A 56,774-nucleotide genomic window follows, 5' to 3' on the forward strand; every position below is an offset into this window, starting at 1 on the left:
TTAATTCAAATTAGGGTTATAAAATTTTAGAAGCCAGCTCTTATATAACCAATTTATAGCAAGAAATTACGATACAAAAATCAGCGTCCGTTAGAAAATAAACATAACACAGGGTGATAGAGTTGCCCCTATCCATAAGCGTCAGTTAAGCTCAAAATTGTAAGCTTAAAATATGGTTGAATAATTATTAATAATAGTATATAATTATTAACGTTTTTCAGGCATTTTTGTTATGGGTGCGCCAAGTAAGCGTTTAGAATACAGTTGGTGAAAATCCAACTTAGGCAAAGTCTAGCCAACAGCCTAGAACAGACCATTATGCTGCGTGAGGTAACGAGCGTAGTAAAGCTAATGGAATGGACAATATAGGGTGCAATGAAAATTGACCTTACCCAGAAAAAGTAGAGAGAAAGTGTGGAATGTTTTTTACAAAAAGAATGATGCATCAAATTGTTCTGGAATGCAATAGTTAATAGTGACGTTGTTTGTTATAAAAAATTTCTATGTATTCAAATATTGCAGTTCTAGTTTGTTGAGCAGAGTGTTGTGAAGTATCAATAAGTATTTCTCTTTTCAATGAGCTAAAGAAGCTTTCTGCAACAGAATTGTCGTAACAACAGCCTTTATTACTCATCTATATTCTTTACAGCTAAGAGATATTGATACCCTTGCGCAGTATATTGTGAACCTTGGTCACTGTGCAGCAGTAGATTTTTAACAGGTTTACGCCTATTAATGGCCATTAATAAAGAGTTCATAACCAATTGTTTATTTATTGCACTACTCATTAACTACCATACGTGAGAATTATTGCTGCCAAATATAGCCATCCCTCCTTGGTTTTGATGTAAGTAATCCCATACTTTATTTGGTTGATCAACAATAAAGTTTTGATCTAGTATATTGGGAGCTACAGCTCTATTATCTGTTTGTTGTTTTTTAATTTTAAACTTTCTTCTCAGTATAGCCCTGATGTCATTTTTCTGCATAATACTTTGCACCGTTTTCAAATTGCAACTTTTACCCAAAGCCTTCAATTCAGCATGAATTTTAGGAGCTCCATATCTACATTTAGAAACTTGATATATTTTTTGAATAGCTTCGAGTAGCTCTTTATTTGCTGATTCTCTACTGCTTATTTTTCTTGTGGTCCACTTATAGTAGCCACTAGCAGAAAATCCTACATAATTCCTGTACTTTATAGCAGTTACTATATAAAAAAATATTTTACTCTTTTTGACTGGCCAGGGCTTTTTTTTAAATGTCTCTTTCCCTTGTTACTCTTGCTTTGTAAATCAAACCTCTCTTTGTCATAAGGTGCTACATCTGGAAATGCATTTGCCGCCGACTTTTTTTCGTTGTGTTTCTTTATCCATTTTCCTAATAAACCACCCTTTATTCCTAAATCTCTTGCTATTTTTGTAATTGTTTGACCTGCCTTTCTTTGTTCATTTGCCAGTTTAACAGCTTCCAATTTGAATTCTGCCGTATATTCTCTTACCATTTCTAATCCTCCAAAATTTTATTTTACCCAAAAAAACTCTTTTCTTTCTCTCCACTTTTTCTGGGTAAGGTCAGTCTTTAGGCACCCAAACAAAGGGAAATGCTGGATAAAAAGAAAATACTTTAAAAAGTATAATAACGATAACTGGCGTTTTATGACAAGTAACAAGATACATTTTATTATACACAGCGATCATGTTATTAAACGACATATCAAAGTGCAAAAAACCAGATCTCCATATGATGGTGATTGGGTTTATTGGGGTAAACGTCTGAGAAAAATACCAGATAAGCCATTAAGAGTAATAAAACTATTGAAGTTACAACAAAGTAAATGTGATAATTGTAGACTATGGTTTAAAAGTGATGATACAATAGAAATACATCACAAAGACCGGAATAGACGAAACAACATGATCAAAAACTTATCTTTGTTACATGGACATTGTCACGATGAATTACACAGGAGGTGTGCATGAAAAGCTTCAAATTGGAGAGAAGCCGTATGAGGCGCAAAGTCTCACGTACGGTTTTGAAGTCGAGTGAGGAGGGGCGACCTTCTTCACTTAGACAACAATATGCAGATGAAACTACGGAAGAAGACTTAAGGAAAATAGCAGAAAAAGCACCAATAATAAAGTTAGCCTACGATGAATTAGACAGGTTTAGCTGGAATGAAAAAGATTTAGTAGCATATGAAGAAAGAATAATGGATCTGCGGAAAGAAGAAGGCATCCTCGCTAAAAAACTTGATGAGGGAAAGATTGAAGTAGCAAAAAACCTACTTAAGGCTGACATCTCTATTGATATTATCTCTCAGACAACCGGCCTTCCTCAAGCTGAGATTAAACGACTTCAGGAAGAAATCACCTAAAAGGCTAATGATCAACGAAAAAATTGTAAGAGAGAACTTAAAAAAAGTCATAGAGCAAAAAAGCGGTAAAGATGTGATCGCTCTTGGCATAATATCCTCAATTATTATTAAAGGTCAAGATGTTGGTTTTGTGCTTGAAGTTGCCGGTAACACGCAAGCAAATGAAGAATTAAGAAGAAATTGTGAGCAAGCTGTTAAAGCTATACCGGGGGTGACAAAAGTGACCGTGGTTGCTACTTGTCAAAAACAAACTGGGCAACAAAAAGCTAAATTACATATCGAAGGAGTGAAAAATATAATCGTTGTGGCCTCTGGTAAAGGCGGTGTGGGCAAGTCCACAGTTGCGCTAAATCTTGCTCTCTCATTAGCAAAGTTAAAACACAAAGTTGCGCTGGTTGATGCAGATATATATGGTCCTTCAATTCCTAAAATGCTTGGCGCTGAAAAATTAAAGCCAGAAATACAGGATAGTAAAGCAATGCCTATAGAAAAGTATGGACTGCATACTATTTCAATTGGCTATTTTATCGATAAAGATCGTGCAGCAATATGGCGCGGACCTATGATTACAAAAGCACTTTATAGTCTGCTAATGGGAACAAAATGGTCCGATATAGAGTATTTGATAATTGATACACCACCTGGAACTGGCGATGTGCATTTAAGTCTTATGGAAAATTTTAACTTAACTGGGGCGATAATAGTTTCAACTCCACAGGAGCTCTCTTTAATCGATGCTCGCAAAATTTATGATATGTTTACAAAGCTCAGCGTACCGGTTATTGGCATTGTAGAAAATATGAGTTATTTCATTCAAAGCGGCTCAAAAATATACATATTTGGAAAAGACGGTGCAAAAAAAATGTCTGAGGAGCTGGGCATCAAACTTCTAGGCAGAGTTCCTCTAGATCCACAAATATGCCATGCTTCTGATTGCGGAAATCCTTTAATGTTAAGTGAGGATTTGGCAGAGATTTATGAAGACATTGCTCAAAGTATAGTTAAACAATAGAATAAGCGTGAGAAACATGCGAATCAAAGTCCTCTTTTGTTAGTTACAAAATAGACTGCTTGCATAACCATTATTTACATGAAAAATTAGCAGCTTTTGTCATTCCAGCGCGTGACGCTGGAATCCAGAAAAAAAGAAGAATGGATCCCAGTGGGCTTTGTTGCATCGCTCTTCGGATAGTAGGTAACGCACAATAAATTTATGAAGCTATCTCAAATTTAGCCATACCAATATCAGTGAACTTATTGAGCAAATAGTATTTAACAAGTAGTTCCTTCTCTCTATTTGTCTCAGATTTATTCCTAAAACTAAACCCGAATGTTTGTTTCAGTCGCGAGAAAAAACTTTCTATATAAGATCTTTTTCCATAACTCATCTCTTTTTTCCACTTCTTTATACTATCTTCATCATATGACTTTATGAGCTTGACTGCAGAATTTCTCTCAGCCATATAGTCTAACTTTGGATGCTCTGCTGCGTTGTTTTTCGGAGGAATTTTCGTTTTTATACCATATTGATTACACAGCTTATAGAGCTTTTCTCTGTCATATGCCCTATCTGCATATAGTACTTTTATGACATACTGAAAATCGACTTCTTTTAGCAAATCACAAGCTCCATAGTGATCAGCCGTTACTGTATTTTACAGCTATGGCTTTTTTGCTGTTTGTATTCAACATTACATGCAATTTTCTTGTCTGTTCATAGCTGCGATACTTTCTATCTTCGCTATTTTCTTTGCTATGACCAGGAGTGTTGTTGTATATACTAATTCCTGTACTGTCTATAGCAATTTCGATATCTTCCATATTATTTTTATCAATTCTGCAATCATTGATCTTAATATTGAGTTTCTTAAACCTTCTTGATGATTGTGAATAGCTGATAACTTGCAAATTTTTCCCAATTTGCTCAAGGTATCCTGCTATAAACCCAACTGTTTGCCTCAGGCCTATTCTAAATAAACAAGTTATTATGTGCACCAAAATTACAATTTTATCGCTATAAATATTGTTGCCACCTGGTATTTTTGGACCATTCTCGTACCACTTTTCTATGGCTTCGTTGATATAATGAAAAATATTTCCTCTTTTTTCTAGAAATTTGTTATATTCGCTATGGTTACTGACCCTCATTTTTTGTGGCATATTTTTTCTTTCAAGGTTAAATGGCTATTTTATAATGAATTTTGTCAGTAGCCACCAGATTTTTTCAGTTGCTATGCAACAAAGCCATCCCAGTGTCAAGCACTGGGATGACACCTTTATGTTTGAGGCAAAACCGGCCATAGCATTTAACACACTGCCTTCGCAAAATGTTCGTACAGTTGTTCGTTACGTGCTGGAATGACAAGGTGGAGTGTCTTTAGATGTCATCCAAGTAGCTGACACTGGGATCTAAAAAATTTAATTTATATATAAAGTTTGTTTAAACTATTTTCAAAACAGATAAAATATAATTTTACAATTAGCGTAAATAAAATGAATTATGATGTAATCATTTCAGGTGGTGGGTTACTTGGTCTTATTACTGCCATTGGCCTCAGTTGTGACTCTGTGTCTGTAGCTGTGATTGAAAAAAATAGTCTACCACGTGTAGTAGATGACAACCGAGCATTTGCTATTTCTCAAGGTTCGAAAAAAATATTGGAAAAATTAGGGATTTGGCAGTTTATAGAAAGCGAAGCTGAGCCAATACTTGATATATGCATATTAGATGCGGTTACTGTGCATTACAATCATAAAATGGTTGGTGAAGAACCAATGGGTTATGTTATTAACAATGCCACTATATGGAATGCAATCAACAATAATTTTTTGAATAAACTAAATATATACTCTCCACATTCCTATAAAACAATTGCTTGTGATTCAGGATATGTGGAAGTTATTCTTGATAATAACCAGGAATTAATATCATCGCTACTTATCTGCGCTGAAGGCAAGAACTCTAAACTACCAGAGTTATTTTCTATACCGACAGCGAAATTTGATTATAAACAAAGTAGCATAGTATTTAATGTAAAGCATGAACTGCATCACCAAAACTTAGCTGTAGAGCGTTTTTTTCCTGGCGGTCCATTTGCAATTCTACCGATAAAGGATGGCTATACTTCTTCGATAGTTTGGACAGAAAAATCTGGAATTTCAAAAATGCTAATGGATCTGTCTGAAGAAGAATTTATTATAGAGCTTAAAAAAAGATTTGGTTCTTATTTAGGAAAGATAAAACTAGAGGGTGAAAGAAAACTTTATCCTTTAAGTTTTGTTTTCGCAAAAAAGTTATATAAGGGTAGAGTTTTGCTTATCGGCGATGCAGCACATTCAATTCATCCAGTTGCAGGTCAAGGGCTTAATCTTGGAATTAGAGATGTAGAAAGTATTATAAAGCACGTAGTTGCCGCAAAAGCATCTGGTATTGATGTTGGCAGTAGTTATTTATTAAAGAAAATTTCACGTAACAGATACTTTGATAATTTTACAATGGCGCTTGCAACTGATGGATTAAATAGGATGTTTTCCAACAGAATATTCTGCGCTAAAGCACTAAGAAATCTTGGCTTGATTGCAGTTGAAAATTCAAATTTCCTCAAAAAACGCTTCATTCGGCATGCTATGGGATTTATATAAATCACTATTTTATAGCTAATGCAAGTCAGGTTTCCCACGGCATACCGCCGCGGTATCTTGGCCGCTAACACGTAGCGGGATGACGAATGTATCTGTTCAGCAGTTGTGTTAAAAGTCAATAGAAAAATTGATGTAGCTGTGGATAAGTACTTTTATCTGTATAAACGTGCTTATCCACAGCTATACTGGCTCTTAGATAGAAACAGACAGAGAGTTATATTCCTCAGTAAAAACCCTGTCATCTCTGACTAAAGAGTTAGCAAGAATAAGCAATTTCCTCATGGCAGCAGTGGAAGCAATTTTATATGGCTTTTTATATTGACTATATAATCTAGTAAAGAAAGGTTTGATATAGGAATTAGGGGGGGGAGGGGGGGGATGTATGGTCCCAGAGTGTGATGGTATGATAAAATATGAGAAAACAATACCATCAAAGGAGGAATTATGGGACAAATATTACATGGGTGCGCCAAAACAACAGAGACAATTCGTAGAGCAATACAAAATAGTAAAGAGAGCATAGCAAAACTCTCCAGGTACTATAACCTTAATCCAAAAACTATCATTAAATGGAGAAAACGGTCTTTTGCCAAAGACGCTGATATGGGTCCGAAGCATGCAAGATCAACTGTTTTAACTTTAGAAGAGGAGGCTGTAATTGTTGCATTTCGTAAGCATACTCTATTGCCATTAGATGATTGTCTCTACGCTTTGCAAACCTCAATCCCACACTTGACTCGCTCTAGTCTACATCGTTGCTTACAGAGGCACAGCATTAGCAGACTACCAGATGTTGATGGCGAAGTTAAACCAAAAAAGAAATTCAAACAATATCCTATAGGCTATTTCCATATTGATATTGCAGAAGTTAGAACAGAAGAAGGAAAGTTATATTTGTTTGTTGCAATAGATAGAACATCCAAATTTACGTATGTTGAGTTGCATAAAAGTGCTACAAAACCTATAGCTGCTGAGTTTCTACGTAATTTGATTAAAATTTTACCATATAAAATCCACACTATTTTGACAGATAACAGTGTACAATTTACCAACCAAAAACGCCATAAATACGCTTTTCAACATATATTTGATAGAGCTTGTGAAGAAAATGACATTGAACACCGTCTAACAAAAGTTAGCCATCCTTGGACAAATGGGCAAGTTGAGCGTATGAACAAAACTTTAAAGAATGCCACTGTTAAGAAGTATTACTATCAGTCTCACCAGCAACTCAAAGAGCATCTTTATGACTTTGTTATGGCCTACAATTATGCTAAAAGACTCAAAACTCTTAAGGGTCTTACACCTTTTGAGTTTATATCTTTACAGTGGACAAAATCTCCTGAATTGTTCATACTAAATCCACACCATCACACTCTGGGACCATACACTTCCTGTGTTTCGTAATATTATACAATCAAATTGATAAAAGCTGTATTATCTCCTTGCAGCATTAAGTGTATATTTTTTGCTATTTTTTCCACTAAGGGAGTAACATTATCAAAATTTGAAAATTTTGATAACACATAATCTGCTAAGCTTCTTTGATCTTCAGGTCTACCCACTCCAAATCTCAAGCGCCAATAATCGTTGCCAATAAAACTATCTATGGATTTAAGTCCATTATGTCCAGCAGAGCTACCACCTTTCTTTATTTTTATTCTTCCAAGTTCCAAATCAGCGTCATCGTGTATGACAACAATATTATCTAGCGATAATTTGTAAAAATTTCGTATTTTTGCAACAGGGATGCCTGAATTATTCATAAATGAATAAGGCTTTATTAACATGATTTTATTATCATTAATTATGCCAGAGGTTATTAGATAATCGGCTTTTTTAGAGAACGACTGGAAATTCCAATATTTGCAAATTGTATCAACTACGATGAAGCCGATATTATGATAAGTTAACTCATATTGACCACCAGGGTTACCAAGCCCAACTATCAGGTGCACTATTCCTCTGTTTCTGCTTGAGGTTCTTCAACGTCACTATCGGCAGCAGAAATTGTAACAATGGTAAAATTTTCTTCTTCATGAGCTACAAACTTAACACCTTCTGGTAATTTTACATCATTAATATGTATAGACTGGCCAATCATTTTACCGGATAAATCAACTTCAATAACCTGAGGTATTTTATCAGGAGAGCATTTAACAGCAATAGAACGACACAAAACATTAAGCACTCCACCTAATTTGATTCCTGGAGCTTTACTTTCATTCACAAATGATAGAGGTATGTCTATTTTAATTTCACTGCCTTTATCAACAAACTGAAAATCAACATGTTGCACAGTATCCTTTACTACATGCAATTGGATATCGCGAACAAGAGCATATTCCTTTTTGCCCGAAATATTCAGCTCTATCAAATGTGCAGAAAGAGAGCCTGACTTATATTGCTTTGTGAATTCCTTTGCAGACAATGTCAAATTTACATTATCATGGCCCTTTCCATATATGATTCCAGGGATGTTTCCTTTCTTCCTTAGAGAATGCATCGCTTTTGTTTTTGTTATATCACGTAACTCTGCATTAATTGTTACTATTTCCTGTTGCGTCATCGGTTACTCCTATTCAGCTAATCCTTTTAATATAATTTAATAATAATATAACATAAAAATATTTATTTCAAACTTCATTCTTTCATACTAATTGTTTGTGAAAGGATTTATTTAGATATATATTTAAGCTTATTTAACAAGAACTATGGGCATTGACGATAAAGTAGTTTTTAGGATTTATAAACCAACAAGAACTGCAACACAATCTGGTTTAGGTAATACAAATTTCTGGCACCTAAAAATTGAATCTGGCTCTTACTACATTGAACCTTTGATGGGGTGGGTTGGCTCAAAAGATCCAAAAAAACAGATTGTATTAAAGTTTGATTCTCTTGAAAAAGCAGTATTCTACGCAAAAAAACGCAACGTTAAATACATAATTGAAATGCCAAAAAATGTTAAGAGGCTGCCAAAATCTTACGCAAGCAATTTCATACTAAAGTAAGTTGCACAACAAATGGTGTTATGCAAGTAGCTGACACTGCTCTCCTTTGTCATCCCAGTGCCCAGACACTGGGATCCAGGAATTTTATTAAGTTGGTAAGCATAAAAATAGCTGTTTTACGTTAAAATACAATGTTTTTGATGATTATGGAAAGGCTGGATCCCAGTGTCAAGCACTGGGATGACACCATTTGTTGTAAACTCACTTTTACTCTATGGTTATACTACCTTGCCGCTATCCTGAACGGATACAAAGTAAGTTTTATTGTGATGTGCTCATCTGTAAAAAATAAGACTTAATCTCACTGTTGATCATGGATTTTAAGTTGTGCTAACACACTGCGGCCATTTAAAGAGTCAAGATTTTTAACCTGGCTAGCCAGTATTAAAGAGTTATTTTTCAGGTATTTCTTTACAAGGCTTGCAAGTCTTTTTGGATTATTTAAATAGCTCCACTCTGCTTGTAAAACTTTTATATCACTTTGTACTAAATTAATTTCACTTTTTATTTTTATTAGCTCTCTATTTAACGACTGAACATGTAATTTTACCTTAAATAGTCCTACAATGCTAAGAAAAAACATAACTATTGAGATGATGCAGAAAGTTCTCACGACAACCTCTGTATAGCTCTTAGTTTTGCTGAGCGTGAACGCGGATTTGCACTTACTTCTTCTATACTTGCTTCGATCACTTTTTTATTTAGCAGAGAGAATGTCTTGCAATCAGTAGCACATAAATCTTTAAAAAAAGTTTTGACTATACGATCTTCTAAGGAATGAAAGGTGACGACAATTAATTTGCCATTCTCACTTAAAATCTCAGATGCAGCTTTAATACCCTTTTCAAGTTCTCCCAGCTCATCGTTTACCCATATTCTGATTGCCTGAAATGTTCTGGTTGCAGGATCAATTTTGCTTTTTCCACGAAATACCACGGAACGTACAATATCCGCAAGCTCAAATGTAGTTTTGATAGTTTTCTTCTTCCGTGCATTTATTATTGCTCTTGCAATTTTGCGAGAATGACGTTCGCCTCCGTAGTTATATATAGTATTTGCGATTTCTTCTTCGCGTAAAGCGTTAACAAACGTTGAAGCGTTTATATAAGAAGAGTTATCCATGCTCATATCGAGTGGACCATCATGTAAAAATGAGAACCCTCTATCTCCGTTATCAAGCTGCATAGATGAAACTCCGATGTCAAAGACCACTCCATCCACCCCGTTTGATGTCATTCCAGCGCGTGACCAGTTATTTTTTCCAGTATCAAGTACTGGGATGACAGGAGATGGCTCAACGCTGCTTAGTATACTTTTAATATTACTAAACTTCTCAATGAATAGTTTTATTCTATCTGGATATCTAACGCTTAAATCATCATAAAACTTAGTTACCGTTTCATCTCTATCAATTGCATATACTTTGCAATCAGCTGACTCCAATATTGCTTTGCTATACCCTCCAGCTCCAAATGTGGCGTCCACGTATATGCCACCATCCTGCGGTGATAGTAGTGATAGCATCTCTTTTAACAAAACTGGAGTGTGTGTCATATCAAAAAATTTAAGTACAGTTGGTGTAGATATCCTACTCTACTCTACTCTTCACATCAATTTTATTTATGTACATAGATTTTCTTGCCAAAATATGGTATCTTATCGGAATATATGAGCAATAATATTAAAATTAAGGTTTAATATTGTTAATATAATATTCACATAACGTTCACATTTTTTTTTATATATAAGATCAAACAGGCTATAGGGAAATTATGCAGCAAATAACAAAAGTAATATTTTCAAGTTTGATTTGTAACACTTTATTGTGGTATGACCACATGCTTTTTGGCCACTTAATCAACATAATAGGTGGTGTGTTTTTTCCATCGGATGATCAACTAACCAGCGTATTGAAGGCTTTTGGAGTGTTTGCAGTGGGTTTCTTAATGAGACCAGTCGGTGCTGCTATATTTGGTCACATTGGTGATAAACATGGCAGAAGAGTTGCCTTATTGCTCTCGATTATATTAATGACTTTATCAACCGTATTAATTGCTTTTGTTCCAGGTTATCAAAGCATTGGAATACTAGCATCAATTCTGGTAGTTTGTTTAAGGCTATTGCAGGGTATATCCCTTGGAGGAGAAGCAGGAAATGCACCATTTTTAATAGAACATGCTCCTAAAAACAAAAAAGGATTTTTTGGCAGCATTGAAGTATTAAGCGCAATTTTTGGTTCAGTATTAAGCCTGATAGCGGTACTCATATGCAAAAAAGTATCTGATTTTGAATCTTGGGGGTGGAGATTACCTTTCATTTTCAGTTTAGCAATGGGATTAATTAGCATATATATGAGATATATACTTGATGAAAGCCCAGAGTATAAAAGACAAAAAAATCCGTCTAAATTGCCACTAAAAGAGTTATTAAACAATTACAAAAAGCCTGTTCTAATATCAATAGGTATTGACTTGGTTGAAAATGCGTCTCTCTATATATATTTGGTATTTTTCAATGTGCTTACGAATAAAATATTAACAGTAAATACTCATTTTAATCATATAGTGGAAATACTGAGTCAAATTGCGCTCGGAGGATTGGCAATATTGTTTGCAATACTTTCTGATAAGGTAGGAAGAGAAAAAGTTATGAAATTTGCATTTATAGCTTTTGTAATAGTGAGTTATCCAGTTTTTTCAATGTTATGTAGTGGCAATTACTTGCTGGCACACATTCTTTTTATAATTCCAATAGCTGCATCGCTTGGTCCTGTCAGTGCACTTATGTGCGAATTATTTCCAACAAAGGTTCGGTACAGTGGATTTGGTTTATCAAGAAATATAGCTGCTGGATTTTTTGGCGGCCTTGCACCATTTATATGCACAACAATTATCAAGGTTACAGGACAAGAGACTTCAGCTAGTTTTTACATGATTTTCTGTGCATTAATTGGGCTAGTTGCTATATCGCAAATTAAGGGTGAGCTTTCTTCAAAATTACCCAAAGTAAACCAAGTATAGTTGCAGTATAGCAGAATTTAAAAAAATCTAATTATAAGGTGGGAAATGCCAATTCTTAGGTGATAATGTGAATATTTCAGCACCATCTTTTGTTACTCCAAGTGTATGCTCAAATTGAGCAGAAAGTGAAAGATCGCGTGTTGTTACTGTCCAGTCATCGAGTTTACTGAGCAGAGTCTCATGTTTTCCAGCATTAATCATTGGCTCTATTGTAAAAAACATACCTTCCTTTAAGACAAGATCTTCATCTTGATCATAGAAATGCACTACATTTGGTGGAGCATGAAAGACTTTTCCTATACCATGTCCGCAGTAGCTGCGTACGATAGAATATCCAAAATCTCTAATATATTTCTCTATAGCAAGCCCTATTTCATTTAACTTATTGCCGGGCTTAACTTGTTTGATTGCTTCCATCAACGCATTATAAGTAGCGTCACATAAACGTTTTGCTTTTATTGATGGCTTGCCAACCCAAAACATGCGACTTGTATCACCATGCCAGCCATTTAAAATCACCGTAACGTCAATATTCAAAATATCCCCATCTTTAAGCGGTGTATCATCAGGAACACCATGGCACACAACGGCATTTTTTGAGGTGCAGATTGATTTTGGATACCCCCTATAATTTAGTGGTGCTGGAATTGCACCTGCATTAATTATAAAGTCATGGCATAGATCATTTAATTCATTAGTTGTCACCCCTACCTTTACGTACGGTGCAATGAAATCAAGAGTTTCAGCAGCAAGCCTGCCAGCCTTGCGCATAAATTCAAAATCTTCTTGTGAGTGTATAGTTATGTTCATATTTTCCATGTCTTATTGTAATTGGTACGCTTACTCGCAAGTACATAAACATAATAATTTTACATATTATAAAAATAAGTCCTATGGATCCTAGTGTCAAGTCATTTGTATGAAAGGTGGTAAAACAGAAATCTAGACTGTAACTTTTGATTTAACCCAATTATACAATTTACTCATTTTACCATCCTGACCTAAAATACCAGAGTTATTTTTATAAAAAGTGTCAACTATTAGCTTTATAGAACCTATAGCAGCAGAAAATACAGGATTTTTATCATATTCGCCATCAAGACCGCTACAAGACTCAGGGCACCCAATTCGAACTTGCTTATTGAATATATAGCCTGCAATTTCCTTCATGCTTGTGAGTTGACTAGTTCCACCTGTGATCACTACTTTATTAATTGGATCTTTCTGCTCTTGAAATTGCTCTCTTACCATTTCAAGTATTTCTTCAACTCTTGGTCTTATGATGTTAATAAGCTCAGATTTGAATACTTGAGTAGGTTCATCATTTTCACTATTTTGCACTGTAATATATTCGTTCTCATCTATTGAAGTTACGATAGTGCTACCATACAGTATTTTTATATACTCTGCACGTTCTATGCTTGTGCATAGCCCGTAAGCAATATCTCGAGTGATATGAACACCACCAATTGGAACGCTGCTTGCATACACAAGTTTCCCTCTTTTGAAAATTCCAATTGCAGTGCATCCACCGCCTATATCAACAATAGCAGTCCCGAGCTCTTTTTCATCTCCACTCAGACAGGCAAGACCTGCAGAATATGCAGAAGCAATACAACCTGCCATATTTAATCCACCATTATTGGTAATACAGTTTTCAATATTGGTAAGCGCTGGACGCGAAGCAGTGACAACATTAACATCAGCAGATAGTCTTTTTCCGTACAATCCACCAACTTCTTTTATGTCAGTCATGTCATCTAAGTGATATTTTAGTGGTATATTGTGAATGATAACATTGTCTTCAATATATTTCTCAAATGTTTGAAAAACTACACGTCTTATATCACGCTCAGAAATCTCATGGTTAGCTGCAATAATTTCATTATGTACATTGAAAGATGAGATGCCACATCCAGCAATGTTCACATATATCTGATCTATGGTTTCTTCTGATACTTGCTCAGCTAAACCTATAGTTGATGAGATGGAGTAATTTGCGTGTTTTACATTAGTTATCGACCCACCGTTTACACCTTCTGCAATCTTATAGCCCGTTCCTGTTACTTTATAGCTGAAGTTGCCATTTATTTTAACGATTAGACAAATAATCTTTGTTGTACCTATGTCTAAAACAGCAAAAACGTTTCTCTTTGGTTTTGCTATTACTGCAGAGTACATTAGTTAACCTTATTACGCAATTTCATTTAAATTGTAGCTTCCTTTAATAATTTATATTTCTATTATAGATATAGCAACATTTTAATATACACTAAATTCTGGACAAAAGGAAAAGCAAAACATAGAATTATAATTTTTATGTCCATATTACCAATTGTAATTGCCCCTGATGAAAGACTAATCACACGTGCCAGTGAAGTAACAGATATAAACGATAAAATTAAAGAATTAGTAAACGACATGTTCGAAACTATGTATGATGCAGAAGGTCTTGGCCTTGCTGCAGTGCAAGTTGGAGTGTTAAAGAGAATTTTTGTTATGGATATTCAGCTAGAAACGATTGAAAATGAGCCAGCAGGATATGGCTCAACTGGCAAATTTTACATGATTAATCCTGAGATTACAGAATTATCCGATGAACAAGTAATTCTCAAGGAAGGATGCCTTTCAATTCCAGAGCAAAGTCATGAAATTAAGCGTCCAAAGTATCTAACTGTGAAATATAAAGACTTAGATAATGAAGAACAAACACTAAAAGCTAGTGGTTGGCTTGCAAGGTGTATTCAGCATGAATTAGATCACTTAAACGGCATATTATATATTAGACATTTATCTAAATTAAAGTATGATATGGCCATGAAAAAAGCACAAAAGGTTAAAAAGCATTATGAGCAATAAAGACCTAGAATTATTAAAATTTTACCATGAAGTGGGCGTTGATTGCACACTAATGGAGGGTGAAGAGGAAAAAAAATTGGAGAGCAAAGAGAGTGTACAACCCTCTGTTATCCAAACTGGGACCCAGAAGAAAGATGCAGATACGCGCTGGGGTGACACTAAAGATGGAAAAGACATGTTTCCAAGTGATTGGATAATTGAAGCAAGGAAACTTGCAGGTAAATGTGGTAGTGTGGATGAATTAAGAAGTGCAGTTGAATCATTTGAAGGTTGTGAGATAAAAAAAACTGCAACTAATACTGTCTTTTCCGATGGTAATCCAAACGCAAAAGTTATGCTCGTTGGTGAAGCTCCAGGAGCAAATGAAGACCTTCAAGGCATACCATTTTGTGGTGCAAGTGGAATGTTGCTCGATAAAATGTTAAATGCAATCAATCTTGATCGCACTAAGGTATACATAAGCAATACTGTATTTTGGCGTCCACCTGGCAATAGAAAGCCAACCGACCTAGAGCTTGATATGTGCAGACCATTTGTCGAAAAACACGTTGCACTAGTTTCACCACAAATTTTAATTTTGGTCGGGGGAATCGCATGTTATAGCCTTCTTGACAGCACAAAAACTATATCGAATTTGCGTGGTAGATTTCATACGTACACTAACCAATATTTGTCCAATTCAATCACCACAGCCGCTATATTTCATCCAGCTTACCTACTTCGCCAACCGGCACAAAAACGTTTAGCCTGGGAGGACTTGAAGAAGATTAGGGAGTATCTTGATAACACCAATAACTGCACAAATACCTAATAAAGTGGTAGACCTCTTGCATAGTTTTTTGCAGCATGTTAACAATCGTTAGAAACGAAAAAACTTCCTTGACAAACTCCGCCAGCCCCCTTATCATAAAATTGAAGCTATTGTATTTGCTTTCGCCAATCTGCAGATTAAAAGGTAAGGATTACTTAATGTATCGGCGTCTTATGTTCAATTTTTTGCAGTATATAGATACTGTATGTCTTTACAAAACTTCATCTACATCTAGATTTTTATCTAAATAAGCTGAACGCGCTTATAAAGCGTTACAAGACATCAAAAAATGCCAATACTCGACAGAGATAGTAAAAGACTAGCTAACTCGGGGATTCTTTGTCTTTTTTTCTGCTTAGTAAATTTCTTAAACATTTGCAGCGTAGGTTAGTTGCAATTAAAAGCAGCTAAATCTTGCTTGTCAAGCGTTTAAAACATAAAAAACGCCAATATTTTAAAGCAGATAATAACCCCAGGGCTTCTTTTGCCTTTTTTTTTATTTGGTAAATTTCTTAAATATTTATAGCTAAACGACAATCGTCATCCCGCTGCTTGTTAGCGGGATCTATGCTTTGAGATACCGCGAATAAATCGCGGTATGACGTAGAGCTCGCGTTAGCTATACTTTTATGCTTACCAACTCAGTATCCAATCAAAATCCTGGATTTCAGTGTCAAGCACTGAAATGACACCAAAAGGGCTACTGCTGTTTTGGATGGAAACCAGTGTCAGCTACTTGAATCTGCCACGCAAATTGCCTGCAAATTGCAATGTTCGTACAGCTGTGCGTCATGCGCTGGAATGGCATCAAGGGGTAACTTTTTATTTAAACAATGATTGTAAAATGATTATAATAAGAGATCTATTGAAATTTTAAAGTTATTAAATATTGACGCTATATACTTAAGTGTTAAAATAGAATGAAAAGTTTTTAGGAGTTTATATGGCAGCAGGTGGGAAAGCAAAGACAGCTAGTAAAAATAACCCTACTCAGCGTAAGAAAGCTGAGCAAAAAATGTATAAAGATAAACCGGTAAAACCTGTTAGATATATAGATCGTGATTCGCGCATGAATTATATGTCTGCTCAATATGACAACGGCAATCTGGTTGAAGATGAGGTAAGCGGCAATCCTATAAAGTGGGAAGCTGTATAATAGTTGTGGTTAAAGTTACTATTAATTCTAAGAAATGTGAAGTAGAGCATGGGCTCACTATAATTCAAGCTTGTGAAGTTGTGGGCGTTGAAATTCCACGTTTTTGTTATCATGAGCGTTTAGCAATTGCTGGTAATTGCAGAATGTGTTTGGTTGAAGTGGAGGGTGGACCTCCAAAACCAGTAGCCTCTTGTGCAATACCAGTTGCAGAAGGGATGGTTATTCACACTGATACCCCTAAGGTTAAAAAAGCACGTGAAGGTGTGCTTGAGTTTTTGCTAATTAACCACCCGCTTGATTGCCCAATTTGCGATCAGGGTGGTGAATGCGATTTGCAAGATATCACGATGGCTTATGGGAAAGGAACCAGCAGACTTGATGAGCATAAGAGGGCTGTGCCAAAAAAACACTTCGGACCACTGATTGAGACCGCGATGAATCGATGCATTCATTGCACTCGGTGTGTTAGATTTTTGTCCGATGTTGCAGGTACAAATGAACTTGGAGGAATCGGAAGGGGAGAAAATGTAGAGATTAGCACTTACATAAAAAGGCATATTAGTTCTGAATTATCTGGAAATATCATAGATCTCTGCCCGGTAGGGGCTTTAACTTCAAAGCCTTACTCCTTTACAGCGCGTCCATGGGAGCTATCACATTGTGAGACTATAGATGTGCTAGATGCTGTGGGAAGTAGCATTAGAGTTGATTATCGTGGCCCGGAAGTTATGCGAATATTGCCAAGGCTGAGCGAAGAAATAAATGAAGAATGGATATCAGATAAAACCCGCTTTGCCTATGATGGACTAAAAGTTCAGCGTCTTGATCGACCTTATATAAAAAAAGATGGTAAATTAGCCCCAGTTGATTGGAATGAGGCATTAACTGTTGCTGCAAAGAAATTAAAGAATACAAAATCAAATAAAATAGCTGCAATTGCAGGTGATTTAGCAGATTGTGAGTCTATGCTTCTACTCAAAGAAGTGATGCAGAAGCTTGGCTCGGGGAATATAGACTGCAGGCAAGATGGTGCAAAGCTTATACCAAGTAATCGTGGATCGTATGTGTTCAATACCACTATTGAAGGTATAGAAAATGCAGATTTATGCCTGCTTATAAATACAAATCCAAGGATAGAAGCACCGATCATTAACGTAAGATTGAGAAAGAGATATTTACAGGGCAACTTTCCTATTGCAAGTGTTGGTCCTAACATTGAATATTTATATTATGTCGAGAAATTGGGCGATAATCCTGATATTTTGAGTGAAATAGCAAATGGAAGTCATAAATTCTGTGAGCTGCTGGTGGCTGCTCAAAACCCTATGCTGATCATTGGTCAAGATGCATTAATAAGAGATGATTCTGAATCAATTCTAATTCTAGTTGGCAAAATTGCAGAAAAATTTAACATGGTCAGAGATGACTGGAATGGCTTTAATGTGCTGCATAAAGCTGCAGCAAGAGTTGGTGGGCTAGATATTGGGTTTGTTCCTAAAAAAGGCGAAAGGGATATTAATCAAATATTGGAACATGCAGAAAGTGGTGAAATAGAAGTGGTTTATCTTCTTGGTGCAGATGAAATTGACACATCAAAGTTAGAAAACACATTTGTAATTTATCAAGGTCATCACGGTGATAAGGGTGCACATGTGGCAGATGTTATCTTGCCTGGTGCTGCATATACAGAAAAATATGCAACTTATGTAAACACTGAAGGTCGAGTGCAAAGAACAAATTTAGCTGTATTTCCTCCAGGTGAAGCAAAGGAGGACTGGTTAATTATTAAAAATCTCTCGCAATATTTGGATCTCTCCTTACCATATGATAGTTTATTTGACGTGAGAAAAAAATTAGATACTATCGGTCCACAGTTTAGAAATGCTGATCAAGTGATAAAAAATACATGGGTACCAATCAGCAGTGGTGAAATAAGCTTAAGTAATACACCTTTTACTTTAAAGGAGTGTAATTTTTATATGACGGATTCAATAAGTCGCGCTTCAAAAATAATGGCGGATTGTACTAAGGCTTTTTATGATAACGCTAGTTAATGTTTTATTTATTTTAACGCCTTTTTTACTGCCAGTCTTGGTTTACTTTGAGCATAAAGCCAATTTAGTAATAATGAACAAGGATCCAATTTTAGAATGTAAGCCTTATACGTTGCTACAATTGCGCGCTGATATTGTAACATTATTTGTTCATGTACTGATATTGGCAGGTGGTATATTTCCTGGAGTTATTAAAGATGGATGGAGTTATTTTCCGTTAATAATAATCATGATTTTTTTACTTTCATTCATATTAGGTGATGATGTTAAAATTAAAGATACTAGTTCATGGAATATGTTTAACCTTTTTAGGCAAATTATTGTGGCAGCTGTATGTGGTGCTACAGCTGGTATAGTTTCACGCGGGGTGTATGATAGTTCTAGATTATCAATAATTATAATTGTTATTATTATGTCATTTATATTGTTCAGTTGGTACGTATCGCGCTACTACGCTAAATCGGAAAATGGTAGGTTGCGGAATATGGTTGCTGCTCTTACTCTAATAACATCATCTGCTTTATCTACTGCGCTTGCTATATTCTTCATTTTGGCGATTATGAATTACTTTTTTGGTTTAGAGTTGTATGCCTTTAATATTTAAAATTATTTTTCTTCTCATTCCACTTTTGCTTTCAGTAGCATATTTGGTGTACTTTGAACGTAAAGTTATTGGTGCAATTCAACTAAGGCACGGCCCGAGTGTAGTTGGACCTTTTGGGCTATTGCAGCCATTTGCAGATGCTATTAAGCTACTGATTAAAGAGCCGATAATACCATTTAGAGCGAGCACCATACTGTTCATTATGGCTCCAATGCTTACCTTTATCTTGGCATTAATTGCCTGGGCAGTTATACCGTTTGGTGCTGAAGTAATTGTAGAAAATGGCCAGCAAGTAGTTATTCCTAAGGTTATAGCAAATATTAATGTTGGAGTGCTTTACGTGCTAGCTATATCGTCGCTGGGAGTATACGGCGTGATTATTGCAGGCTGGTCAAGCAACTCCAATTATGCATTCCTTGGCGCTATACGGTCGGCTGCTCAGATGATTTCATATGAAGTTTCAATAGGCTTAATAATTGCTGCAGTCGTTATTACCACTGGAACATTAAATCTTGGAGAGATGGTGGTAGCGAAACACAATATGCCATTTTGGGTTGATTTGCTACTAATGCCTATAGGAATAATATTTTTTATTTCTTTGCTTGCAGAAACTAATCGTCACCCATTTGATTTACCAGAAGCTGAAGCAGAGCTTGTCTCTGGATATAACGTTGAATATTCATCCATGCCTTTTGCCCTCTTTTTTCTTGGAGAATATGCAAATATGATTTTAGCAAGTGCTATGATGACGATATTCTTTCTAGGAGGGTGGTATCCTCCGTTAGAACTTGGTTTGCTTTATAAAATTCCAGGTTTAATTTGGTTCGTTTTGAAGATAATTATACTTTTATTCGTATTTATTTGGATTAGAGCAACAATACCTCGTTATCGATATGATCAGCTAATGCGCCTTGGTTGGAAAGTGTTTCTGCCAATATCGGTGCTTTGGGTGATACTCATTTCAGGGGTGTTGCTCTTTACTGGGAATTTACCTGGATCCAATGTTTAATTTTCCAAATACAAGATTAAGGCGCAGGCGCTCGAGCAAATGGGTTCGCAATTTAACAAGTGAAAATAGTTTATCAGTAAATGATCTGGTTCTTCCTCTGTTTGTTCATAACAGAGAAGAAACAACTGAACCAATTTCTGGCTTACCAGGCGTAAAGTGTTATTCAATAGATGGATTAGTGTCTATAGTTAAGGAAGCTAAAGATTTAGGAATTAATGCTGTTGCAATTTTTCCTGTAGTTGATAGTAAACTAAAATCTGAAAACGCTGAGGAAGCATATAATTCTGACAACTTAATCTGCAAAGCAATCCGTGCTGTAAAATTAAAGGTACCTGAAATTGGTATTATTGCAGACGTTGCACTGGATCCATACACTATTCATGGCCATGACGGCATTTTAAAAGATAATCAGATGGATGTAGAAAACGATGAAACTATATCAGTGCTGTGTAAGCAAGCGTTTGCTTTAGCGAAAGCAGGATGTGATATAGTTGCTCCTTCTGATATGATGGATGGTAGAATAGGAAGAATCAGAAAATCATTAGATGATAACAACTTTCAAGACGTATTAATATTATCTTATGCAGTGAAATACTGCTCTAGCTTCTATGCTCCATTCAGGCAAGTCGTTGGTTCATGTGGGCTATCACATTCTATAGACAAAAGTGGTTATCAAATGGATTATAAAAATGCGCACGAAGCAATGTGCGAAATTGAAATGGATATAAATGAAGGTGCAGATTTTATTATGATTAAACCAGGTATGCCATATTTAGATATTATTAAAACAGCAAGTGATAAGTTTAATTTTCCGATTTTTGCTTACCAAGTAAGCGGTGAGTACGCAATGATAAAAGCTGCTGCAAATAATAGCTGGCTGGATTATGACAAGGTGATTTATGAATCTTTGATTGGTTTCAAACGTGCGGGTGCAAGTGCAATATTCACTTACGCTGCACTTGATATTGCAAAAAATTTAAGTGCATAAGCCCTATAAAATTATTAAATTTTTGGCGCACGTTCTTCTACTGTTGCTGCATATTACCTAAAATCTTCCAATACATGTTTTAAGTTATTGATAAGTCCGTTACAATACAGTATTATAAATAATATAAACCAAGTGTTACTTAGAACATGGGGATTTTTTTTAAATTTTTGGGGAAGATGCTAGGCAAGGTTTTTCCTGCTAAAACAGTAAGCTCTCTTTTAGGAATAGGATATTTACCAAGTTGGCAGAACTATTGGTCTTCTTTTTTAATATTATTTATTGTCGATGTTATATTAATTCTTACATATGGAGGCGAATACTTACTATATAAAATGCCAGACTCAGGAATAGTTGTAGCTGCTGTTTTTACAAAATTGGCAATAGTTATGTTAGTAATGCAATTAATTGGAATATTTATTTTTCATGCTCAAGACCCTTCAGCAAACAGTGGTGAAGAAATAGTAATACAAATAGCGTCAGGGCAAGTACTGACTGTAGCACTTTCAATGCCAGCAATAATGTCAATTTATTATGCTGTAAGTAAACTCTATGGGAATATATGTAAGCAGATGTTTCAATGCCCATTTTGGTTTAATGATTTTATGCACTTTTTCTTTTTTCTTATGATACCTTACGTATTTTTTAATGTCGTAGAAGTGATAAAACCATGGCCAATAAGTTCAATACAGCTCAGCTATAATAATGCAATGTCAATTACATTTGAGGGGATTTTTCACACATTTTATGCGGTGATTTTACTGTATTTAACAGCATTTATATTCTGCGATTTAACTATGCATGATGCAATTGTCCTAAATAAAAGCATAATTCAGTATGTGAGGGAAAGTTCAGCAGTTTTAGGTGATTATTTACATGATACTGTTAAAAAAATAGGTATTGAATAGTACTTATTTATTTATATATTTAGTATAAAAAGTGTGCAATTTGTGTGAACTTACAAAGTATAATAAAAGAGTTACAAGATTTTTGGGCTAGTGAAGGATGTGTTATACTTCACCCATACACATCTGAAGTTGGTGCTGGCACATTACATCCTGCAACAATTATGTCTGCAATTGATACAAAACTGGCAAAAATTGCATATCTACAACCAGTAATTAGGCCAGCAGATGGGCGCTATAGTGATAATCCTAATCGTTTGTATCAACATCACCAATATCAAGTTATAATAAAGCCATCTGGTAATAATTTACAAGACGTCTATTTAGATAGCTTAAAAGTTCTTGGCATATCTACAGAAAAATATGATATTAAGTTTGTTGAAGATGATTGGGAAAACCCAAGTGTTGGTGCATCAGGACTTGGATGGGAAGTTACATGCAATGGAATGGAAGTAACACAGCTTACTTATATACAGCAAGTTGGAGGGATTGACTGCAAGATGATTCCTGGTGAGGCGGCATATGGGTTGGAACGTTTAGCAATGTGCATACAAGGTGTAGATAATGTTTACGATATAATTTGGAACGATAACGGTGTAACTTACGGAGATATTTTTAAACAAAGAGAATATGAATTTTCTTATCTAGCATTAGATTATTATGATACTAAAGTGGTACAGCAGCAATTCGAAGATACGGAAAAATTGTGTAAGTTCCTTATTGAAAAGGAGCTACCAATGGCAGCCTATGACCAATGTATTAAAACTAGTCACCTACTTAATCTGCTTGATGCAAGAGGTGTGCTTGGTGTGAATGAACGTACAGCTTATATTGGTAAAGTTAGAGAGCTAACAAAAAAATGTTGTGAATTGTACATGAGTAAATAGCGTATGTCGTTGCAGTTATTATTTGAGTGCCTTTCAGAAGAAATACCACCGAGAATGCAGAATGTAGCTGCAACTCAAGTTAAGAGCTGTATTGCCAATGTTTTTAACAAAAATAATGTAAAATTTACATCAATGGAGGTTTTTGTAACGGCACGTCGCATTACCCTATTTGTCGACAACATAAATGCTTTGGAGCTAAAGGATTCCAATAACGAAGTTAAGGGACCAAACATTAACGCACCAAAAAGTGCTATCGAAGGTTTTTTAAGAAAATATCAGAAAAATGAAGAAGATTTGCTCGTTCGAAAAGTAAATAATGAGGATTTTTACTTCATTAAAAGAGAAAGCTGCTCATTTAACATTCAAGAGTTTCTTAAAAATCAACTAGGAGAAATATTAAAAAATTTCTCTTGGCCAAAAAGTATGAGATGGGGCAAAGGAAAAGAAAGGTGGGTTAGGCCAATTAAAAACATTTTATGCATTTTAAATGATGAAATAATACCTGTATCTTTTGCAGGGATTACAGCATCTAACACAACATATGGCCATCGATTTCTCTCAAGTGGTACGGCGCTTACTGTTAAAACACCTAAAGACTATTTTGAATTGCTAGAAAAAAACAGTGTAATTCTCCAAATGGACAAAAGAAAGCAATTTATACTAGATCAGATTAATAAATTCACAAAAGAGCAGAATTTACAACTTGAGAAAAATGATTATTTACTAAATGAATTGACAGGGCTTATAGAGTGGCCAATCGTACTGTTTGGTGAAGTGAATCAAGAAAAGTCATTTGGATTACCGAAGGAAGTAATACTTAGTATAGTTAATACACAACAAAAATACCTTGCTTTAAGTAATGGAAAGAGAATTTCACACTTTGTCACTGTTGTCAACGTCAACAATGGTGAAGTTGTTAAAGGACACGAAAGAATATTAGAAGCACGTCTTGCTGATGCCCAATTTTTAATATCTCAAGATAAAAAGGAAAATCTAGATTATTATGTCAAAAGATTAGGTTCAATATTATTTCATGCTTCACTTGGCAGCGTGGGGGAAAAGGTGAAGCGTATTACGGCTTTGTCAAAGTATATAGCTATATTTATTCCACATGCTTCGCTGATAAAAGTTGAACGTGCTGCATATTTGGCAAAAGCTGATTTGGCAACATCGATAGTAAGAGAGTTTCCAGAATTACAAGGAGTAATGGGTGGATATTATGCTTCTTATTTTCAAGAAGATAGAGAAATAGTGGAAGCTATAACTGAGCATTATAAGCCAATCGGGCCAGAGCAGGAGTGTCCTAAATCTCCTTCTGCAATTGCTGTGTCAATTGCAGACAAAGTGGATAGCTTAGTTGGTTTAATTGCAGCAGGTGAGAAAATCTCTGGTTCGTATGATCAATTTGGTTTGCGGAGAATGACAATTGGTATAATTAGGACAATACTTGAAAATAATTTGCATGTTCCAATTAGGCTAATGATAGACAAGTCAGTATCTTTATATTCAAGGCTTCTATTTAATAAAAATACAGCGTCAGTTGATAAGCCGAATAGAAAACAAATTTCAGAACTAGTATTTAGATTTTGCTTAGAAAGATTCAAGGTTATTTTAAAAAATAGAGATATAAGGCAAGATGTTGTAGATTCAATACTATATAAAATCGATATTAATGATCTGCTGACAGCAGAAAAGCAAACTGTTATATTGGATCGTTATCTTAGTACTCCAGAAGGTGAACAAATTCTAAGCACTTACAAAAGAGTCAGTAACATGATGAGCAAAGCAAGGAAAAGTGATGGCACTACTTATAGTGCATCTTACGGTAAGAGGTTTTTGATTGAAAGTGAAGAAATTGCGCTATCAAATTGTGCTATAACTGCTTGTAAAAACATAAAACAAGCGATAAAAAATAACCACTTTAATGTAGCACTTGATGAACTTGCTGGTTTTGCTCCGTTTATCAATCAGTTTATGGACAGTATAAAGATTAACTGTGATTCTGATAAGCTGAGAAGAAACAGATTATCTTTGCTTGAAAATGTAGTTTCCATCTTTCATTTAGTAGCAGATTTTAACCTCATACAGGTTAAACAATGGATAAATGCTCAGGCAATATAAAGAACAAATCAAATCATCTCCACAATCCTGTGGCGTGTATAAGATGGTTGGAGATAAGAATAAAGTTTTATATGTTGGAAAAGCAAAAAACTTAAAGTCAAGGTTATCCGACTACCTTCAATTCGAAAACCTTTCTGAACGAATTAGAGTTATGCTCTTACAGGTTATTAAGGTTGAAATATTCATCACTGAGAATGAAATCGAAGCACTGCTTCTTGAAGCACAGCTAATAAAATCATTGAAACCACTTTATAATATTGTGCTCAAGGATGGAAAATTTTATCCTTATATAACAATTTCCAAGCACGATTATCCAAGAATAGCAAAATATAGAGGCAAATTTAAGAAAAATGAGTTTCATTATTATGGTCCCTTTACATCTGCCGCTGCTGTTAAGCAAACTATATTGTCATTGCAAAAAGCTTTTCTCCTAAGAGTATGTTCAGATCAATACTTTTCCTCAACAAAAAGACCATGTATTGAATATCAAATTAAGCGCTGCTCAGCACCATGCATAAACAAAATCACAAAAGACGACTACTGCCAATCAGTAAAACAGGCACGAAATACATTGCTTGGAAGAAATAAGGAAGTGAAAGAACAGTTACTTTTCACAATGAGAAAGTGCAGCAGTGAAGAAAACTATGAGCTTGCTGCTATATATAGAGATCGGGTAAAGTTTCTTGAGCAAATTCAAATACAGCACACGGATTTTTCTTTTGAAAAAGATGCAGATTTCTTCAGTATTGTACGTGAAGAGGATCTAGCATGTATTAGTGTGTTATCGTTCAGAAATAAAGACAACTACGGCAGCACTCCTTACTTTGCCGAGAACTGTGGTGATCACTCAAATGATGAAATTTTATCCACCTTTTTGGTCAATTTTTATAATTCAGCTAACATACCTCCAATACAAATTTACGTTCCAGATTCTATTGTGGATAAGGAAATTATAGAACAAGCACTATATAAGGTTGCTCAAAAGCCAGTAAAAGTTCTGCATGCAAAGAATAAAAAAGAGCGTGATTTATTGAAATTTGTTTATGATAACTCTCAGCATAGCTTAGAGCAGAAGCTTATCGATTATAGAAATAACCTAGAAAAGCTTGAGGAGCTTAGCAAAATCTTCTTGTTACCAAATATTCCAAAGCGTATTGAGGTTTATGACAATAGCCATATATTTGGAAACCAACAAATTGGTGTAATGGTTGTTGCAGGGCAGGAGGGTTTTTTAAAAAGTGAGTACAGAAAATTTACTATAAAGGAAAAATTTTCAGGCGATGACTATAAAATGATGAGGGAAGTGCTAACCAGACGTTTCTCCGGCAATATAAAAGGCATAATACCTGATTTTTTACTGATTGATGGTGGACCAGGACATGTTTCCATAGTACAGAATGTACTGGAAGTATTGAATATAAACGTTCCTTTTGCTTGTATGGCAAAAGGTCCTGATCGTAACGCAGGAAATGAAAGATTTTATATGCTGGGCAGGGAAGAATTCAGTCTGGCAAATGACAGCAAAGTCATGCTTTACTTACAATCGCTGCGTAATGAAGCCCACCGTTTTGCGATAACTTCACATAGAAAAAAACGCGATAAACAGTTTATAGTTTCACAATTAAGCAAAATACCCGGCATTGGCAACAAAAGAAAAAAAGCGTTGATGTCTTATTTTGGTTCAGTGAAAAATATAAGCAAAGCTTCTCTGGCTGAAATTCAAAACATACCTGGAATTAGTAAAGGTTTAGCAGAAGTTATTCTTAAACACGTAAATTATAAGAGAGGAGTACTGGAATGACACAAAACCCGTTTTATTATTAGGGAATTTATATCTTAAAACCGCAAAAAAAGGTGTGCGTATTTGTGAAAAAAAATCTCCATAAAATTTGTGAAGCAATGTGGTGGGACTAGTGCGATTCGAACGCACGACCTTCAGATTAGGAGTCCAACGCTCTATCCTGCTGAGCTATAGTCCCGTATTTCCTACCATTCATGTAAAGTTATAGCAAAAAATCCTTTCTTTTCTAGATTTCTTGCATAACCAATTTATGACGACAAAAAACATTTCTGTACTTCTTGAGTATAATGCTATTATATTTAATAACATGGTTTAAGTAAGATTAATGCTAGTTAACAATATTGGTTATTTCTATAACAATCAAAACGACTTTGCTTTAAGCAATATAAACATTAAAGTAAAGAAAGGAAATGTTGCATGTTTATTGGGGCATTCTGGCTGTGGCAAGTCAACAATTTTGAAATTAATTGCGGGGATAGAAAATCCAAAATCTGGAACTATTTTTATAAATGATAGGTTAGTTGCAAGTAATAAGGCATCAGTCGCTATAGAGCATAGAAATATCGGATTGATTTTTCAGCATTCTGCATTATTTCCTCATAAAACAGTAGTAGAAAATATAACCTTTGCTATCCGCAGCTCTTCCAAGAGAGAAAAGCACCTAATTGCATTGGAAATCTTGAAGTTACTCAATATAGAAAAATATGAAAATATGTACCCTAACGCCTTATCTGGAGGACAGCAACAATTAGTTGCAATAGCAAGAGTGATGGCACAAAACCCTGATGTTGTGTTGTTAGATGAACCATTTTCTAATTTAGATATACTGCTCAAGTGCCGAATAAGACAACATATATTGTCCCTTTTTAGAAGTAAAAATATCCCTGTGCTAATGGTAACTCATGACCCGCAAGAAGCATTGAAAGTTGCAGATTTTATCTACGTAATGAAAAATGGTAAAATTATTCAATCAGGAGTTTCTAGCGATATATACCATAAGCCTAAAGATGATACGCTAGCAAAGTTTTTTAGTGAGCTCTCTTCTACTCTACAGTTAAGCGAAAAGTTTCCACTTATTCGCTGCAAGAAAATAATCTAGTTTGGGATTGTTATAAAATAATTAAAAAACCTTGATTTATAATTAAATAAAGGTGATATAATCTATGTGTTACTTGACTTCAGTCAAGTTTTAATATTTAAAGGTCAATATTTTAAATGGAGGTGAAAATGAGTTTAGGACCATGGCAATTGTTTCTAGTCTTAATAATAATTTTAGTTCTGTTTGGTGCAGGCAGATTACCGCAAGTTATGGGTGATTTAGGAAAAGGCATCAAAAACCTTAAACAGGAGCTTAAGGACTCAGAAAAATTATCGTCTAATGAACCAGATCGTTAGCGTCCTCATACTTCGTGACATGCACCTTAGTGCATGTCATCTGTTTAAAAACTTAGTCAGGTTAAAGAATGAAAGAGATGAAGTGTTGGTATGAAATAAATAACAAATATTGAAATACAGCAACAACTATGTTAGCTTAAGAGGAATATTTTATTAAAGGATAATTGTGCAAAAAAGTGAGAAACTAACTAAAGATAAAAAACTAGCTTCTGATATTCTAAAAGAGGTTGCAGATACCAATAACAATGATAGCAATAAAGTAACTTTGTTTGACATTAAAACAGCTTTGCATGAGCGCGGTTTTGGTATTTTAATAATCATCTTCTCCTTGCCGCTATCGGTGCCTATACCGGTTCCACCTGGTTATACAACTATTCTTTCTATACCTTTAATCTTATTCTCACTGCAGCTTCTATTTGGATTTGATTCTCCTTGGATGCCCAGTTGGCTAGAAAGAAGATCTTTTCAGCGTTCAACACTAGCTCTTGTGGTAGAGAAAACTTCCCCTGTATTAGAAAAAATAGAAAAATTCATGAAGCCAAGACTGTCTTTCATTTTCTATGGGCCTGGTGAGAAGATTCTGGCTTTTATGATGTTGCTTTGTGCAATAATAATAGCTCTTCCATTACCTTTTACTCACTTCCTTCCTGCAATTGGCACAACTCTTATTTCACTTAGCATTATGAGTAAAGACGGGTTTCTATCCATATTGGGAGTTTTAGTATCATTGTGCGCGTTGTTGCTTACTCTTGTTGTAATAGTCAAAGGACCACAACTTATAACCGGAGCACTTTCTCTTCTTAAAAGCTTTACAACACTTTAACAAAAGAACGAATTACTAGCGCAAAATGAATAATGCATATTGAAATAAAACAATAATTGTGTTAAGAATTATTTTTATCAAAGGTTTTTCGTGTCAAAAAATGATAAGTTGACTAAAAGTGATAAATTAGCTTCTGATATTCTAAAAGAAGTTGCAGATACCAATAACAATGATAGCGATAAAGTAACTTTGTTTGACATTAAAACAGCTTTGCATGAGCGTGGTTTTGGTATTTTAATAATCATCTTCTCCTTGCCGCTATCGGTGCCTATACCGGTTCCACCTGGTTATACAACTATTCTTTCTATACCTTTAATCTTATTCTCACTGCAGCTTCTATTTGGATTTGATTCTCCTTGGATGCCGCATTGGTTGGAAAGAAGGTCTTTTCAGCGTTCAACACTAGCTTTTGTGGTAGAGAAAACTTCTCCAGCATTAAAAAAAATAGAAAAGTTCATGAAACCAAGAATGTCTTTTATTTTCTATGGGCCCGGTGAAAAGATTTTAGCTTTTGTAATGTTGCTTTCTGCATTATCGATAGCTCTTCCATTGCCTCTTACTAACTTCATTCCTGCAATTGGTACGACTCTTATTTCGCTTGGCATTATGAGTAAAGATGGGTTTCTATCCATATTGGGAGTTTTAATATCATTGTGTGGGTTATTGCTTACTCTTGTTGTAGTAGTCAAAGGGCCACAACTTATCATTGGGGCATTTTCTTTTCTCAAAAGCTTCGTATATGGTTAGGCTTTACAACACCTTAACAAAAAAAAAGGAGCTTTTTACACCTATCGATAAAGATCATGTGAAAATGTATGTTTGCGGACCAACAGTATATGACACAGCACATATAGGCAATGCACGGTCTGTTGTTGTGTATGATGTGTTATTTCAGCTACTTAAGTTTTGTTATGGCAAAGTTACCTATGTGCGTAACATAACCGACATTGATGATAAGATAATTAATGCAGCAAGTGAAAAAAATAGCAACATAGAAAGTATAACCACATATTACATTAAAGCTTTTCATGATGATATGGAAAGCATAAATTGTAAAAAACCAACATACGAACCAAAAGCAACGGAAAACGTAGATTATATTATAAAATTAATTGAACATTTGCTGCAATCAGGCCACGCTTATGAATCTGACAAACACGTGTATTTTAATATAGAATCTTACCATGAATATGGTGCTTTATCAGGAAAAAAAACTGATGAATTGGTTCCAGGTAGCAGAGTTGAAGTTAATGAAAATAAAAAGCACCCGGGAGATTTTGTGCTGTGGAAGCCTGCAAGTGATATTGACTACAAACTTTCAAGTTATTGGGATAGCCCATGGGGAGAGGGCAGGCCTGGATGGCATATAGAATGCTCAGCAATGTCATATGCTTACCTTGGCAAAGATTTTGATATTCATGGTGGCGGCATAGATTTACAATTTCCTCACCATGAAAATGAAATTGCACAGAGTAAGTCTGCATTTGCTGGATCAATGTTTGCAAAATACTGGATACATAACGGCTTTCTTACAGTAAATGAAGAAAAAATGAGCAAGTCCTTATTTAATATAGTCAAAGTAAGAGATTTGCTAGATAGTGGAATAAAGGGTGAAGTAATACGCTATGCACTGCTCAAAACTCACTACAGAAAACCACTTGATTGGACAGAAAACGTTATTTCTGATGCACAGGAAACCTTAAACAAATTTTATCGGTTATTACGTGGTTTAGATATAACGAATATTGATGAAAGTAACGCAGAGATTTCTAAAGATTTTATAGACGCTTTAAAAAACGACTTAAACATTCCTGAAGCTCTAGCTATATTACATGAAATGGCTACAAAAATTAATAAAACGAGTAATGAAAATGAGAAGCTTAAATTAACTGAGAGTTTTGTTAAAAGTGCCAGATTTATTGGTCTTCTTGAGTCAAGTTATGAAAAGTGGTTTGCTGTGGATGTAAATCATCAAGAAATAGAAAGGTTGATAGACTTAAGAAAAATTGCAAAAAAAAATAAAAATTACGATACTGCAGACAAAATAAGAAATCAGTTGAAACAAATGGGGATTACAATTTCTGACAATGAAGATGGTACAACAACCTGGTAAACTCATATGGAAAATTACTTTCTGTTATTCACAGATAGTCTAGTATCATCATTAGTCTTACCCATACATCAAGGTTTTGTGTTCAATACCATGCTTTATTTCAGGTCGTATCACACTCCACTACTGATGTAAAAGACAAGATTTGATCTGACAGACAAGAATTAACTGACAGAAGAATTGAGGTAGTCAAAACTAATATCAGGCTCTTGTGTAATGCTACTAATATTTTTCTGAAAAGCAATATATTTGCTATCAAGAAAAGTTTGCATAGGCGTTTTGCCATAGCAATATTTACCCGAGTGAGGTCTTGTCTCATTATAAGAACGCAACCAATGATCAACATCAATCTGTAGATCTTCCAAAGAACTGTAGATTTTCTTTCTAAAGATGATATTGTAACACTCATCTTGCATGGTTCTATGAAACCTTTCACATATGCCATTAGTCTGTGGAGAGTTGGCTTTAGTTCTAGAATGATCGATGTTTTCTATGCCCAAATAAAGCTGATAAGCGTGATTTTCGGGCTTGCCACAATACTCCGTACCCCTATCAGTTAAAATGCGTAATAATGGAATTTTCTGCTCATCAAAAAATGGAATAACTCTATCGTTGAGAAGATCTGCAGCTGTAATAGCTGTTCTGTCCGTGTAAAGTTTAACCATTGCAACTCTGGAATAAGTATCAACAAAAGTTTGCTGATAAATGCGCCCTATACCTTTGATATTGCCCACATAATAGGTATCTTGAGAACCCAAATAACCTGGATGTTGCGTCTCAATTTCACCATGAGCTTCCCTTTGTTCTTTCACTTTTTCTAAAGCTGCAAGTTGTTCTTCAGTTAAAATGATTCCGTCTTGAGCTACTTTTGTCTCTAGTGCTTTAAGTCTCTTTTTGAGAGTTTCAAGGTCATTTCTTAGCCATACAGACCTTACTCCTCCCTGAGAAATTATTATACCTCTTTTTCTCAGTTCATTTGCAGCTCTTTCTTGCCCATATGCTGGAAATTCTGTTGCTATACTAATCACTGCTCTTTCTATATCGTCGGAAACTCTGTTTGCTAATAGCGGTTTTTTCTTACTTATTTCATGTAATGCTTCCTCTCCTCCATTTTCATATAACTCCTTAAAGCGATAAAATGTATCTCTTGAGTATCCCATCACTTTGCATGCTTGAGACACATTTCCTAGTTGTTTTGCTAGTTCTAATAATCCTAGCTTTGGTTTTAATATTTTTGTCTGTATTGTACTCATATCTAACACTCCTTTATTTTTATTATTTTTAACTTACTTTTTTAAAGTGTCAGGTCAAGTCTTATTTAATACAATTAAATTTATCTGGGTGTTTTTCTTCCATATGTGTTAATACGCACCTAACTGCCTCATAACTGCCACTTTCGGCAAGTGAATGCAACGGCGTATATTTCCATCTACCATAAATAGGATTAAAGTAAAATTCGTCAATTAACTCACCATACTTACTCACATATCCCCAAACAGATGCAACAATAGAATTATCTATTAATACATCATAACTGTTTATCAATTCTAGAGCTTTCCTTAAGACCTCTTCTTCTCGGCCTTTCTCTTGTAATTTTAATCTAGTCACCTTTTGCACTAGTCTGTAAATATTTACTACTCCTTTCCTTAATTTAATCATTGAATATCGATTAAGTAACTCAACAGCATTCCACAACGCTTCTTTATCATTAGCTACTTGCTGTGAAAAGATTTCTTCTATATAAATCTCATTAGGAGAAAAATAGGCCATTATCTCGAGAATGCTCAATGCTTCCGGCCCAAATTTTTTTTGCACTATGGCATCAATTGTAATTTTCCAAGTTATGAAAGTTGCCTTAGCATAACGATCACTTTTATATTCGGACTTAAAGTCAAGTAGCTTCTCTGCTATCTTTTCACACTTTTTCAGATAGCCACCAACTCTAATCCTTTTTCTACCCCTATGACTAAATACAATATTTTCTTCACTAATATATGTAACCGCTAGTTTTAAAGCCAATTGGGAATATTGTAGTTCCTGTGCCAGCTTTTTTATTTCCTTATTCTGTAAATTGTTTTCTATATTCAAAGCCCTTTTAACAAATTCTAAAGCTTCTATTTCATCAAATTCATCTAATTCTTCTATATCTCCTTCTTCTCTCGCTTTCGATTTTTTGTCACGAGGACCATAAGGTTTCTTATGGGGCCTCTGCTTGTTATTTTGCGCTGTTACAGCTGCATGTATTTCATTCAGTGTTTTACTATCCTTACGCTGTTGTTTTGCTATTTTATCAATTCCTTTATTCCCTTTCTTTACCCCTCGTTCTATCCCACATAGAGTGCTGGCCCATAGCTCCACTTTTTGGAAAAATTCTTTTCCTTCTTCTGGCGAAAGAAAACGTCCTTTTATATCTTTCACCCAATCTGATATTTTCTCCAGAAGGTCATTGCAAAAGATTTCATTGTCACCAACATAGCCGAACTTTTTGGCCAATCTACCACTCATCTCACCTTTAAACAATTCTTTTAGCTGACTTTCATTGGGCAAATTAACCGCAAACACTAATTCATTTAAAAAGTCTTCGACTTCTTTATCACTGACTTCTCTACCTACCTTACCCTTTATAAAATCCATATTTTGCTCTAAGTATTGAGCAATACTACCGTCTGAATCATTAATTCTATATCTTGCACCATCGCCTACATCCAGAAATTCATCTTGTATATCTACCCTTATAACTGAAATTTCCTTTTCTTTATTCTTTCCACTCGACATCATTCTTAGCTTTCTCACTTCGTGTTGTGCTGAATCTGTAAAATCAAAATCAATATTTGTAACAATAGCAAAATACTTCATTTCACCCTTGAACTTTCCATTACTTTTGATTTTTAAATAAGCAATAAAATATTTTAACAAGTTAAACTCACTACTCTTTGTCAATAAGCTACCTACACTGATTTTTTCAGTTCCATCTTGTTTGTGTTTGACTTGCACAAACCTATGTATTGTTGTTTTATTTTGCTTACATTGGAGAACAACATCATCAAAGCCTGCAGCTGACTTCAATTCTGTAGCTAGGCGGAAAGGACATTTTTTATCCATCACACGCATGAGAAATAATATGAGCCACAACTCTTGATAGTCAATACCATGGCGAGAGCATTTTGACCCCCAAACAGGATAAGTTTCAAGCATCCTCAACCTCACATAATTTTAAAAATAGTACCAACAAATGGTAAAAAAGTTATATGTCATGAGATAAAGATATCGTAGCGTAAATCTGAGAATATCTACGAGATGTGCTGTTATGTAAATAAAAAAATGTGACTAATTACTTAATCTTTCACTCAAAATTGAATTCACAACATCAGGGCTGGCTTTTCCCTTGGTGGATTTCATAACTTCGCCAACAAAGAATCCGTATAATCTTGTTTTACCGCTTTTGTATTCTTGAACCCTATCTTGGTTGTTATTGATGATTGTGTCGATAACTTCTGCTATTTGACCTCTATCGGTTATTTGCTTTAGGTCCTGCTCTTCTATAATTAAAGATGCAGGTTTGCCAGTTTCAAACATACTATCGAATACTTGTTTACCAAGTTTAGCAGAGATTGTTCCATCAACGATAAAATCTAAGAGTTCTGACAAAGCATTTGCTTTGATTGGGGAGCTCACAATATCAATACCTGCTTTATTCAAACGACCAAAAAGCTCTACAGTTAACCAGGTAACCGCGAGCTTTGAATCATGTTTTTTTATCAATTCCTCAAAATAATCAGCAATTGCTTTATCGGAGGTAATGACGTTTGCATCGTATTCATTGATACCCAATTCCTCAATGTATCGCAGCTTTTTTTGATCTGGCAACTCGGGCAAAGATGATTGAATTAAATCAATTTTATCCTGGCTTACCTCAACAGGTAATAAATCAGGCTCAGGGAAGTATCTATAGTCGCTTGCATCCTCTTTGCTTCTCATCACTTTTGTTTTTCCCAAAGCAACATCAAATAATAAGGTATCTTGACTTATTTCTTCTCCACTTTCTAAAATTTCAATTTGTCTTTGTATTTCATAGTCTATAGCTTGCACAATATAACGTATCGAGTTCAGATTTTTTATCTCACAACGAGTGCCAAATGTACTACTGCCTTTTAGGCGGACAGAAACATTTGCATCACAACGAAGTGATCCCTTTTCCATATCACCATCACATGAACCAATGTAACGCAAAATCTGCCTCAATTTTTTCATGCATTCTGCAGCTTCCGCAGATGAACGGAGATCTGGCTCTGAAACAATTTCCATTAAAGCAACCCCTGCACGATTTAACTCTACATAAGTTCTGCTTTCCTCATGAACGCTCTTTCCTGCATCTTGCTCTAAATGAATTCTCGCAATTCTTATTTCTTTTTCATTGTCGTTGATAAATACTCTACCGTTTTTAACTATCGGCTCAAAAAACTGGGTTATCTGGTAACCTTGCGGTAAATCGGGATAAAAATAATTTTTCCGATCAAAGTAAGAATACTTATTAATTTCTGCAGAAAGTGCAAGACCAGTGCGTATTGCTTGCTCTATGCAGTAATAATTTAGTATTGGCAGCGTACCTGGCATTGCCGCATCAACTAGAGAAACTTGAGTGTTATGCTCAGCACCAAATTCCGTTGATGAGCTAGAAAATAGCTTCGTATTAGAAGAAACTTGAGCGTGTACCTCAAGCCCAATTACCGCTTCCCAATCCTCTTTCGTCATGTATTTTATTTAAATGATAATCTTAATATTCTGCAAAATTAGCACAAAAAGTCAAAACAAAACTCATGTTAGCTAAGTGGTATGCAGATTGTTTTACCCATAGAAACGGGTTAAATGCAAAAGATTACTTGACAAGCTTCGCCAGCCCTCTTATCATAAAATTGAAGCTATTTATTTATCTTCTCTGTACAGATTAAATGACAAAAAAACTCACGTATCTGGCGTCTCATGTTTAATTTTTTGCACTATGTGCACCTTATGTCTTTATAAAACTTCTACCTACATAAGCTGAAACGCGCTTATAAAGCGTTTAAAACATAAAAAAACGCCAACTTAAAAAATGGATAGTGAATAACTAGCTACCCTAGGGTTTCTTTTGCCTTTTTTTCTGTTTAGTAAATTTCTTAATGTTTCTAATTTAGATTAGTTGCGGTTTAAAAGCAACTGAATCGCGGTTATTAAGTGTTTAGAATAAAAAAACGCCATACTTGAAAGTATAATGTAAGTAATTAGCCAACCACGGGGCTTCTTTTGCCTTTTTTTTCGTTTGGTAAATTTCTTAATGTCTGTAGCTAAACGATAACCGTCATCCCGCTACTTGTTAGCGGCCGAGATACCGCGAATGAATCGCGGTATGACGTAGGATTGCTGTCATTCCAGTGCCAAGCACTGGGATCCAGCCTTTATTATTTGGTTGAAATTAAGTCTTCTGGATCCCAGTGTCAGCTACTTGGATGACACCATTCTTTTTCCTGGATTCCAGTGTCTGGGCACTGGAATGACATCCTCCCTTGTGGAGATTGCTCTCAAATCACAATGTTCGTACAGCTATGCAAACACAAAGGTGTCATTCCAGCGCGTGACGCTGGAATCCAGTTGAGCTATTTCAACAAAAATACTGCATTTGAGATGAACGTCTATTCTCACCAGACTTATTTACAAGTATAACAATTAAAGTCTGGATTCCAGTGTCAAGCACTGGAATGACATCATAGGGGCACTGCCCTTTTGGATGGAAACCAGTGTCAGCTACTTAGATGATACCTTTTTTCTACTTAGTTTGGGTTATGCAAGAAGTCTATTGCATTCCTGAGCAATTTGATTCATTATTCTTTTTGTAAAAAATTTTCTTAACTTTCTCTCCACTTTTTTGGTAAGGTCACTTTAAAGGAAGTCTAATAGATGCTACATAGAAATCCAGATGAGTTTCTAAAGTCTATTCCAAAAGATAAGCGCATAATGTGCCTTGACATGGGAGAAAAGCAAATAGGCATAGCATTTAGCGATAAAACACAGCTCATAGCCACAGCTCATAGCATATATCACAGAAAAAATATGAGCAAAGATTTAGGTTATCTGCATAGAATATTCAAAGAAAATGAATCTGGATCAATGGTAATAGGACTACCATTAAAAATGGACGAGCAAGAAACTAAATGGTGTAAAACTATAATCCAATTCGCAAATAAAATAATAAAAAAATATAAAGTAAATATATACTTACAAGACGAAAGCTTCTCAACATCTATCGCAACTCATACACTAAAAATTACTGGAATATCAATCACAAAATCGAAAAAAATAGATGATAAAATCTCCGCATGTATTATTTTGCAACGAACGTTAGACAAGATAAATACAATCAAATAGTTTTTCCAGATCTGGAAATCTTCAAACTGAATCCCATATAAAAGTTACTCAACAAAACAAGAACCTTTCGTATAAGCATGACAAATTGCTACAGCAAGAGCGTCAGCAGCATGGTGGCATTTTATACTCAAATTTTTAACTATTTGCTTCACCATAAATATCATCTGATCCTTATCAGCATGGCCATTTCCAGTAATGCTTTTTTTTACATAGTTTGCATCATATTCATTCATAGTTAGCTTTGTTATTTTTAACGCTAAAATTACAACCCCTCTTGCATATCCTAAAGTTAGTGAAGATTTAGGATTTTTATTAACAAAAATTTTCTCCACCGCAGCTTCATTCGGAGAGTATAGGGAAATTACTTTCTTTAATTGTTCAAAAATTATATGTAGGCGTTCACCTGTACCCAATTTACCATCAGTTGATATGGTACCGCCGCCCAAAAATTCAATATTATTTTTTTCGTTCAGGCTGATAATGGCCCACCCAGTCTTGCTTATTCCTGGATCTAGACCTATTATTTTAACCACTTAATAAACGCTTAACCAATAGACAAACAAAAATAAAAATATCCAGACTACATCTACAAAGTGCCAATACCAGGAGGCAAACTCAAAGCACAAATGGTCCTGAAGTGTAAATTGGCCTTTCCGTGCTCTAAATAAACACACTGATAAAAATATTATTCCTATTATAACGTGTGCGCAGTGAAAACCGGTAATCATATAAAAATTGGATGTATAAATAAGCTTTTCTCCTGTTTCTTGTAGAGAAAAACTCGCTTCATGATACTCTATTGCTTGCACTATTATAAAAAAAACTCCAAGCAATATAGTTATGGACAGCATTTTAATCATGCTCTTTTTATCATTTTTAAGTAAAGAGTGATTTGCCCAAGTAATTGTTGTACCAGAAAGCAATAATATTAATGTATTCATGAATGGTAGTGACCACGGATCAGGTGGCAAAATTCCCTCAGGGGGCCATTCAACTTTTTTTGCAGGAGAAAACGCCTCAAATAAAAAAACTGGATCAAGCCAGGCTTTAAAGAATGAACAAAAGAACACTATAAAAAATACGACCTCCGAGAGAATAAACAAGTACATTGCAAATTTGAGTCCATGTTTTACAATGGCAGTGTGACATTTGTCATAAATGGCCTCCCTTATTACATCTCTCCACCAATAAAACAGCACCCCTGATACTGCGGAGATTCCCAAAACTAAACAAAACATTCCGACAATTTGTTTATGAAGCGCGCCAACTAATCCAAGTGCAAGAATAAGAATTGCTGCTGATACAGCAATTGGCCAAGGGCTTGGATCCACTAAATGAAAATCATGTTCTTTACTTTTCATAGCATTTTAAAAAATACTTATTAAGGATACAAATTAGCTTAAAATTGTCAATGTTCCTTAGGAAATTGATTGAATCTTGAAAAATTATATGCACCGTTCAAAAAATCTAACACAAATTGTGCAGTTATTCTAAACAACTCAAGCATTCTGCTCTTTTCGTTTTCTCTTGCTCTGCTGCAATATCCATCAACAATATTTTCCAAAATAATGCATCCAGACTTTACTGAATCACTGTAACAAAAATTAAACCAATCCCTATATCTATTATTTTTCTTGAATCTATTTTTCATGCTATCAACGACAGTCTCGTATATAAACATGCAAGAATACAAAACCGTCATAGCCTCATAGGTATTACTATGCGAGATGGATAAAAGAAAATTAGTGAAATTAAAACACTCAAGAGATTTCTTTTCGCGACTTATACCGTACATAGTAAAGTAGTAGTCATATAGCATTCTATTAACAGTCACTACTCTTTGGGCTACTTCAGCAAGCGAGATAATACTACTATAATCTTCCATTCTGGATGCAGTAATTAAGGTGGTACGAATATAATCACCTAAGAACAACGTCTTTTGTTGAGCATAGAACTTGAAGTTCTCTATATTTAGGGTGTTATTCGCTAACTCAACATTAAAAGGATGCTCAATTATATCCTTTAAAAGATTTGACCCGTAACAGCTCCTAATTATGCCACTGAACATTGTAGTTACCGATAAAAGATCAAGTTAACGTAAATAATCCGCTGCTAATATTCTTTGCTAGATATATTAGAGTAATATGCCTCATCCCAAAACATTATTTCTAATTCCAGCCCTTTCTTAAAAAACTCATACATCCTCTTTTTTTCACAGTCACTAGCTTTTTTATATAGCTTATTTGTAATATCAGTAACCTCATCAATTACAGCATTTACTGTTTCGCTACTATAAATGTTGATCCACTCTTTGTATTTGTTATTTTTAACCCCTTTAGTTGTTATCTCATTTACCATATGGCGTATAACGATTTGGTATATGTTAAAGCAAGAATAAGATGCTACTAAAGCTTCATTAACAGAATTGTGATATGCGGCACTCATGAAAAAGTCAGTAAAGGCAGAACAAGCTCTTGACTTTTTGTGATCATCAGATAGATCACAATCTTCAAAATATTTTTTATACTGTTCTCGAACATAAAATGCTCCTTGTGCCAAATTGATTAAACTACTCATCATTTCAATATCATCAACTCTAGCTGCAACAATTAAAAAAGCACGAGCGCAATCTATACAATACAGAAAATCCTGCTGAAGGTAGAATTTGAATTTTTCATAATCTAATGTATTATTTATCAATTCAACATTAAAAGGGTGTTCTTTTATTTTATCAATAAGATCAGAAAACTCTTTTACAATTACGTTGTACAGTTCTCCTTCTATTTCGTTATACACTTTATAAGCCTCACAATAAAAATTGAATATAAAAATTATTACTAATGTGGTATAATTATTATGAAAAAGCGTGCTATGCTTTAACAATAAGCTAGTATATAAATATGGGGCTGTAAATCAAAAATTTTAGCAATCTAAAGAAATTTTACTATTACCTTCTATATTGAATTCTCTACGAAGATCAGCAGACAAGTTTATGCTTTCCCAAGAAAATCCACCGTCACTTTCTGACTCTTTACCAAAATGTCCATAACAGGCTGTACGTTTATATATAGGATGATTAAGCGATAAATGCTTGATTATGCCTTTTGTTGATAAATCTATATTATTCTCGATAAACTTTTTAATTACTCTTTCCTCTACCTTATTCGCACCAAATGTATCAATATAGAATGAAGTAGGTTTTGATACACCAATTGCATAAGAAAGCTGCACAAGACAACGTTCAGCCAAACCTGCAAAGACAATATTTTTAGCAAGATATCTTGCCATATAAGCCGCAGATCTATCAACTTTGGTTGCATCTTTTCCGGAAAACGCTCCTCCACCGTGTGGAATATAACCTCCATAAGTATCAACCATAATTTTTCGTCCGGTTAATCCACAATCACTAACCGGTCCACCAATAACAAATCTACCAGTTGGATTGACTAAGAGATTTTCCTCAGGACACATCCATCCTTCAGGTAAAGATGAAACTATGTAAGGGTAAATTATTTCTTTTACTTTTGATTGATCCAAATCCTCAGGGTGCTGTATTGAGACAATAATACTTTCAGCACGTACCGGGAGGTTATTCTCATATGCCAAAGTGATTTGTGACTTTGCATCTGGACCAAGTTTTGCTTCTTTAACTGCGCTCATGATATTTTTCAGAATCGAGTGTGCATAAAAAATGGGTGCCGGCATAAGGTTTTCTGTCTCTGTTGTTGCATAGCCATACATTATGCCCTGATCTCCAGCACCTTGATCCAACCCTATTGCAATGTCATTTGATTGCTCATGCAGCAATATATTTACTTTCACTTTTCTCCAGTGGAACCCATCGTGCTTGTAACCAATATCTTTTATTGTATTCCGTACAATACTTTCAATCCTGCTATTTTTGATGTTAGGCCCAAACACTTCCCCAGCTATAATAACGTTATCTTTGGTGACTAAAGTCTCTATTGCAGCTCGCGCAAAAGGATCAGTAAAAAGGTACTCATCAAGTATTGCATCTGAAATTTGATCTGCTACTTTATCTGGATGACCAGCCGCCACTGATTCACTGGTTACTAAATTTTTATATAAACTCATGTTTTTGCTTATACAATATCAAAACCGCTATAGAAAACACAGTTAGTAACTACTAAATGGTGGGTCTGGGAAGAGTTGAACCTCCGACCTCACGCTTATCAGGCGTGCGCTCTAACCACCTGAGCTACAGACCCATGATTTATTCAAGCTGAAGCTTTCATATTATCTGTAGGCACGATATCAATAAAAGTCTTTTTATTTGCTGATCTTCTAAAGCTGACCCAGCCTTCTATTTTAGCAAAAATCGTATGATCTTTACCTATACCAACATTCTTCCCAGGATGGAATTTTGTGCCTCTTTGGCGCACAATTATGTTACCAGGAATAACCTTCCCATTCTTCTTTATTCCTAACCTACGACCCGCTGAATCTCTACCATTACAGGAACTACCACCTGATTTTTTAGTTGCCATATCTTACCTCTTACTTTTGAAGACTAATTTCATTTATACGAAGAACAGTTATATACTGCCTATGACCAGTTTTCCTACGGTAATTTTTTCTTCTTTTCTTCTTAAAGATTATAATTTTTTCCCCCCTGCACTGCTCCAACACTTCAGCTTTAACAGTAGCATTAGATGAATAAGATAAGCCATTATTTGAAATACAAATCACCTTATTGATTTCCACCTCTTTTTTTTCTTCAGCTTCTAACTTCTCTACCTTTATTATACTACCTTCTTTTACTAAATATTGCTTTCCACCAGTCTCAATTACTGCAAACATGATAAATATAAATTATTGTTATTAACTTTAATCGTAAACGATGTCATATACGCTGTCAATATAAATAAAAAGCATGACTTAACGTTCTTTTTGAGCTACTAAAATACTTCTATCTGTTTTCATCTTTTATCTACCTTTTCTCAGACAGTAGACTTCTTGCATAACCTAAGCAGAAAAAAGGCAAATAGTTATTATAGCTCTAAGTTTACCGACACCGTCATGCAAGTAGCCCCTTCTCCTGTCATCCGAGTAGCTTGACACTGGTTCCTTTATGACGATGTCATCCAAGTGTCAGCTACTCGGATGACAAAAAAAGGAGCACTAGGATGACATCATCCTTTTTTGGGATTCCAGTGTCACGCACTGGGATGACAGCAGTCCTACGTCATACCGCCGCGAACCGTCATACCGCGATTCATTCGCGGTATCTCAGCAATAGATCCCGCTAACAAGCAGCGGGATGACGATTGTCGTTTAGCCATAAACATTAAGGAATTTACCAAATGAAAAAAAAGGCAAAAGAAACCCTAGTCATTGTCTATTTTCAGTATTGGCGTTTTTTAAGTCTTAAACACTGCAATTTAGCTGCTTTTAATTGCAACTAACCTACGCTGCAAATGTTTAAGAAATTTACTAAGCAGAAAAAAAGACAAAGGACCCCCGAGTTAGCTAGTCTTTTACTATCTCTGTCGAGTATTGGCATTTTTTGATGTCTTGTAACGCTTTATAAGCGCGTTCAGCTTATTTAGATAAAAATCTAGATGTAGATGAAGTTTTGTAAAGACATACAGTATCTATATACTGCAAAAAATTAAACATAAGACGCCGATACATTAAGTAATCCTTACCTTTTAATCTGCAGATTGGCGAAAGCAAATACAATAGCTTCACTGTTATGATAAGGGGGCTGGCGGAGTTTGTCAAGGAAGTTTTTTTGTTTCTATTCCCAATAAAAGTTTGTTATATGGTTATGCAAGAAGTCTAATATTAAAAATGACACAACAACATAATTAAATTAGACTACTTTATTCTCTTAGTTACTTGCTTTTCTCTTGCTATTGCAAGGCTTTTTTCTGGTACATCCTCAACTATAACACTACCTGCTGCAATTACAGATTCATCATGAATATTAAGCGGCGCAATTAGTGAGCTATTGGCGCCAACAAAGCAATTGCTCCCTATATTCGTTTCATGTTTATTTTTCCCATCATAATTACAAACAATAGTGCCTGCTCCTATATTACTCTCCTGCCCTACTTTAGCATTTCCTATATAACTTAAGTGTTTTATTCTAGTGTTTTGACCAACTTCACTTGTTTTCACTTCCACAAAATTTCCTATTTTTGCCTTATTACCAATTGTTGTGTTTCCGCGTATTCTGGTAAATGGACCGACCTCAGCATTACTTTTAATTAAGCAGTTTTCTAAATGCGAAAATGGCAGTATTTTCGCACCAGACTCTATTTTCACTCCAGTACCGAAAAAAACATATGGGTAAATCACTGAATCTCTGGCAATTTGCGTATCAAGAGAAAAGAAAACAGTCTCTGGTGCAACAAGCGTTACTCCGGAGTCGGTAAAAATTTTTCTTTTATTTTCTTGAAAGTAAAACTCAGCTTTTATAAGGTCATTTCTGTTATTTATTCCCGTTGCTTCTTCTCCACCGGTAATAACGTAACCGACATTTAAATTACTCTTCACTGCAATGGAAACTATATCGGTCAAGTAATATTCATGAGTTGAGCTATTGCACTCTATTTTCTCCACCAATTCACGTAAATTCTTTGCACATGCAACCATTATTCCAGCATTTGCAAGAAATTCTTCATGATTATTTTTATCACTCTTTGCTTCTACGATTTCTCTTAAGGAACCATTCTCAATAATTAACCTACCGTATTCTTTATTGCTTGTCCTAAAACCTAGGCAAACTAGAGCCTTGCCTTCTAAATAACTAATCATTTTAGTTATTGTGCTGCTTTTTATGAGCGGAGTATCCCCATACTGCACAACAACTATGCTTGAATCTGGCAATTCTCTTAGGTTTCTCATCGCAGTTTTGACCGCATCTCCCGTGCCAAGTGTTAATTCTTGTGTAATTAACTGTATATCCTTAAAACACTTTAGTCTTTCAATTAAAGGCTGATCAACTACAACAGCAATATTTTCAGGATTTAACTGTTTTGCATTGTAAATGACATGCTGGAGCATGGAAAAACTGCCTATTTTGTGTAGGACCTTAGGCAAATCTGAATTCATCCGCCTGCCATGCCCTGCAGCAAGTATAACGAACGTATGAGTTTTACTTATCACTTATCTTAAAGATGAAAAATGAAAACCGTAATGATCAAGCCAGCTGATTTTGTTGTCATAAAAGCTCCTCAAGTCGCTAATTTGATATTTTAGCATTGCAAGCCTTTCTATACCAATGCCAAACGCAAAACCGTTGTATTTAGTATGGTCTATTCCAACATTTTGAAATACATTTGGATGCGTCATACCGCATCCCAGTACTTCTATCCATTTACTACCTTTATAACTTATGTCCACTTCCGCAGAAGGCTCGGTAAAAGGGAAAAAACTATTACGAAAACGTATCTTCAGCCCTTTATCGCCAAAGAACTTATTAAGGAAGTGATGAATAGTAAATTTTAACTGGCCCATATTGACATTCTCATCGACATATAACCCCTCTATTTGATGGAACATAGGGGTGTGAGTTGCATCAAAGTCGTTTCTGTATACTCTACCTGCGGCTACTATTTTAATTGGGAATTTTTTTGTTTTTTCCATGGTTCTAATCTGTACAGATGAGGTGTGAGTGCGCAGTACCATTCTTTTATCATCTATTTTATTCTTTAAGTAGAAGGTATCTTGCTCCTCTCGTGCAGGATGATGACTTGGAGTATTCAGTGCATCAAATACATGAAATTCATCTTCAATGTCAGGGCCATCAACTGCCTTAAAACCCATATGTGCAAAAATAAGCTTTACTTCATTTAGAACCTTACTGAGTGGATGGACCTTGCCAATTTTTTCTGGCCTCGCAGGCAACGTGATATCAACTGCCTCGTTCTGCAATTTAAAGTTAACTTCTTCGGCTTTTAGTATATTCTCCTTATTCATTATAAGCTGATCTAGCTTATTACGTAAAACGTTGATAACTTCGCCTAAATTGCGCTTTTTTCCTGCGTCTTCTATCTCTTTTAAGTTGTCAAAATAAGCTTTAATTACACCCTTTTTTCCCAAATATGATAGCCTAACTTTTTCTAAATCTTGTAAAGAAGAAGCATTCTCAATTTCGGAAACTGCTTTATCTTCAAGTGAAAGTATGTCATCTAATAACTCTTTATTCATCTTAAAAACGCTGGCTTAAACTTTCATTATAGTGAAATTTTAAATATCATCAACAATCCGAAAAATTGCCCTATTCTGATTATTAATTTATTGACTGATTAATCTTTTTTATTTACCTTTGCGTTGATGAATTTGCTGTATCAACTATGCACAACAGTAATACTGAAACTAAGAATAAGTATAAAATAGAGGATTTACCTAAGCTCTTTAAGGAAAAATCCAGAAACATAAGTAAAGCATTTTCTAGCGAAACAATTAAGATCAGTACTATTCGCTCGAGAAGTATTGAAAGTAATATACAAGAATTTTCATTTGAGCTAACAGCAACAGATAAAGACACCTTTAATATAAGATTATTTCGAATAAACTCTTTAATTAATTTTTTCAAAATCTGCCTTTCCCGGGAAAAAAATTTTACAGCCAACATAAAAGTGCCCAAAGAAAGCAGTGAACTATATAATAACTACTGTAAAACTAACAGTTATAAAACTGTAGAAGAATTCGTAAATAGTGCTCCGCCTCAAATCCTTCTGCAGGGCACAACGATAACGCTACAAACAGACGTTGAAAACATTAACCTGGACAACTTGTACCAAATCGAGTTATTTCTAAATGAAAAGCTACAACATGCAGAAAAAACTGAAAATGAAGACAAAAAAGAACAGAGTGAAACTAACCAAAAAAATGCACAAAATAAACAAATCGTACCAGTTACAGGCTCATTTGGCTTCGATGTAACAAATAATGGAAAACAAGTTACACGTGTTTCGATAGTAGTTGCTGCAATGCATGAAAACGTTTTCTGGTTTAGATCTTTTTTCTGTCTACCCAATTTTTTTAATACGTCACAATTCTTTTCCCAACAATTGCCAAAATTTTCTATACAGAGCAACAATATACCATTTGGTGTTATTCCAGCGTTTGACCAGGAAAAAAGAAACATGGATCCAAGTAGTCAAGCTACTCGGATGACAGGGGGTAGTATAGAAAATCCAATACCTCAAGAAGCAGAACAGAATGTAGGTCAAACTACTTCGCACACAGAGTATTTTAAGGCTAACAGAAAAAAGAAGTCAAAAAAGCAGACCAAAGAACTATCAGAGAAAGAAAAACCATTAGCCATAAAACAAGCACAAAATGATGCTAGAGTAGCTATGATAGATAACCAAATTGAGCACAGGGGGAAAAAACTCGATAAAATATTTATTGAAGTGATGAGTGGATACAAAAATCAAGATCCAGAAACATTTTGCAATATTTTCAGCTCAGTATTCAATATTGTTTACTTTCAAGATAAACAATTACATGCAATATTAGAGCCAGGCGAGATATCAGAAGTATTACAGATACTCGAAAGGCCACAACCTCTTAGTAACTCACTTTTAGGTAAAGAATATTTACAAAAACAAGTATATAGAAAAAAAGAGCAATTGCTTAAATTAGTTTCAGGTGTTTATATACAACAACCTTCTCCACAACATGAAAATACTCCTCATAAATCTACAAACCCTTTACCAATTAAAGATCTTTCACCAGCAACAAATGAAGCTAAAACTCTACCACCTACTAACATTACACTCAAATCATCATTAAAAACTGTATTTTCCTCAAAAAAGGCTTATTTTTGTCTATTTATAATAGTAGCATCTGCATCAACACTTTGCTTATGGCATTTTCCGTTAGGAAAAGTGTCAATGTTAAAAGGATTAGTGCCACCAGAAAAAAGAGAAAGTATTGGGCTAGCATTGAACATAGGGTTACCAATATTAACTGCATTATGTGTTCTGAGTTTGGCTTATTTCATATATTCTGAATATTCTATAGAATCTATTGAACAAGTAAGTGAAAACGATCCCCTTTCTCGCGCCTATAGCTAGTGCAGGCTCAGTTTTCCTACGTCATACCGTCACGGTATCTCTAGATCCCGCTAACACGTAGCGGGATGACGAATTTGTCGTTTTTTAAATTGTCGGTAAACCAGAATTACTTTAACTATAACAAAATAGAAATAAGTTGTTGTAAAAAATTTTTCATGGTAAAATTATTTATTTTCACCATATGTTTAAAGGAATTATCACGGATATCGGGACTATAACTGATACTACCACTCACTCCAACTCTGATCAAATTTTCCATATCAAGACACAAAATTTATCCTCTATAAATAAAGGAGATTCAATAGCTTGCTCTGGTGTGTGTTTAACTGTTGTTGATATAATGAGCGATACATTTACAGTCCAAGCATCTCAAGAAACTATGAAGGTTGCTAACTTAAATACGTGGAGAATAGGAAAAAAAATAAATCTCGAACAAGCAATGAGATTAAGCGATAAGATCGATGGCCACCTGGTTCAGGGTCATGTTGATGGGATAGTAAAATTTTTAACAATTAATCAAAATTTAGATTCTCATGAAATCAAACTATCGTGCCCACAAGAATTAATTAAATTTGTTGCAAAAAAAAGCTCCGTTACACTAGATGGGGTTTCCCTCACAGTGAATTCAGTTATTAATCAGGAATTTACAGTAAATATCACTCCCTATACATGGGAAAATACAACTTTTCAGTACAACAAAGTAAATGATTATTTGAATTTAGAAATTGACATGATCGCTAGGTATTTAGATCAATTGATGCAGCATAAATACAATTAATTTTACAACCTTGTTATTTACAACTATTATATCTTGAAAACCATATAGATATAAAACATGCTTTTCGATAGCCTAATTATCTTCATTGTTGTTCTATGCGTAATAATCTCGGTAACTAGAGGCTTTATAAAAGAGCTATGCGCACTAATGTTTCTATTTTTATCGGTCTTTCTGACAGCTAATCACTATGATTTTTTCGCTCCAAATTATAGTAAATATTTTGATTCTAAAGTTACACTAAACATACTTTCTACAATCTCTGTATTTATTATACTTAATCTTATATTCATGATAATAAATAACTGGCTAATGTACATATTATCACCCATAAGGTTGGGGTTTATCGATAGAGTTACTGGAATCTTTCTCGGAGTGCTTAAAGGAATATTGCTCTCTTATGTATTATTTTTTGCTGTGCACTTATATTGCTACACAGTATATGACAAAAAAGAGGGAGAGTATAAAATAGAAGCAGAAGACATATTGCCTAATTGGATAATAAATTCACACTCTTATCAGGCTTTATTTGTGACAGCAGAAGAAGTAATTGACATGTATGTACCAGAGTCGTTGATACTAAAAATAAAAGAGATCGGTGGAGAAATGGTTGATCAAGAAAAACCTAAAAACAATAAAAAAGAAGAGTAAATATTTATTTATAAATATTTTCATTGGGAGTATTCAAAAAGCCATATGTGTCAGGTTAAGAGCACAGAATTTTTTACTGGAAATATTAATTTTGTTTTAGCAATAAATCAACTTAAGGTCATAATATCTTGACATTTATTTAATGTTGCTATATAATAGCTATGTACATTTTGTGTACTATAGCAATAAAATTACCTTGTAATAGGTGTATTGGACCCGAGGGCAGTACTCGGCGTCTCCACCATGTTTTTTAATTTATATGGGGACGAATAAGGATCGACATGCATAGTAAAGATGGTAGCTTTGCTCGGTTAGACACCACCGCTAAGAGTTCATAATTTAAATGCAAACGATAATTTTGCTGCTGAAGACAATGTCGACGCAATAGCTGCTTAATTTAAGCACTATAACTTCATTGCTATAAGCACGGTTCAGGGAACGCCGGGTAACAGAAGTTCCCCAAAATTTACGTATGTGAAAGTTATATGGAGCAAACAAATTACAAAAAACTGCTTAATTCTGCTAAGTTTCAAGTTATCAAAAAGACTTTAGATGTTATATCAGGTAATGGTTTTATCCCTCACTTAGAAATATTATTTTTCACATATTTTAATGGTCTGACCATGCCAGATCGTTTGAAAAAGTCATACCCTACTCAAATGCTTATTATATTACAGCATCAATTCTATGATTTAAAAGTTTCTGAGGATAAATTTAGCGTCAGTTTGAGTTTTCAAGGAAAACAAGAGCGAATTACTATACCGTTTTTTGCTATTAGTGAGTTTCGTGATAAAATTTCAGGAGATGTTTTAATATTTGACAAAATCAGTATCGACTCTGATAAAGAATACAAAAGTGAAAAATGTACTGAAAAACTATCAAACGGTAGTATTATATCCATAGATCAACTGCGTGATGAGTAACTGCTCATCTTTATAAACAAAAAATATTAATAGAAAAAAGTGGTCTAACTTAAGTAATAGAATAGAGGGTAGATAAATATGCTAAATTTTTAATTATTTATTAACGCAGGTGGCAAAATTTTTCTTACGTATCATCAACTTTCTTTATTGAAAAATTAAAAAAAATGTTGTATACTTGTTACAGTAGTAGAGTTCGGTAAAACATATGGCAAATTCAGGCATTAACATAGCTCTTAGCGAAGAAACTTTAAAGCATCTTGCTGAATTATCTGAATTTACTAAACAGCCCGTTCAAGAATTAGCAGGAAAACTATTTAGAGAAGCAGTTGAGCTTGAAATGGAGGATTTTTTAGTATCTAAAATTTCTGATGAGCGTGATGTTGAAGGTGCAGAAACAGTTGATTTTGAAGATATTAAGTGGGATTAGAGCGTTACAAGGTTAAGTCTCTAAAGAGTGTTGTTGAAAAAGATTTACCAAACCTTCCAAAGATAATAAGGCTAAGAGTTCAAAAGGCTATAAAAGAACGTCTTACAGTTGACCCAATAAATTTTGGTGAACCACTACATCATAACTTAAAAGGATGTAGAAGGCTAAGAGTTGGTGACTATCGTGTAATTTACAGAGTAAATCAATTAGATCATATAGTAACTATCACAGAGATAGGACATAGAGATGATATTTATAAGAAATAAATATCAACATTAATATATATTATACACCCCTCCTTCCTTGTCCATTCTCTACTTTAGGTGGCTTTGCGCAGCTCAAAAAATGAAGTTTTTTTTGGTTCAGCAAAAACAACATTTTGAGTTTGAAAAGGCTAAATACTTGTCTTTTATATAACTTTCGTGTAATAGATATGTATGCATCCAATCATATATCTACTCAATACGTTACTTGATCTTTATAGCTTCATTCTAATATGTTGGGTTGTCCTAAACTGGCTGGTTAAACTTAATATGGTGAACATATATAATGAAACTGTCAGTAGCATAATGCACATCTTGAACCAATTGACATATCCACCACTAAAGATTATTAGAAGATATATACCACCGTTCAACGGATTAGATTTATCTATAATGATATTGCTAATAACAATTCACTTTGTAAAATATACAGTAGCTTACTACTTTAGGTAGATGTTAAAAAAATATCTAAAATCAGCAATATATCTATCCCTTTTAATATATATATATATATCAGTTTTTAGCTATAACTATAAAGATCCTTCCTTAAACACAGCTACAAATGAGGAAGTGACAAATTTAGGTGGAATAGTAAGTTCATATTTAGCTGATATATTGGTTCAATTTCTTGGATTAACTAGTGTTACAATAGCTACAACCATAGTTTACTTGTTGATCTTCAGGCCATCAAAAAGGCTGCTAAAAATTCTCTATTTAATATTAATCAATTTAGGGATATGTGCTATACTACCACAACTTTCGCTAGGCATCACTGCAAGGTACAGACACAGTGGAATAATAGGGAATGCACTAATTAATAACTGCCCGTTTTATATATTTGTGATAGTAACATCAATAGGTCTTGTAGGATCTGTTGGTTGGAAGAGAACAATTTACTCTCTATTCTTCTTATGTAAAAAAATAGCTTGCTTATTTGTAAATGTTCCATTCTTCAGATCACATAAAACTACTGAGTATTCAATTGCACCATTAGTAGTAGAAGAAAAACATAGAACTAAAATCACTACTAAACAACAACCAAAAGAAAGACAGAAAAAAGCTACCGAGGAGGTTTTAAGTGAGTTTAAGTTTCCAAGTATCCATTTACTTTCTAAAGCAGAGGAGTCTTTGCAGAGAAAACAGCTAAATGAAATGGAGAGCAATAAAAATTTATCTCTGCTGGAACAAGTCCTGAGTGATTTTGGCGTGCAAGGAAAAATTATCAGTGTATGCTATGGGCCGGTTGTGACTTTGTACAAACTTGAACCACAAGCTGGCACGAAATCTGCAAGAGTAATTGGCCTTGCAGATGACATTGCACGTTCGATGAGTGCACTCTCTGCACGTATTTCAATAATTCGTGGGCAAAATGCTATGGGAATAGAGTTGCCGAACAAGGAACGGGAAATTGTAATGCTGCGTGATTTGCTTGAATCCCCAGAATACCAAAATGCAAACTTAAATCTCCCAATTGCGCTTGGCAAAGAAATAAGTGGAAAACCAGTTATTGCAGATCTAACTAAAATGCCCCACTTGCTCGTTGCTGGAACCACAGGGTCTGGTAAATCAGTTGCGATTAACACTATGATTCTTTCACTCGTTTATCGATTAAGTCCTGATGAATGTAAGATGATAATGATCGACCCAAAAATGCTTGAGCTTTCAATATATGATGCAATACCGCATCTAATAACGCCAGTGGTAACAGAGCCAAAAAAGGCTGTAGTCGCTCTTAAGTGGATAGTGAAAGAAATGGAAAATCGCTATCGCATGATGTCCTATTTAAATGTGCGCAATGTAATAAACTATAACCAAAGAATCACAGAAGCGATGAATAGTGGAATAGAATTGGAGCGCGTTGTGCAGATTGGCTTTAACTCAACAACAGGCAAACCTCTGTTTGAAAAAATACCAATCAAGATGGAAACATTTCCGTATATTGTAGTGATCGTGGATGAAATGGCAGATTTGATGCTTGTTGCCGGCAAAGAAATAGAGTGCTCTATTCAACGCTTAGCTCAGATGGCTCGTGCTGCAGGAATACACATCATAATGGCAACACAACGCCCATCTGTGGATGTGATCACAGGTGTGATAAAGGCGAACTTTCCAACGAGAATCAGTTTTGCTGTTACTTCTAAGATAGATAGCCGTACAATACTTGGCGAACAAGGGGCTGAACAATTGCTCGGCATGGGTGACATGCTCTATATGGCCTCTGGTGGTAAGATCATTCGAGTTCACGGCCCATTTGTAAGTGATAATGAGGTGCAAGATATAGTTGATCATCTGAAAATGCAAGGTGAGCCAAACTACATGGAGGAAATCACTAAAGAAGATGAAAATTCTTCTACAGAGTCACACGATGAAACGGAGGATGAAGAAAATGACCTCTATAACCAAGCAGTGGCCATCATTCAAAGAGATCAAAAAGTTTCAACCAGTTACATTCAAAGGCAGCTTAGAATAGGCTATAACAGAGCAGCAAACATCGTTGAAAGAATGGAAAAGGAAGGTATTGTCAGCGCTCCAAATTACTCAGGGAAAAGAGAGATATTGGTTGAATAACAATCTTGTAATACCTTAATTTAAGTTTTCGCACTTTCAAAAAGCAAGTCAAACGAAATTATTAAAAGATCAATACATAATGACAATTGATTTAATAATAATTTAAACATTTGGAATGTAAAATTATAATATATTAATTAGCTAGGAGGTTAAAAATGTCTTTGTGGGAACGTATTATGTATAATTTTAAGGGTCTTGATAAGTTAGCAATAGAAGAATTGCAAAAAAGAGTGGGAGAACTAGAGAAGGTATCAGGGAACTTCGCAGGTTTGGAACAAGAAGTAATCAAACTGTCGGGTGAATTCACGGGAAATTTTAAAGAGCTATTAGGTAAATTCGACGGTTTGAACGATAAATTCGATGGTTTGCAAGAAAAGCTTACAGGCTTGCAAGAAAACTTCACAGGTTTAGAAGAAAAAGTGAAAACACTTACAGAAGCAGTAGCAGATCAAGAAAAAATAATGGCAACTTGTATCATAGTCAGTGCTGTTGCCGCAATAGCGGTCGCTTCTTTTGTTGCATTCTGTATCTATCAGGGAGTTAAGCTTGATAAAGAGAAGAAAAACGACTTATCTAAAGATACGCCAGACGCAAAACTTAGTAATGTAGATACTACCGATGGTACTGAAAAACTACAGAATAACTTAAAAGTTGCAAACATATAGCTGCATAACACTTTTCTTGAAAAGGTGTTACGCAACTTGTAACACCTTACTCTTCTCTTAGTCTGCGTAGGTTTTTTTGATAGCAAACATATCACTTTTTAGAAAAATATTTGTATTGTAAAGTTAGTAAAGATTCTGGTTTACTTAAAGTTTGTTAATTGCTATCTTTTAAAACACGATATTTACTATAGCACCATATGCTTAGGGTTTTTTCTAAAATTTTATTTATATTAATGTTTTTGGTTTCTAGCTTTTTTACTGTGCATAGTGCTGAAGCTAAATCTAAGCTCAGTAAGAGATACATACCTCCTGGTAACCCTGGTGGTGCAAACTTTCATACAGATGAGGATTTTGCTGAGTCATATAAACTGTATGAGAAGCGTAGGGAATTGCTCAAGAAAAAAAAATTACAAGATCGAGCTATAAATAAAGAAGATCTAATCAAAAAATTAAAAGAGAAAAAAATTGCTAGTCTTGATAATGAGCCAAATGACATGGAAGCTTGCATAGTCGACGATGAAGAGAGCACTATGATAAATCAGCATGGTATTAATATCGCACGTTTAAGGGGTGCTGTATTTATAGATCAAGAGTCAGTTTTCCAGTATGAAAATAAGCAGCATGAAAGTGAACAACAAGAAGAGAAGAAAGTTACTTCAACACGAGAAAAGAAAGTTTCTCCTATAAATGTCACTATAAAAGAAACTCCATCAAGAAGAACGTGCTCACATGATTCTATTGCTAATTTGGATAACGTAGATGCTTATAGTTTGAATGGTTCAAGTTCATTTGGCAGTGTAGCTGACACAGTAAAATAGTATCACAATATTGGCCATTAATAATATGCTAGATAAAGACCTGATATTGAATGATAATACATATGAATTATCGCAGATTTCCAGGCACAAAACTCATGTTGTAGAAGTTGGAAAAGTAAAGATAGGCGGAAATAATCCTGTAGTTGTACAATCTATGGCGCTTGGCGTGCATATAGATGCTGATAATATAAAAAGTAGCGCAAAACATTATGCAAAAGAGATAACAGAACTAGCGCGTACAGGTTCAGAATTGGTGCGAATTGCCTTGAACTCAGAGGAGGTAGCAAGAGCAATACCTTATATAGTAGAAGAGATAAATAAAGAAGGTTTTGACGGTAAAATATTGGTAGGCTGCGGTCAATATGAGCTAGATAAATTAGTTCAAGATTATCCAGACAACATCAAAATGCTGGGTAAAATTAGAATCAATCCAGGCAATATAGGCTTTGGCGACAAACGTGATGAGAAGTTTGAAAGGGTGATAGAGTATGCAATAATGCACGATCTTCCGGTTAGAATTGGGGTAAATTGGGGTAGTCTTGATAAATACCTTTTGCAAAAATTGATGGATGAAAACTCTTCGCTTAGTAATTCAAGGCCTTCTGATGTTATACTGCGCAAAGCACTTGTAATGTCTGCTCTTGATAGTGCAAAAAAAGCTGAAGAAATTGGTCTAAATTCAAACAAAATAATCATTTCATGTAAAGTTAGCAAAGTACAAGATTTAATTTTAGTTTATATGGCACTTGCAAAATCTTCCAATTATGCGCTGCATTTGGGTTTAACTGAGGCTGGTATGGGCAATAAAGGTGTGGTAAATACCGCAGCAGGGCTTACTTATTTATTGCAAAATGGCATTGGAGATACAATACGGGCTTCTTTGACTCAACGTCCTGGTGAATCGCGTACTAATGAAGTGGTGGTGTGTCAGGAAATATTGCAGTCTATAGGCTTGCGACACTTTAACCCTCAGGTTAATTCATGTCCTGGTTGTGGGCGCACGAGTAGCGATCGTTTTCGTATATTAACTGAAGAGGTGAATGGCTATATAAAAACTCATATGCCGATGTGGAAGAAAAAAAATCCAGGTGTAGAGCATATGAACATTGCTGTTATGGGATGCATAGTAAATGGTCCTGGAGAAAGCAAACACGCAAATTTGGGAATCAGCTTACCTGGATATGGAGAAAAACCTGTTTCAGCAGTCTACAAAAACGGCAAATATTTCAAAACTTTACAAGGTGATAATGTCTCTGAAGAATTTAAGGCAATTATTGATAATTATGTGAAGAAGCATTACACGTAACCTTTCACGGTTAATTAATAGATAAATCGCAAATAAAAAAGAAAATTAAACCTTGTTTTTCTTTTTTCGTTGGGAATGTTCAAAAAAGTGTGTCAAACCGAAAAAAAAGTAATAAATTGATATAAAAAAAATGGAGGTTTGACTGACCTTACCCAGAAAAAGTGGAGAGAAAGTTTGGAATGTTTTTCACAAAGAGAATGATGAATCAAAATGCTCAGGAATGCAATAGTTAATAGTGACGTTGTTTGTTATAAAAAATTTCTATATATTCAAATATAGCAGTTTTGATATGCTGTTTAGAGTGCCGAGAGGTGTCTATTGGTAACTCCCTTTTTAGAGAACTGAAGA

63 protein-coding genes, 2 tRNA genes, 1 other RNA gene and 1 pseudogene (1 of these 67 running past the window's edge) are annotated in these 56,774 nt (G+C 34.8%); 40 read left to right on the forward strand and 27 right to left on the reverse strand.

Annotated features, from left to right (window positions below):
* Nucleotides 1-469 precede the first annotated feature (469 nt).
* Genes ACICPZ_RS03555 through ACICPZ_RS03570 form a run of 4 tightly spaced genes read right to left on the reverse strand, consistent with a single transcriptional unit; the run spans nucleotide 470 to nucleotide 1,504 of the window.
* Complete coding sequence (locus ACICPZ_RS03555) at nucleotides 470-634, reverse strand: IS3 family transposase (protein WP_010082072.1); 165 nt, start codon at nucleotides 632-634, stop codon at nucleotides 470-472.
* A complete protein-coding gene (locus ACICPZ_RS03560; RefSeq protein WP_010082071.1) occupies nucleotides 627-788 on the reverse strand; it encodes a DDE-type integrase/transposase/recombinase in 162 nt (53 codons plus the stop codon). The genes ACICPZ_RS03555 and ACICPZ_RS03560 overlap by 8 nt, the downstream gene beginning before the upstream one ends.
* A 3-nt stretch (nucleotides 789-791) precedes the next feature.
* Nucleotides 792-1,226, reverse strand: coding sequence for an IS3 family transposase (locus ACICPZ_RS03565; RefSeq protein ID WP_144078574.1), 435 nt, complete (start codon nucleotides 1,224-1,226; stop codon nucleotides 792-794).
* Nucleotides 1,211-1,504 (reverse strand): transposase, encoded by a 294-nt coding sequence (locus ACICPZ_RS03570; protein ID WP_010082069.1) that lies wholly within the window; start codon nucleotides 1,502-1,504, stop codon nucleotides 1,211-1,213. Before ACICPZ_RS03570 ends, ACICPZ_RS03565 begins: the two co-directional genes overlap by 16 nt.
* A 154-nt stretch (nucleotides 1,505-1,658) precedes the next feature.
* Here ACICPZ_RS03570 and ACICPZ_RS03575 point away from each other — a divergent pair, with 154 nt between their 5' ends.
* From ACICPZ_RS03575 to ACICPZ_RS03585, 3 genes are read left to right on the forward strand one after another with little or no spacing between them, the layout of a single operon-like run.
* Nucleotides 1,659-1,982 carry an HNH endonuclease gene (locus tag ACICPZ_RS03575; RefSeq protein ID WP_022626216.1) on the forward strand — a complete coding sequence of 108 codons (324 nt, stop codon included), beginning with the start codon at nucleotides 1,659-1,661 and terminating at the stop codon, nucleotides 1,980-1,982.
* Nucleotides 1,979-2,377, forward strand: a complete 399-nt coding sequence (locus ACICPZ_RS03580) for a hypothetical protein (RefSeq protein WP_264373791.1) — start codon at nucleotides 1,979-1,981, stop codon at nucleotides 2,375-2,377. Before ACICPZ_RS03575 ends, ACICPZ_RS03580 begins: the two co-directional genes overlap by 4 nt.
* Before the next feature lie 7 nt (nucleotides 2,378-2,384).
* Nucleotides 2,385-3,389 carry an Mrp/NBP35 family ATP-binding protein gene (locus ACICPZ_RS03585; RefSeq protein WP_007548295.1) on the forward strand — a complete coding sequence of 335 codons (1,005 nt, stop codon included), beginning with the start codon at nucleotides 2,385-2,387 and terminating at the stop codon, nucleotides 3,387-3,389.
* 199 nt (nucleotides 3,390-3,588) lie between these two features.
* Here ACICPZ_RS03585 and ACICPZ_RS03590 read toward each other — a convergent pair whose 3' ends face one another.
* Both ACICPZ_RS03590 and ACICPZ_RS03595 read right to left on the reverse strand, forming a co-directional pair.
* Nucleotides 3,589-3,996: a transposase gene (locus ACICPZ_RS03590; RefSeq protein WP_264329790.1), complete on the reverse strand. Its 408-nt coding sequence runs from the start codon at nucleotides 3,994-3,996 to the stop codon at nucleotides 3,589-3,591.
* Between the two features lie 19 nt (nucleotides 3,997-4,015).
* A complete protein-coding gene (locus tag ACICPZ_RS03595; RefSeq protein ID WP_264374136.1) occupies nucleotides 4,016-4,537 on the reverse strand; it encodes a transposase in 522 nt (173 codons plus the stop codon).
* 34 nt (nucleotides 4,538-4,571) lie between these two features.
* On the opposite strand from ACICPZ_RS03595, the gene ACICPZ_RS03600 reads away from it, so the two are divergent.
* The 3 genes from ACICPZ_RS03600 (at nucleotide 4,572) to ACICPZ_RS03610 (ending at nucleotide 7,426) form a co-directional block, all read left to right on the forward strand.
* Nucleotides 4,572-4,739 (forward strand): hypothetical protein, encoded by a 168-nt coding sequence (locus tag ACICPZ_RS03600; protein WP_174516144.1) that lies wholly within the window; start codon nucleotides 4,572-4,574, stop codon nucleotides 4,737-4,739.
* Nucleotides 4,740-4,870: 131 nt separating this feature from the next.
* The gene (gene ubiH, locus ACICPZ_RS03605; protein WP_209473195.1) at nucleotides 4,871-6,019 is read left to right on the forward strand and encodes a 2-octaprenyl-6-methoxyphenyl hydroxylase; all 1,149 of its coding nucleotides are present in this window, start codon (nucleotides 4,871-4,873) and stop codon (nucleotides 6,017-6,019) included.
* Between the two features lie 444 nt (nucleotides 6,020-6,463).
* Nucleotides 6,464-7,426, forward strand: a complete 963-nt coding sequence (locus tag ACICPZ_RS03610) for an IS481-like element ISWpi4 family transposase (RefSeq protein ID WP_006279689.1) — start codon at nucleotides 6,464-6,466, stop codon at nucleotides 7,424-7,426.
* Nucleotides 7,427-7,428: 2 nt separating this feature from the next.
* Here the strand turns inward: ACICPZ_RS03610 and pth are convergent, their stop codons facing one another.
* On the reverse strand, nucleotides 7,429-7,977 hold the full coding sequence (pth, locus tag ACICPZ_RS03615) for an aminoacyl-tRNA hydrolase (RefSeq protein WP_065094970.1): 549 nt from the start codon (nucleotides 7,975-7,977) through the stop codon (nucleotides 7,429-7,431).
* Nucleotides 7,977-8,588: a 50S ribosomal protein L25/general stress protein Ctc gene (locus tag ACICPZ_RS03620; RefSeq protein WP_010962412.1), complete on the reverse strand. Its 612-nt coding sequence runs from the start codon at nucleotides 8,586-8,588 to the stop codon at nucleotides 7,977-7,979. The genes pth and ACICPZ_RS03620 overlap by 1 nt, the downstream gene beginning before the upstream one ends.
* 145 nt (nucleotides 8,589-8,733) lie before the next feature.
* Between ACICPZ_RS03620 and ACICPZ_RS03625 the strand changes: the two genes are divergently transcribed.
* Nucleotides 8,734-9,033: an NADH dehydrogenase ubiquinone Fe-S protein 4 gene (locus ACICPZ_RS03625; protein ID WP_010962411.1), complete on the forward strand. Its 300-nt coding sequence runs from the start codon at nucleotides 8,734-8,736 to the stop codon at nucleotides 9,031-9,033.
* Nucleotides 9,034-9,334: 301 nt separating this feature from the next.
* Here the strand turns inward: ACICPZ_RS03625 and ACICPZ_RS03630 are convergent, their stop codons facing one another.
* Nucleotides 9,335-9,646, reverse strand: a complete 312-nt coding sequence (locus ACICPZ_RS03630) for a hypothetical protein (RefSeq protein ID WP_007548286.1) — start codon at nucleotides 9,644-9,646, stop codon at nucleotides 9,335-9,337.
* A complete protein-coding gene (rsmH, locus tag ACICPZ_RS03635) occupies nucleotides 9,643-10,587 on the reverse strand; it encodes a 16S rRNA (cytosine(1402)-N(4))-methyltransferase RsmH (RefSeq protein ID WP_006279684.1) in 945 nt (314 codons plus the stop codon). The genes ACICPZ_RS03630 and rsmH overlap by 4 nt, the downstream gene beginning before the upstream one ends.
* A gap of 218 nt (nucleotides 10,588-10,805) precedes the next feature.
* On the opposite strand from rsmH, the gene ACICPZ_RS03640 reads away from it, so the two are divergent.
* Nucleotides 10,806-12,053, forward strand: a complete 1,248-nt coding sequence (locus ACICPZ_RS03640) for an MFS transporter (RefSeq protein WP_264373899.1) — start codon at nucleotides 10,806-10,808, stop codon at nucleotides 12,051-12,053.
* Between the two features lie 27 nt (nucleotides 12,054-12,080).
* On the opposite strand, the gene map is transcribed toward ACICPZ_RS03640, so the two are convergent.
* Nucleotides 12,081-12,863, reverse strand: a complete 783-nt coding sequence (gene map / locus ACICPZ_RS03645) for a type I methionyl aminopeptidase (protein ID WP_095742848.1) — start codon at nucleotides 12,861-12,863, stop codon at nucleotides 12,081-12,083.
* Nucleotides 12,864-12,995: 132 nt separating this feature from the next.
* The gene (gene ftsA / locus ACICPZ_RS03650) at nucleotides 12,996-14,234 is read right to left on the reverse strand and encodes a cell division protein FtsA (RefSeq protein WP_264373898.1); all 1,239 of its coding nucleotides are present in this window, start codon (nucleotides 14,232-14,234) and stop codon (nucleotides 12,996-12,998) included.
* 138 nt (nucleotides 14,235-14,372) lie between these two features.
* Between ftsA and def the strand changes: the two genes are divergently transcribed.
* From def to uvrC, 12 genes are all read left to right on the forward strand, one after another.
* Nucleotides 14,373-14,912 carry a peptide deformylase gene (def, locus tag ACICPZ_RS03655; RefSeq protein ID WP_010962405.1) on the forward strand — a complete coding sequence of 180 codons (540 nt, stop codon included), beginning with the start codon at nucleotides 14,373-14,375 and terminating at the stop codon, nucleotides 14,910-14,912.
* On the forward strand, nucleotides 14,902-15,723 hold the full coding sequence (locus tag ACICPZ_RS03660) for a uracil-DNA glycosylase family protein (protein ID WP_264373897.1): 822 nt from the start codon (nucleotides 14,902-14,904) through the stop codon (nucleotides 15,721-15,723). Before def ends, ACICPZ_RS03660 begins: the two co-directional genes overlap by 11 nt.
* Nucleotides 15,724-16,393: 670 nt before the next feature.
* Entirely contained in the window at nucleotides 16,394-16,600 is a 207-nt protein-coding gene (locus ACICPZ_RS03665; RefSeq protein WP_038250894.1) for a hypothetical protein, read from the forward strand.
* 66 nt (nucleotides 16,601-16,666) lie between these two features.
* Entirely contained in the window at nucleotides 16,667-16,879 is a 213-nt protein-coding gene (locus tag ACICPZ_RS03670; protein WP_006279675.1) for a hypothetical protein, read from the forward strand.
* On the forward strand, nucleotides 16,864-18,933 hold the full coding sequence (gene nuoG, locus ACICPZ_RS03675) for an NADH-quinone oxidoreductase subunit NuoG (RefSeq protein ID WP_264374138.1): 2,070 nt from the start codon (nucleotides 16,864-16,866) through the stop codon (nucleotides 18,931-18,933). The genes ACICPZ_RS03670 and nuoG overlap by 16 nt, the downstream gene beginning before the upstream one ends.
* A 73-nt stretch (nucleotides 18,934-19,006) precedes the next feature.
* On the forward strand, nucleotides 19,007-19,537 hold the full coding sequence (locus ACICPZ_RS03680; RefSeq protein ID WP_264329784.1) for a hypothetical protein: 531 nt from the start codon (nucleotides 19,007-19,009) through the stop codon (nucleotides 19,535-19,537).
* Nucleotides 19,521-20,546, forward strand: a complete 1,026-nt coding sequence (nuoH, locus tag ACICPZ_RS03685) for an NADH-quinone oxidoreductase subunit NuoH (RefSeq protein ID WP_264373894.1) — start codon at nucleotides 19,521-19,523, stop codon at nucleotides 20,544-20,546. Before ACICPZ_RS03680 ends, nuoH begins: the two co-directional genes overlap by 17 nt.
* Nucleotides 20,539-21,534 carry a porphobilinogen synthase gene (gene hemB / locus ACICPZ_RS03690; protein ID WP_264373893.1) on the forward strand — a complete coding sequence of 332 codons (996 nt, stop codon included), beginning with the start codon at nucleotides 20,539-20,541 and terminating at the stop codon, nucleotides 21,532-21,534. Before nuoH ends, hemB begins: the two co-directional genes overlap by 8 nt.
* Before the next feature lie 146 nt (nucleotides 21,535-21,680).
* Complete coding sequence (locus ACICPZ_RS03695; protein WP_182364786.1) at nucleotides 21,681-22,439, forward strand: phosphatidylglycerophosphatase; 759 nt, start codon at nucleotides 21,681-21,683, stop codon at nucleotides 22,437-22,439.
* Nucleotides 22,440-22,483: 44 nt separating this feature from the next.
* Nucleotides 22,484-23,323: a glycine--tRNA ligase subunit alpha gene (locus ACICPZ_RS03700; protein WP_264373892.1), complete on the forward strand. Its 840-nt coding sequence runs from the start codon at nucleotides 22,484-22,486 to the stop codon at nucleotides 23,321-23,323.
* Nucleotides 23,324-23,326: 3 nt separating this feature from the next.
* Nucleotides 23,327-25,444 (forward strand): glycine--tRNA ligase subunit beta, encoded by a 2,118-nt coding sequence (gene glyS / locus ACICPZ_RS03705; RefSeq protein WP_264374139.1) that lies wholly within the window; start codon nucleotides 23,327-23,329, stop codon nucleotides 25,442-25,444.
* Nucleotides 25,428-27,245: an excinuclease ABC subunit UvrC gene (uvrC, locus tag ACICPZ_RS03710; RefSeq protein WP_209473218.1), complete on the forward strand. Its 1,818-nt coding sequence runs from the start codon at nucleotides 25,428-25,430 to the stop codon at nucleotides 27,243-27,245. Before glyS ends, uvrC begins: the two co-directional genes overlap by 17 nt.
* 101 nt (nucleotides 27,246-27,346) lie before the next feature.
* Here uvrC and ACICPZ_RS03715 read toward each other — a convergent pair.
* A tRNA-Arg gene (locus ACICPZ_RS03715) sits at nucleotides 27,347-27,423 on the reverse strand.
* A 147-nt stretch (nucleotides 27,424-27,570) separates the two neighbouring features.
* Between ACICPZ_RS03715 and ACICPZ_RS03720 the strand changes: the two genes are divergently transcribed.
* The 6 genes and pseudogenes from ACICPZ_RS03720 to ACICPZ_RS03745 all read left to right on the forward strand — a co-directional run.
* Nucleotides 27,571-28,344: an ABC transporter ATP-binding protein gene (locus ACICPZ_RS03720; protein WP_006280146.1), complete on the forward strand. Its 774-nt coding sequence runs from the start codon at nucleotides 27,571-27,573 to the stop codon at nucleotides 28,342-28,344.
* A 128-nt stretch (nucleotides 28,345-28,472) separates the two neighbouring features.
* Nucleotides 28,473-28,640, forward strand: coding sequence for a twin-arginine translocase TatA/TatE family subunit (locus tag ACICPZ_RS03725; protein ID WP_006013840.1), 168 nt, complete (start codon nucleotides 28,473-28,475; stop codon nucleotides 28,638-28,640).
* Nucleotides 28,641-28,806: 166 nt separating this feature from the next.
* Nucleotides 28,807-29,463, forward strand: a complete 657-nt coding sequence (locus ACICPZ_RS03730) for an exopolysaccharide biosynthesis protein (RefSeq protein ID WP_010962397.1) — start codon at nucleotides 28,807-28,809, stop codon at nucleotides 29,461-29,463.
* A 90-nt stretch (nucleotides 29,464-29,553) separates the two neighbouring features.
* Nucleotides 29,554-30,210: an exopolysaccharide biosynthesis protein gene (locus ACICPZ_RS03735; protein WP_010962396.1), complete on the forward strand. Its 657-nt coding sequence runs from the start codon at nucleotides 29,554-29,556 to the stop codon at nucleotides 30,208-30,210.
* Nucleotides 30,203-31,576, forward strand: a complete 1,374-nt coding sequence (gene cysS / locus ACICPZ_RS03740) for a cysteine--tRNA ligase (RefSeq protein ID WP_264373889.1) — start codon at nucleotides 30,203-30,205, stop codon at nucleotides 31,574-31,576. Before ACICPZ_RS03735 ends, cysS begins: the two co-directional genes overlap by 8 nt.
* Before the next feature lie 6 nt (nucleotides 31,577-31,582).
* Nucleotides 31,583-31,705 (forward strand): annotated as a pseudogene (locus tag ACICPZ_RS03745) (DedA family protein); the annotation flags it as partial.
* Between the two features lie 32 nt (nucleotides 31,706-31,737).
* Here ACICPZ_RS03745 and ACICPZ_RS03750 read toward each other — a convergent pair.
* The 3 genes from ACICPZ_RS03750 to gatB form a co-directional block, all read right to left on the reverse strand.
* Entirely contained in the window at nucleotides 31,738-32,826 is a 1,089-nt protein-coding gene (locus ACICPZ_RS03750) for an IS481-like element ISWpi2 family transposase (RefSeq protein WP_264373697.1), read from the reverse strand.
* Nucleotides 32,827-32,887: 61 nt separating this feature from the next.
* Nucleotides 32,888-34,768 (reverse strand): hypothetical protein, encoded by a 1,881-nt coding sequence (locus tag ACICPZ_RS03755; RefSeq protein ID WP_395462143.1) that lies wholly within the window; start codon nucleotides 34,766-34,768, stop codon nucleotides 32,888-32,890.
* 132 nt (nucleotides 34,769-34,900) lie between these two features.
* On the reverse strand, nucleotides 34,901-36,325 hold the full coding sequence (gene gatB, locus ACICPZ_RS03760; RefSeq protein WP_264373886.1) for an Asp-tRNA(Asn)/Glu-tRNA(Gln) amidotransferase subunit GatB: 1,425 nt from the start codon (nucleotides 36,323-36,325) through the stop codon (nucleotides 34,901-34,903).
* A 694-nt stretch (nucleotides 36,326-37,019) separates the two neighbouring features.
* Here gatB and ACICPZ_RS03765 point away from each other — a divergent pair.
* Together ACICPZ_RS03765 and ruvX are read left to right on the forward strand one after the other, a co-directional pair.
* A complete protein-coding gene (locus ACICPZ_RS03765) occupies nucleotides 37,020-37,205 on the forward strand; it encodes a hypothetical protein (RefSeq protein WP_138264918.1) in 186 nt (61 codons plus the stop codon).
* 302 nt (nucleotides 37,206-37,507) lie between these two features.
* Nucleotides 37,508-37,975, forward strand: a complete 468-nt coding sequence (ruvX, locus tag ACICPZ_RS03770; protein ID WP_010082183.1) for a Holliday junction resolvase RuvX — start codon at nucleotides 37,508-37,510, stop codon at nucleotides 37,973-37,975.
* A 44-nt stretch (nucleotides 37,976-38,019) separates the two neighbouring features.
* Here ruvX and ruvC read toward each other — a convergent pair whose 3' ends face one another.
* The 10 genes from ruvC to pheS form a co-directional block, all read right to left on the reverse strand.
* The gene (gene ruvC / locus ACICPZ_RS03775; protein ID WP_151807779.1) at nucleotides 38,020-38,508 is read right to left on the reverse strand and encodes a crossover junction endodeoxyribonuclease RuvC; all 489 of its coding nucleotides are present in this window, start codon (nucleotides 38,506-38,508) and stop codon (nucleotides 38,020-38,022) included.
* The gene (locus ACICPZ_RS03780; protein WP_006279354.1) at nucleotides 38,509-39,336 is read right to left on the reverse strand and encodes a cytochrome c oxidase subunit 3; all 828 of its coding nucleotides are present in this window, start codon (nucleotides 39,334-39,336) and stop codon (nucleotides 38,509-38,511) included. It lies immediately after the preceding gene.
* Nucleotides 39,337-39,383: 47 nt separating this feature from the next.
* The gene (locus ACICPZ_RS03785; RefSeq protein ID WP_264373885.1) at nucleotides 39,384-40,043 is read right to left on the reverse strand and encodes a TenA family protein; all 660 of its coding nucleotides are present in this window, start codon (nucleotides 40,041-40,043) and stop codon (nucleotides 39,384-39,386) included.
* A gap of 44 nt (nucleotides 40,044-40,087) precedes the next feature.
* Nucleotides 40,088-40,771, reverse strand: coding sequence for a TenA family protein (locus ACICPZ_RS03790; protein ID WP_038249063.1), 684 nt, complete (start codon nucleotides 40,769-40,771; stop codon nucleotides 40,088-40,090).
* 126 nt (nucleotides 40,772-40,897) lie between these two features.
* Nucleotides 40,898-42,070 carry a methionine adenosyltransferase gene (metK, locus tag ACICPZ_RS03795; protein ID WP_182282475.1) on the reverse strand — a complete coding sequence of 391 codons (1,173 nt, stop codon included), beginning with the start codon at nucleotides 42,068-42,070 and terminating at the stop codon, nucleotides 40,898-40,900.
* 57 nt (nucleotides 42,071-42,127) lie between these two features.
* Nucleotides 42,128-42,204, reverse strand: a tRNA-Ile gene (locus ACICPZ_RS03800).
* Nucleotides 42,205-42,213: 9 nt separating this feature from the next.
* Entirely contained in the window at nucleotides 42,214-42,483 is a 270-nt protein-coding gene (rpmA, locus tag ACICPZ_RS03805; protein WP_006279564.1) for a 50S ribosomal protein L27, read from the reverse strand.
* A gap of 10 nt (nucleotides 42,484-42,493) precedes the next feature.
* Nucleotides 42,494-42,796 carry a 50S ribosomal protein L21 gene (rplU, locus tag ACICPZ_RS03810; protein ID WP_006279565.1) on the reverse strand — a complete coding sequence of 101 codons (303 nt, stop codon included), beginning with the start codon at nucleotides 42,794-42,796 and terminating at the stop codon, nucleotides 42,494-42,496.
* Nucleotides 42,797-43,816: 1,020 nt separating this feature from the next.
* On the reverse strand, nucleotides 43,817-45,109 hold the full coding sequence (glmU, locus tag ACICPZ_RS03815; protein ID WP_151808042.1) for a bifunctional UDP-N-acetylglucosamine diphosphorylase/glucosamine-1-phosphate N-acetyltransferase GlmU: 1,293 nt from the start codon (nucleotides 45,107-45,109) through the stop codon (nucleotides 43,817-43,819).
* Nucleotides 45,110-46,153 carry a phenylalanine--tRNA ligase subunit alpha gene (pheS, locus tag ACICPZ_RS03820; protein ID WP_209472684.1) on the reverse strand — a complete coding sequence of 348 codons (1,044 nt, stop codon included), beginning with the start codon at nucleotides 46,151-46,153 and terminating at the stop codon, nucleotides 45,110-45,112.
* A 146-nt stretch (nucleotides 46,154-46,299) separates the two neighbouring features.
* On the opposite strand from pheS, the gene ACICPZ_RS03825 reads away from it, so the two are divergent.
* From ACICPZ_RS03825 to ispG, 12 genes are all read left to right on the forward strand, one after another.
* Nucleotides 46,300-48,030 carry a hypothetical protein gene (locus tag ACICPZ_RS03825; protein ID WP_138264796.1) on the forward strand — a complete coding sequence of 577 codons (1,731 nt, stop codon included), beginning with the start codon at nucleotides 46,300-46,302 and terminating at the stop codon, nucleotides 48,028-48,030.
* A 181-nt stretch (nucleotides 48,031-48,211) separates the two neighbouring features.
* Nucleotides 48,212-48,808, forward strand: a complete 597-nt coding sequence (locus ACICPZ_RS03830; protein WP_010082169.1) for a riboflavin synthase — start codon at nucleotides 48,212-48,214, stop codon at nucleotides 48,806-48,808.
* A gap of 57 nt (nucleotides 48,809-48,865) precedes the next feature.
* Entirely contained in the window at nucleotides 48,866-49,456 is a 591-nt protein-coding gene (locus ACICPZ_RS03835) for a CvpA family protein (protein WP_010962383.1), read from the forward strand.
* A gap of 124 nt (nucleotides 49,457-49,580) precedes the next feature.
* Nucleotides 49,581-49,920: a transfer-messenger RNA gene (ssrA, locus tag ACICPZ_RS03840) on the forward strand.
* Nucleotides 49,921-49,941: 21 nt separating this feature from the next.
* Nucleotides 49,942-50,379 carry a ClpXP protease specificity-enhancing factor SspB gene (locus tag ACICPZ_RS03845; RefSeq protein WP_264373883.1) on the forward strand — a complete coding sequence of 146 codons (438 nt, stop codon included), beginning with the start codon at nucleotides 49,942-49,944 and terminating at the stop codon, nucleotides 50,377-50,379.
* A gap of 205 nt (nucleotides 50,380-50,584) precedes the next feature.
* Entirely contained in the window at nucleotides 50,585-50,806 is a 222-nt protein-coding gene (locus ACICPZ_RS03850) for a hypothetical protein (protein ID WP_006279415.1), read from the forward strand.
* A complete protein-coding gene (locus ACICPZ_RS03855) occupies nucleotides 50,797-51,072 on the forward strand; it encodes a type II toxin-antitoxin system RelE family toxin (protein WP_007550684.1) in 276 nt (91 codons plus the stop codon). The genes ACICPZ_RS03850 and ACICPZ_RS03855 overlap by 10 nt, the downstream gene beginning before the upstream one ends.
* A 171-nt stretch (nucleotides 51,073-51,243) precedes the next feature.
* The gene (locus ACICPZ_RS03860; protein WP_006279515.1) at nucleotides 51,244-51,522 is read left to right on the forward strand and encodes a YggT family protein; all 279 of its coding nucleotides are present in this window, start codon (nucleotides 51,244-51,246) and stop codon (nucleotides 51,520-51,522) included.
* Nucleotides 51,523-53,637, forward strand: coding sequence for an FtsK/SpoIIIE family DNA translocase (locus tag ACICPZ_RS03865; RefSeq protein ID WP_010962378.1), 2,115 nt, complete (start codon nucleotides 51,523-51,525; stop codon nucleotides 53,635-53,637). It abuts the gene before it with no gap.
* 155 nt (nucleotides 53,638-53,792) lie between these two features.
* Nucleotides 53,793-54,302, forward strand: a complete 510-nt coding sequence (locus ACICPZ_RS03870; protein WP_209472690.1) for a hypothetical protein — start codon at nucleotides 53,793-53,795, stop codon at nucleotides 54,300-54,302.
* A 197-nt stretch (nucleotides 54,303-54,499) separates the two neighbouring features.
* Complete coding sequence (locus ACICPZ_RS03875) at nucleotides 54,500-55,120, forward strand: TRP75-related protein (RefSeq protein ID WP_070356736.1); 621 nt, start codon at nucleotides 54,500-54,502, stop codon at nucleotides 55,118-55,120.
* Nucleotides 55,121-55,145: 25 nt separating this feature from the next.
* A complete protein-coding gene (ispG, locus tag ACICPZ_RS03880; RefSeq protein WP_070356735.1) occupies nucleotides 55,146-56,426 on the forward strand; it encodes a flavodoxin-dependent (E)-4-hydroxy-3-methylbut-2-enyl-diphosphate synthase in 1,281 nt (426 codons plus the stop codon).
* Between the two features lie 229 nt (nucleotides 56,427-56,655).
* Here the strand turns inward: ispG and ACICPZ_RS03885 are convergent, their stop codons facing one another.
* On the reverse strand, nucleotides 56,656-56,774 hold the 3' portion of the coding sequence (locus ACICPZ_RS03885) for an IS3 family transposase (RefSeq protein ID WP_080717620.1). 46 nt of this gene lie beyond the right edge of the window; only the last 119 of its 165 coding nucleotides appear in the window; the start codon falls outside the window, past its right edge; it ends in the stop codon at nucleotides 56,656-56,658.

Source organism: Wolbachia endosymbiont (group A) of Melitta haemorrhoidalis, from assembly GCF_964273365.1.
Classification (GTDB): Bacteria; Pseudomonadota; Alphaproteobacteria; order Rickettsiales; family Anaplasmataceae; genus Wolbachia; species Wolbachia pipientis.

What these genes read in the sequence shown, in the direction of transcription:
- ACICPZ_RS03695 (WP_182364786.1), top strand. Translation starts at nt 21,681, where the DNA reads ATGGGGATTTTTTTTAAATTTTTGGGGAAGATGCTAGGCAAGGTTTTT.
- ACICPZ_RS03640 (WP_264373899.1), top strand. Translation starts at nt 10,806, where the DNA reads ATGCAGCAAATAACAAAAGTAATATTTTCAAGTTTGATTTGTAACACT.
- ACICPZ_RS03585 (WP_007548295.1), top strand. Translation starts at nt 2,385, where the DNA reads ATGATCAACGAAAAAATTGTAAGAGAGAACTTAAAAAAAGTCATAGAG.
- ACICPZ_RS03570 (WP_010082069.1), bottom strand. Translation starts at nt 1,504, where the DNA reads ATGGTAAGAGAATATACGGCAGAATTCAAATTGGAAGCTGTTAAACTG.
- ACICPZ_RS03670 (WP_006279675.1), top strand. Translation starts at nt 16,667, where the DNA reads ATGGCAGCAGGTGGGAAAGCAAAGACAGCTAGTAAAAATAACCCTACT.
- gatB (WP_264373886.1), bottom strand. Translation starts at nt 36,325, where the DNA reads ATGACGAAAGAGGATTGGGAAGCGGTAATTGGGCTTGAGGTACACGCT.
- def (WP_010962405.1), top strand. Translation starts at nt 14,373, where the DNA reads ATGTCCATATTACCAATTGTAATTGCCCCTGATGAAAGACTAATCACA.
- nuoH (WP_264373894.1), top strand. Translation starts at nt 19,521, where the DNA reads ATGCCTTTAATATTTAAAATTATTTTTCTTCTCATTCCACTTTTGCTT.
- ACICPZ_RS03860 (WP_006279515.1), top strand. Translation starts at nt 51,244, where the DNA reads ATGCATCCAATCATATATCTACTCAATACGTTACTTGATCTTTATAGC.
- ACICPZ_RS03720 (WP_006280146.1), top strand. Translation starts at nt 27,571, where the DNA reads ATGCTAGTTAACAATATTGGTTATTTCTATAACAATCAAAACGACTTT.
- ACICPZ_RS03750 (WP_264373697.1), bottom strand. Translation starts at nt 32,826, where the DNA reads ATGAGTACAATACAGACAAAAATATTAAAACCAAAGCTAGGATTATTA.
- uvrC (WP_209473218.1), top strand. Translation starts at nt 25,428, where the DNA reads ATGCTCAGGCAATATAAAGAACAAATCAAATCATCTCCACAATCCTGT.
- ACICPZ_RS03625 (WP_010962411.1), top strand. Translation starts at nt 8,734, where the DNA reads ATGGGCATTGACGATAAAGTAGTTTTTAGGATTTATAAACCAACAAGA.
- ACICPZ_RS03865 (WP_010962378.1), top strand. Translation starts at nt 51,523, where the DNA reads ATGTTAAAAAAATATCTAAAATCAGCAATATATCTATCCCTTTTAATA.
- metK (WP_182282475.1), bottom strand. Translation starts at nt 42,070, where the DNA reads ATGAGTTTATATAAAAATTTAGTAACCAGTGAATCAGTGGCGGCTGGT.
- pheS (WP_209472684.1), bottom strand. Translation starts at nt 46,153, where the DNA reads ATGAATAAAGAGTTATTAGATGACATACTTTCACTTGAAGATAAAGCA.
- ACICPZ_RS03825 (WP_138264796.1), top strand. Translation starts at nt 46,300, where the DNA reads ATGCACAACAGTAATACTGAAACTAAGAATAAGTATAAAATAGAGGAT.
- ispG (WP_070356735.1), top strand. Translation starts at nt 55,146, where the DNA reads ATGCTAGATAAAGACCTGATATTGAATGATAATACATATGAATTATCG.
- rpmA (WP_006279564.1), bottom strand. Translation starts at nt 42,483, where the DNA reads ATGGCAACTAAAAAATCAGGTGGTAGTTCCTGTAATGGTAGAGATTCA.
- ACICPZ_RS03830 (WP_010082169.1), top strand. Translation starts at nt 48,212, where the DNA reads ATGTTTAAAGGAATTATCACGGATATCGGGACTATAACTGATACTACC.
- ubiH (WP_209473195.1), top strand. Translation starts at nt 4,871, where the DNA reads ATGAATTATGATGTAATCATTTCAGGTGGTGGGTTACTTGGTCTTATT.
- ACICPZ_RS03845 (WP_264373883.1), top strand. Translation starts at nt 49,942, where the DNA reads ATGGAGCAAACAAATTACAAAAAACTGCTTAATTCTGCTAAGTTTCAA.
- rplU (WP_006279565.1), bottom strand. Translation starts at nt 42,796, where the DNA reads ATGTTTGCAGTAATTGAGACTGGTGGAAAGCAATATTTAGTAAAAGAA.
- ACICPZ_RS03580 (WP_264373791.1), top strand. Translation starts at nt 1,979, where the DNA reads ATGAAAAGCTTCAAATTGGAGAGAAGCCGTATGAGGCGCAAAGTCTCA.
- ACICPZ_RS03875 (WP_070356736.1), top strand. Translation starts at nt 54,500, where the DNA reads ATGCTTAGGGTTTTTTCTAAAATTTTATTTATATTAATGTTTTTGGTT.
- hemB (WP_264373893.1), top strand. Translation starts at nt 20,539, where the DNA reads ATGTTTAATTTTCCAAATACAAGATTAAGGCGCAGGCGCTCGAGCAAA.
- ACICPZ_RS03560 (WP_010082071.1), bottom strand. Translation starts at nt 788, where the DNA reads ATGAGTAGTGCAATAAATAAACAATTGGTTATGAACTCTTTATTAATG.
- ACICPZ_RS03600 (WP_174516144.1), top strand. Translation starts at nt 4,572, where the DNA reads ATGAATTTTGTCAGTAGCCACCAGATTTTTTCAGTTGCTATGCAACAA.
- ACICPZ_RS03870 (WP_209472690.1), top strand. Translation starts at nt 53,793, where the DNA reads ATGTCTTTGTGGGAACGTATTATGTATAATTTTAAGGGTCTTGATAAG.
- ACICPZ_RS03680 (WP_264329784.1), top strand. Translation starts at nt 19,007, where the DNA reads ATGAACAAGGATCCAATTTTAGAATGTAAGCCTTATACGTTGCTACAA.
- map (WP_095742848.1), bottom strand. Translation starts at nt 12,863, where the DNA reads ATGAACATAACTATACACTCACAAGAAGATTTTGAATTTATGCGCAAG.
- ACICPZ_RS03660 (WP_264373897.1), top strand. Translation starts at nt 14,902, where the DNA reads ATGAGCAATAAAGACCTAGAATTATTAAAATTTTACCATGAAGTGGGC.
- ACICPZ_RS03780 (WP_006279354.1), bottom strand. Translation starts at nt 39,336, where the DNA reads ATGAAAAGTAAAGAACATGATTTTCATTTAGTGGATCCAAGCCCTTGG.
- ftsA (WP_264373898.1), bottom strand. Translation starts at nt 14,234, where the DNA reads ATGTACTCTGCAGTAATAGCAAAACCAAAGAGAAACGTTTTTGCTGTT.
- ACICPZ_RS03835 (WP_010962383.1), top strand. Translation starts at nt 48,866, where the DNA reads ATGCTTTTCGATAGCCTAATTATCTTCATTGTTGTTCTATGCGTAATA.
- ACICPZ_RS03595 (WP_264374136.1), bottom strand. Translation starts at nt 4,537, where the DNA reads ATGCCACAAAAAATGAGGGTCAGTAACCATAGCGAATATAACAAATTT.
- rsmH (WP_006279684.1), bottom strand. Translation starts at nt 10,587, where the DNA reads ATGACACACACTCCAGTTTTGTTAAAAGAGATGCTATCACTACTATCA.
- ACICPZ_RS03575 (WP_022626216.1), top strand. Translation starts at nt 1,659, where the DNA reads ATGACAAGTAACAAGATACATTTTATTATACACAGCGATCATGTTATT.
- ACICPZ_RS03755 (WP_395462143.1), bottom strand. Translation starts at nt 34,768, where the DNA reads ATGCTTGAAACTTATCCTGTTTGGGGGTCAAAATGCTCTCGCCATGGT.
- glyS (WP_264374139.1), top strand. Translation starts at nt 23,327, where the DNA reads ATGTCGTTGCAGTTATTATTTGAGTGCCTTTCAGAAGAAATACCACCG.
- ACICPZ_RS03610 (WP_006279689.1), top strand. Translation starts at nt 6,464, where the DNA reads ATGGGACAAATATTACATGGGTGCGCCAAAACAACAGAGACAATTCGT.
- ruvX (WP_010082183.1), top strand. Translation starts at nt 37,508, where the DNA reads ATGCTACATAGAAATCCAGATGAGTTTCTAAAGTCTATTCCAAAAGAT.
- ACICPZ_RS03850 (WP_006279415.1), top strand. Translation starts at nt 50,585, where the DNA reads ATGGCAAATTCAGGCATTAACATAGCTCTTAGCGAAGAAACTTTAAAG.
- ACICPZ_RS03620 (WP_010962412.1), bottom strand. Translation starts at nt 8,588, where the DNA reads ATGACGCAACAGGAAATAGTAACAATTAATGCAGAGTTACGTGATATA.
- ACICPZ_RS03555 (WP_010082072.1), bottom strand. Translation starts at nt 634, where the DNA reads ATGAGTAATAAAGGCTGTTGTTACGACAATTCTGTTGCAGAAAGCTTC.
- cysS (WP_264373889.1), top strand. Translation starts at nt 30,203, where the DNA reads ATGGTTAGGCTTTACAACACCTTAACAAAAAAAAAGGAGCTTTTTACA.
- ACICPZ_RS03785 (WP_264373885.1), bottom strand. Translation starts at nt 40,043, where the DNA reads ATGTTCAGTGGCATAATTAGGAGCTGTTACGGGTCAAATCTTTTAAAG.
- ACICPZ_RS03725 (WP_006013840.1), top strand. Translation starts at nt 28,473, where the DNA reads ATGAGTTTAGGACCATGGCAATTGTTTCTAGTCTTAATAATAATTTTA.